Here is a 56,616-nt window from a genome sequence, read left to right on the forward strand (position 1 = left end):
GTGTCAGTGGAACTTTGGCAGCAATGCGTGGAGCTTTTGCGCGATGAGCTGCCTGCCCAGCAATTCAACACCTGGATCCGTCCGCTACAGGTCGAAGCCGAAGGCGACGAGTTGCGTGTCTACGCGCCCAATCGTTTTGTTCTCGACTGGGTCAACGAAAAGTACCTGAGCCGCGTTCTCGAATTGCTCGACGAACATGGCAACGGCATCGCGCCCGTGCTCTCCTTATTAATAGGCAGCAAACGCAGCTCCGCACCTCGCGCTGCTCCGAATGCGCCATTGGCCGCGGCTGCTTCCCAGTCCCAGGCTGCACCGGTTGCCGCTGCCCCTGCGCCGACGCCTTCCAAGTCTTCCGCGCATAAAAATGCATTGGAGAACGAAGAGCCGTCCCGTGACAGCTTCGACCCCATGGCAGGTGCCAGTTCTCAGCAAGCTCCCGTGCGTGCCGAGCAGCGCACTGTGCAGGTTGAAGGCGCGTTAAAGCACACCAGCTATCTGAACCGCACCTTTACCTTCGAGAATTTTGTCGAGGGTAAATCCAACCAACTGGCCCGTGCGGCCGCCTGGCAAGTGGCCGACAACCCCAAGCACGGTTACAACCCGCTCTTCCTTTATGGCGGGGTTGGCTTGGGTAAAACCCACTTGATGCACGCTGTGGGTAACCACCTGTTAAAGAAGAACCCGAATGCCAAGGTGGTCTACCTGCACTCGGAACGCTTCGTGGCCGACATGGTCAAGGCCCTGCAGCTCAACGCCATTAACGAGTTCAAGCGTTTCTATCGCTCCGTTGATGCGTTGCTGATCGATGACATTCAATTCTTCGCGCGCAAGGAACGTTCCCAGGAAGAGTTTTTCCATACGTTCAACGCGCTGCTCGAAGGCGGACAGCAGGTCATCCTCACCAGTGACCGTTACCCCAAAGAGATCGAAGGCCTGGAAGAGCGCTTGAAATCGCGATTCGGCTGGGGGTTGACCGTTGCTGTAGAGCCACCCGAGCTGGAAACCCGCGTCGCGATCCTGATGAAAAAGGCCGACCAGGCCAAAGTCGATCTGCCCCACGATGCCGCATTCTTTATCGCCCAGCGTATTCGTTCCAACGTGCGTGAGCTGGAAGGCGCGCTCAAGCGGGTTATCGCGCACTCGCACTTCATGGGCCGTGACATCACCATCGAGCTGATTCGCGAATCCCTGAAAGACTTGCTGGCACTGCAGGACAAACTGGTGAGTGTGGATAACATCCAGCGTACCGTTGCCGAGTACTACAAGATCAAGATTTCCGACCTGCTATCCAAGCGCCGTTCGCGTTCGGTAGCGCGCCCGCGCCAGGTGGCCATGGCCCTCTCCAAGGAGTTGACCAACCACAGTCTGCCGGAAATCGGCGATGTGTTTGGCGGTCGCGACCACACCACGGTTTTGCACGCGTGCCGCAAGATCAACGAACTTAAGGAATCCGACGCGGATATTCGCGAGGACTACAAGAACCTGCTGCGTACACTGACTACGTGATGACACCAGCGCAGCTTATTAAGGCAAGGGACTAGACCATGCATTTCACCATTCAACGCGAAGCCCTGTTGAAACCCCTGCAACTGGTCGCAGGCGTCGTCGAGCGCCGACAGACCTTGCCGGTGCTGTCCAACGTACTGCTGGTGGTCGAAGGCCAGCAGCTGTCCTTGACCGGTACCGACCTGGAAGTCGAACTGGTTGGCCGCGTGCAGCTCGAAGAACCCGCCGAACCCGGCGAAATCACCGTGCCGGCGCGCAAGCTGATGGATATCTGCAAGAGCCTGCCGAACGACGCGCTGATCGACATCAAGCTCGACGAGCAGAAGTTGGTGGTCAAGGCAGGTCGCAGTCGTTTCACCTTGTCGACCTTGCCGGCCAATGATTTCCCTACGGTTGAAGAAGGCCCGGGTTCGCTGACCTGCAGCTTGGAGCAAAGCAAGCTGCGTCGCTTGATCGAGCGCACCAGCTTCGCCATGGCCCAGCAGGACGTGCGTTACTACCTTAACGGCATGCTGCTGGAAGTGTCCGAAGGCATCATCCGTGCTGTGGCAACTGACGGCCACCGCTTGGCGATGTGTTCGATGCGCGCCGATATCGGCCAACCGGATCGTCACCAGGTCATCGTGCCGCGTAAAGGCATCCTCGAGTTGGCGCGCTTGCTCACCGAGCCGGATGGCAACGTCAGCATCGTCCTGGGGCAACACCACATCCGCGCGACTACCGGCGAATTCACCTTCACCTCCAAGCTGGTTGACGGCAAATTCCCGGATTACGAGCGCGTACTGCCTAAAGGCGGTGACAAGCTGGTGCTCGGCGATCGCCAGGCCCTGCGTGAGGCATTCAGCCGTACGGCCATTCTTTCGAACGAGAAGTACCGGGGTATTCGTCTGCAATTGGCCAACGGTCAGTTGAAGATCCAGGCCAACAACCCGGAGCAGGAAGAAGCCGAAGAAGAAGTGGGCGTTGACTACAACGGCGGTTCGCTGGAAATCGGCTTTAACGTGAGCTACCTGCTGGACGTGCTGGGTGTGATGACCACCGAACAGGTTCGCCTGATTCTGTCGGACTCCAATAGCAGCGCGCTGGTACAAGAATCCGATAACGACGACTCGGCTTACGTTGTTATGCCGATGCGCCTGTAATCATGCTCAGCAGAAGCTAGATGTCCCTCAGTCGCGTCTCGGTCACCGCGGTGCGCAATCTGCACCCGGTGACCTTCTCCCCTTCCCCTCGCATCAATATTCTCCATGGCGCCAATGGCAGTGGCAAAACCAGCGTGCTGGAAGCCATCCACCTGCTGGGCCTCGCCCGTTCCTTCCGCAGCGCCCGCCTGTTACCAGTGATTCAATACGAGCAGCTGGCGTGCACGGTATTTGGCCAAGTTGAATTGGCCGAGGGTGGACACAGCGCCCTGGGGATATCCCGCGATCGCGGCGGAGAGTTTCAGATTCGCATCGACGGGCAGAATGCGCGCAGTGCTGCGCAATTGGCAGAAATTCTGCCGTTGCAGTTGATCAACCCCGACAGCTTCCGCCTGTTGGAAGGCGCACCGAAGATCCGCAGACAATTCCTCGATTGGGGAGTGTTCCACGTGGAACCGCGTTTCATGGCCACTTGGCAGCGCCTGCAGAAGGCCCTGCGGCAGCGGAACTCGTGGCTGCGGCATGGTACACTTGACGCCGCTTCACAAGCGGCCTGGGACCGGGAACTGTGCCTGGCCAGCGACGAAATAGATGAATACCGCCGTGCCTATATCAAAGCCTTGAAACCAGTCTTTGAGCAGACCTTGAGTGAGTTGTTGGACCTTGAGGGGCTGACGCTGAGTTATTACCGCGGTTGGGACAAGGAACGTGAGCTGAGTGCAGTGCTTGCGACGTCTCTGCAGCGTGATCAGCAAATTGGCCACACCCAGGCCGGACCCCAACGCGCTGATTTGCGCCTTAGATTAGGCGCTCATAATGCTGCGGATATCCTGTCCCGCGGCCAGCAGAAGTTGGTGGTGTGTGCATTGCGTATTGCGCAAGGGCATCTGGTTAGCCAGTCCCGACGCGGCCAATGTATTTATCTGGTGGATGACTTGCCGTCCGAACTCGACGAGCAACACCGCCGCGCGCTATGCCGCTTATTGGAAGACTTACGCTGCCAAGTGTTTATCACCTGTGTAGACCACGAATTATTGAGGGAAGGCTGGCAGACGGAAACGCCAGTCGCTTTGTTCCACGTGGAACAAGGCCGTATCACCCAGACCCACGACCATCGGGAGTGAAGGCATGAGCGAAGAACACACGTACGACTCGACCAGCATTAAAGTGCTGAAAGGTTTGGATGCCGTACGCAAACGTCCCGGTATGTACATTGGCGACACCGATGATGGTAGCGGTCTGCACCACATGGTGTTCGAGGTGGTCGATAACTCCATCGACGAAGCTCTGGCCGGTCACTGCGACGACATCAGCATCATCATCCACCCGGATGAATCTATTACTGTACGCGACAACGGTCGCGGTATTCCGGTAGACGTGCACAAAGAAGAAGGCGTCTCGGCGGCAGAGGTCATCATGACCGTGCTCCACGCCGGCGGTAAGTTCGACGACAACTCCTATAAAGTGTCTGGCGGCTTGCACGGCGTAGGTGTCTCGGTAGTGAACGCTCTGTCCGAAGAGCTGGTTCTCACCGTACGCCGCAGCGGCAAAATCTGGGAACAGACTTACGTCCACGGTGTGCCACAGGAACCGATGAAAATCGTCGGTGACAGTGAAACCACGGGCACCCAGATTCACTTCAAGCCCTCGGCTGAAACTTTCAAGAATATCCACTTCAGCTGGGACATCCTGGCCAAGCGGATTCGCGAACTGTCATTTCTCAACTCCGGTGTTGGCATCGTCCTCAAGGACGAGCGCAGCGCCAAGGAAGAGCTGTTCAAGTACGAAGGCGGCCTGCGCGCGTTCGTTGAATACCTGAACACCAACAAGACCGCGGTCAACCAGGTGTTCCACTTCAACATTCAGCGTGAAGACGGCATCGGCGTGGAAATCGCCCTGCAGTGGAACGACAGCTTCAACGAGAACCTGTTGTGCTTCACCAACAACATTCCCCAGCGCGATGGCGGTACTCACCTGGTGGGTTTCCGTTCCGCGCTGACGCGCAACCTGAACACCTACATCGAAGCGGAAGGGTTGGCGAAGAAGCACAAAGTCGCCACCACCGGTGATGATGCCCGTGAAGGTTTGACCGCGATTATTTCGGTCAAGGTTCCGGACCCCAAGTTCAGTTCCCAAACCAAAGACAAGCTGGTGTCCTCCGAAGTGAAGACCGCCGTGGAACAGGAGATGGGCAAGTACTTCTCCGACTTCCTGCTGGAGAACCCGAACGAAGCCAAGCTGGTCGTCGGTAAGATGATCGATGCCGCGCGTGCGCGTGAAGCGGCGCGTAAAGCCCGTGAGATGACGCGTCGTAAAGGCGCACTGGACATCGCTGGCCTGCCAGGCAAATTGGCCGACTGCCAGGAGAAGGACCCTGCCCTCTCCGAGCTGTACCTGGTGGAAGGTGACTCTGCTGGCGGTTCCGCCAAGCAGGGTCGCAACCGTCGTACCCAGGCTATCCTGCCGTTGAAGGGTAAGATCCTCAACGTCGAGAAAGCACGCTTCGACAAGATGATTTCTTCCCAGGAAGTCGGCACCTTGATCACCGCATTGGGCTGCGGTATTGGCCGTGACGAGTACAACATCGACAAGCTGCGCTATCACAACATCATCATCATGACCGATGCTGACGTCGACGGTTCGCACATTCGTACCCTGCTACTGACCTTCTTCTTCCGTCAGTTGCCTGAACTGATCGAGCGCGGCTACATCTACATCGCCCAGCCGCCGTTGTACAAAGTGAAAAAGGGCAAGCAAGAGCAATACATCAAAGACGACGACGCCATGGAAGAGTACATGACGCAGTCGGCCCTGGAAGATGCCAGCCTGCACTTGAACGACGAAGCCCCAGGCATCTCTGGAGAGGCGCTGGAGCGCTTGGTAAACGACTTCCGCATGGTGATGAAGACACTCAAGCGCCTGTCGCGCCTGTACCCGCAGGAGCTGACCGAGCACTTCATCTACTTGCCGGCCGTGAGCCTGGAACAGCTGGGCGATCATGCTGCGATGCAGGATTGGCTGGCCCAGTACGAAGTGCGTCTGCGCACGGTAGAGAAGTCTGGCCTGGTGTACAAAGCCAGCCTGCGCGAAGACCGTGAACGCAACGTGTGGCTGCCTGAAGTGGAACTGATCTCGCACGGCCTGTCGAACTACGTCACCTTCAACCGCGACTTCTTCGGTAGCAACGACTATAAGACGGTGGTCACCCTCGGCGCGCAATTGAGCACGCTGCTGGACGACGGCGCTTATATTCAGCGTGGCGAACGTAAGAAGCAGGTCAAGGAGTTCAAGGAAGCCCTGGACTGGTTGATGACCGAAAGTACCAAGCGTCACACCATCCAGCGATACAAAGGTCTGGGCGAAATGAACCCGGATCAGCTGTGGGAAACCACCATGGACCCGGCTCAGCGTCGCATGCTGCGAGTGACCATCGAAGACGCCATTGGCGCAGACCAGATCTTCAACACCCTGATGGGTGATGCGGTCGAGCCTCGTCGTGACTTCATCGAGAGCAATGCCTTGGCGGTGTCTAACCTGGATTTCTGATCAGGTACCGGCAAAAACAAAAAGGCCAACGCTAGCGTTGGCCTTTTTTATGGGTGTTTGTTAAGCATTATTGAAATGCTCCACGTGGAACATCATCCCTCGGCGGGCGCCGCCACACTCTCCAACCGATAGCCGTACCCGTAGATCGTCAGCAGCTGCCATCCTCGGTCCGCCGTTAATCCGAGCTTGTTGCGCAAGCGGTAGATATGCGTATCCAGGGGGCGAGACGATGCCATTTCCTCATGGGACCAAAACCGCTCATACAGGTATTCGCGAGACAGTGGCCGCGCCAGGTTGGCAAACAGGCAGCTGGCCAAGCGGTACTCCCGTTCGGTGAGGTTGATCGGTGTGCCGGCGCGCGTGACCGTCAACTCGGCATCATCGAACGTCAGGTCATTGAAGCTTTGGAGTTCATTGCTGGCGGACTTTTGCAGCCCGTGTCGGCGCAGGACAGCGCTCACCCGAGCCTTGAGTTCATTAGGACGAAAGGGTTTGCTGACGTAGTCGTCCGCTCCACTGTTGAGCGCCGTGACGATGTCGCTCTCCGCATCGCGGCTGGTGAGCATGATCACGGCCGGTGGTGACTCCATGTGCTCGCGGGTCCAGCGCAACAACGCAATGCCGCTGATATCCGGCAGTTGCCAGTCGAGTATCAACAGGTCGAAGGTTTCACGGCGCAGTTGGCGCAGCAGGTCCTCGCCGCGCTCAAAACAATGCACGGACCAGGGTTGTTCCGAAGTGCTGGGAATCTGTCGCAGTGTCTGTTCTACCCGTCTCAACTCGGCGGGCTCGTCATCCAGTATTGCGACACGCATGAGTGGATCCTTCCTGCAAAAATACGGCAGCTTAATCAGGGGCGCCTTGTGCACATACACAGGCCCGCCGCTGAATCTGAATAATTATGGGCGGATACAACGAACTCCGAAACTCTGGGTACGCTGATATCAAAGGACCGTAACCAGCGAAAATCCTCGGCCCTCAAGGGGAAGATACCGGCTCCTGGCTATGAGGAAAAGGATCGATATACGCTATGGTGACTACCGGGTCCTCCGGTAAGACCGAAATAAGCTTCACTGGTTTCAGCACCTCTAATGCGTCCCATCGTAACCACCTGGAGGGAGACCGGGCTTATGACAGGTTCATATGACGATCACCGATGTTATGGCGGGCCTGTAGCGGTGGCCCTGTGAAGCTATGGAGTAAAGCTGAAAAACGCCAACCCACCCGGGCGCAGCTGCTGTTCCACGGGCTGGTGCGCGAATGGTTGCTGATTGGCTTGGTACTGTTGCCCTTCACTGCTTACTTATCCTTGAGTCCGGGCCTGGCCCTCAATAACCCGCTCTGCGCGACCGGCTCTACAGCGGGCGTGGAGATCCAGGCCAATGTGCTTAACGGTTTACTGCAGGGGCGCAGCATTGTCGATCTGCCGGGTTGGCTGGCGGCCTTGATGGCTACGTCCGTGGTGGCATTGTTGCTGGGCCTGCTGCTGTATCGCCCGCGTTATGCGCTATGGATGACCCTGGGCTGCATGGCCGCGTCGGTACTGATGTCGTGGGCGTTACTGAGCCTGGGCCATTGGTGGTCGCCTGCGGCCTGCCTGATTGGGTTGTTGCTCAGCTATCTGATCTGGAACTGGCGGCGCCTGAGCGTGATCCTCGCCTACTTCGGCTGGGAACTGGCGCGCCTGGATAACGAACCGAAAGTGTTGCCAGAGCGGCGTCGTGCACCGGCCAGCAAGGGCGATGTGCTTCAGGGGCGCATCTTCGCCCTCGAGCAGGCGGTCAGTCGCACCCGAGATACACGGCGCTTTATGGCGGATGGACTGGAATGCCTGCCGGTCGCAACACTGATCACCGATCCCCAGGGCAGCATCCTGTTGGCCAATCGCGTTGCCCGTGACGTATTCGGCAACGACCTGGTACGCGAAAACCTCCTCGAACAGCTCGCAGACCTGGGTTACCCACCGCTGCATAACGGCGTGCGCCCTGCCCTGTCTGCACTGGAGCTGGTCGAGTTTCGTGATATCCACCAACGCAGCTTGCGCATGGAGCTCGCGCCCTTGCTTCCGGCCGAGGGTGATTTCGCCCTTGGCTGGCTACTGAGCCTCACGGATTTAAGCAAGGAACGCGAAGCGCAACAGCATCGCGAGACCATGCTGCGCTTTCTGTCCCATGACTTGCGCGCACCGCATTCGGCAATTCTTGCGCTGTTGGATGTACACGACAGTAAATCGCCCATCTTTGGCCAGATCGAACAACAGGTCCGACGCGCGCTGAGCCTCACCGAGTCCTTCGTGCAATTGGCGAAAGCCGAGGCTGACGGCTATCAATTCCAACCTACATTGTTCGCCATGCTGGTGATGGATGCTTTCGATCAGGTGGCGGTCCTCGCCCAACTCAAGGGCATTCATCTGGTGCACGATCTGAATGAGGCAGACGAAGGCATGGTGCGCGCCGATCAATCGCTGCTCACCCGTGCGCTATTCAATGTGCTGGAAAACGCGATCAAGTATTCGCCATCCGGCACCACCGTCCGGTTGAGTCATGGCTGTGTGGAGGGTTGGTTGGAATGCCGCATCAGCGATCAGGGGCCCGGAATTGCGCCAGAAGATTTGCCAGAGCTGTTCAACCAATACCGGCGCTTCAATTCGGCCCAAGGCAGTGACGGCCTAGGGTTGGGCCTGACCATGGTGAAGGCCGTCGTAGAACGCCACGGTGGGCATGTCAGCTGTGAAAGTGAGCTGGGTAAGGGCTTGACGTTCATCCTGCAATTGCCACCTTTAGAGGACTGAAAACGATCTTTTCTGCTGTGCATAAAAAACCGGTCACAACGACCGGTTTTTTTATGAAGAAAAAACTTATGCACGTTTTCTGAGATTTTATGCGCTTCAGAAATATGCCTGTAAATCAGCAGGTTACTGAGCAAAAATGCACATTTTCCAACAAACCGTACACAGCTTATCCACAGATGCTCAAATCTCCGGCGTCTCTACCACTACGGGCTCCGGCGGCAACGAACCCATGGCCCGCTGCTGCGCTTCATTCCAGGCAGCGGCGCGGTCATTCAATGCAGCAATGGCACGCGGGCCTTCGCCCTCTGCGTACATGGGCTCGCCGATCACCACGGTAATGGTGCCTGGGCGTTTGGCCCAGCCGGTCTTGGGCCAGAACTTGCCGGCGTTATGGGCTATCGGCAACACCGGCAGATTGGCGTTGACCGCCAGCGCAGTGCCACCTCGGGAGAATTTGCCGACAGTGCCATAAGGCACACGCGTACCTTCCGGGAAGATCAGCACCCAAACGCCATCCTTGAGCAGCTCGTCGCCCTTCTTGGCGACATGCTTGAGCGCCGCCTTGGGATTGTCGCGGTCGATCGCAATCGGGCGCAGCATTGCCATGGCCCAACCAAAGAACGGCACGTAGAGCAGCTCACGCTTGAGCACCTGGCTCAAGGGCGAGAAGTACGCCGAGAGAAAGAACGTTTCCCAGGTGCTCTGATGGTTAGACAGGATCACACAGGGCTGGTCCGGGACGTTCTCGGCGCCCTTGACCTCGAAACGGATGTTCAGAAATACCTTGGACAGCCACAACGCGCAGCGGCACCAATACACATTGATGAAGCGATAGCGCGCCTTGAACGGCAGGAACGGTGCAATAAAAAAGCTCAGGGTGCACCAGAGAAACGAACTGGTGCCCAGCAGCAGGTAAAAGAAAAAGGTTCTGATGGCCTGCAAAATCGACATGGCGGCATTTACCGTTGCGGGACACGGCCCGCCTGTTAAAAGCGCACTCCCGAACAATCCTTGGTCAGGAAGTCGAGGGCGGCTAGTTGTTGATAAGTTCTGCGGCAACCGCCGCCAGATCGTCAAAAATCAAAGTGCCTACCGGCAGGTTTTTCGCCTGGGTCTTTTCGCCTTTCCCGGTCTTTACCAAAACTGGCTGAGAGTCGACGGCTTTGGCCGCCTCCAGGTCACCGAGACTGTCCCCGACGAACCATATCCCAGCCAAGGGCACCTTGTAATGTTCTGCAATGGTTTTCAACATGCCGGGCTTGGGCTTGCGGCAAGCGCAGCCCTCATCCGGCCCGTGGGGGCAGTACACCACCAGCCCCACCTCACCGCCTTGCTCCGCCACCAATGTGCGCAAGCGCGCATGCATGGCGTCCAGGGTGGCAATGTCGTAATAACCGCGGGCGATGCCGGACTGGTTAGTGGCAATGGCCACTGTCCAGCCGGCCTTGCTCAACTGCGCGATGGCCTCGATCGAACCGGGCAGTGGAATCCATTCCGCCACCGACTTGATGTAAGCGTCGGAGTCGTAATTGATCACCCCGTCCCGATCGAGAATCAGCAGTTTCAACATGATCAGCCCAGTACGGAAATGTCAGCGATGTTGATGAACAACCCACGCAGACGCGCCAGCATGGCGTAGCGGTTTTTCCGCACGCCGGCATCTTCGGCGTTGATCATCACCGCTTCGAAGAACGCATCCACCGGCTCACGCAGCGACGCCAACCGCGCCAAGGCTTCGGCGTAGTTACGCTCGGCGATCAGCGGCTTCACGGCGTTTTCCGCCTTGGCGATCGCCGAGTTCAGCGAGAACTCCTTGGCGTCGGCAAACAGACCTGGGTCGACTTCGGCGGTGCCGAGGTTGTCGGCTTTGCTCAGCAGGTTCGATACACGTTTGTTCACGGCGGCCAGGGCATCGGCTTCCGGCAACTTGCGGAACGCCTGTACGGCTTGTACGCGCTGGTCGAAGTCCAGCGCCGAACCCGGTTGCAGGGCACGTACCGACAGGTAGACGGAAACGTCCACGCCTTCGTCTTCGTAACGCGCACGCAGGCGGTCGAACACGAACTCCAGCACTTGCTCGGCGAGGCCCGATTGCTTGACCTTGGTACCGAACTGGCCGACCGCAAACACCACGGCCTGGGTCAGGTCGAGGTCCAGCTTCTTGTCGATCAGGATACGCAGCACGCCCAGGGCCGCACGGCGCAGGGCATACGGGTCTTTGCTGCCGGTAGGCAACATGCCGATACCGAAGATACCGACGAGGGTGTCCAGCTTGTCGGCGATGGCCACGGCCGCACCGGTCAGGGTGCTTGGCAGCTCGGCACCGGCACCACGCGGCATGTACTGCTCGTTCAGCGCCAGGGCCACGTCGTTGGGTTCGCCGTCGTTGAGGGCGTAGTAGTAACCGGCGACGCCTTGCATCTCAGGGAATTCGCCGACCATCTCGGTAGCCAGGTCGCACTTGGACAGCAGGCCTGCGCGTGCGGCCCAGGCGGCGTCGCCACCAATGCGCGGCGCGATGTAGGCCGCCAGCTTGGAAACGCGCACGGCCTTGTCGTAGACGCTGCCGAGTTTTTCCTGGAACACCACGTTTTGCAGGCGCAGGTTGAAGTCTTCGAGCTTCTGCTTCTTGTCTTGCTTGAAGAAGAACTCGGCGTCAGTCAGGCGCGGACGCACGACTTTTTCGTTACCGGCGATGATCTGCTGTGGGTCCTTGCTCTCGATGTTGGCCACGGTGATAAAGCGCGGCAGCAACTTGCCATCCACATCCAGCAGGCAGAAGTACTTCTGGTTGTCCTGCATGGTGGTGATCAGCGCTTCCTGTGGCACATCGAGGAAGCGTTCTTCGAACGAGCAGACCAGCGGCACGGGCCACTCAACCAGGGCGGTCACTTCGTCGAGCAGGCTTGGCGGCACGATGGCGGTGCCTTCCTGCAGGCGAGCCAGCTCTTCGGTGCGCTTGCTGATCAGCTCGCGACGCTCACTGGCATCGGCCAGCACGTAGGCGGTGCGCAGGTCATCGAGGTAGCTGGCCGGCGAGGTGATGCGCACGCTCTGCGGATGGTGGAAGCGGTGGCCACGGGAATCGCGGCCGGCCTTCTGGGCGAGGATGGTGCACTCGATGACCTGGTCACCGAGCAGCATCACCAGCCACTGGGTTGGGCGTACGAACTCTTCCTTGCGAGCACCCCAGCGCATGCGCTTGGGGATTGGCAGGTCGTTCAGGGAGTCTTCGACGATGGTCGGCAACAGGCTGGCCGTTGGCTTGCCGGCGATGACCTGGCTGAAACGCAGTTTCGGGCCGCTCTGGTCAATTTCGCTCAGCTCGACGCCGCACTTCTTGGCAAAGCCCAGTGCTGCCTGAGTCGGGTTGCCGTCGGCGTCGAACGCGGCCTGACGCGGCGGGCCATCGAGGTTGATATTGCGGTCCGGCTGCTGGGTTTCCAGCGCGGTGAGCAATACCGCCAGGCGGCGTGGCGCGGCGTAGACCTTTTTCGCGGCGAACTTCAGGCCAGCGCTGTGCAGGCCTTTTTCGATACCGGCCAGGAACGCATCGGCCAGGGTGTTCAGTGCCTTGGGTGGCAGCTCTTCGGTGCCCAGTTCAACCAGGAAATCTTGAGCACTCATTGTGCAGCCTCCAGCTTAGCCAACACTTCATCACGCAAATCCGGGGTTGCCATCGGGAAGCCCAGCTTGGCGCGAGCCAGCAGGTAGGCTTGGGCGACGGAACGCGCCAGGGTGCGTACACGCAGGATGTATTGCTGGCGCGCGGTTACCGAGATGGCACGGCGCGCGTCCAGCAGGTTGAAGGTATGGGACGCCTTCAACACCATTTCATAGCTTGGCAACGGCAGCGGCTGGTCGAGCTCGATCAGGCGCTTGGCTTCGCTTTCATAGAAGTCGAACAGTTCGAACAGCTTGTCGACATTGGCGTGTTCGAAGTTGTAAGTGGACTGCTCCACTTCGTTCTGGTGGAACACGTCGCCGTAGGTAACCTTGCCGAACGGGCCGTCAGCCCACACCAGGTCGTAGACCGAGTCCACGCCTTGCAGGTACATGGCCAGGCGCTCGAGGCCGTAGGTGATTTCGCCGGTCACCGGGTAGCACTCGATGCCGCCCGCTTGCTGGAAGTAGGTGAATTGCGTCACTTCCATGCCGTTGAGCCACACTTCCCAGCCCAGGCCCCAGGCGCCAAGGGTCGGTGATTCCCAGTTGTCTTCGACGAAACGGATGTCGTGGACCAGTGGGTCCAGGCCGACATGTTTCAGCGAGCCCAGGTACAGTTCCTGGAAGTTGTCCGGGTTGGGCTTCAATACCACCTGGAACTGGTAGTAATGCTGCAGACGGTTCGGGTTCTCGCCGTAGCGGCCGTCAGTCGGGCGACGACTGGGCTGCACATAAGCGGCGTTCCAGGTTTCCGGGCCGATGGCCCGCAGGAATGTAGCGGTGTGGAAAGTGCCGGCGCCTACTTCCATATCGTAGGGCTGAAGTACCACACAACCTTGCTCGGCCCAGTATTGCTGGAGGGCGAGGATCAAGTCTTGGAAGGTACGCACGGCTGGCGTAGGCTGGCTCACGAAATTCACCTGTTACTTGGGCTGCGATTTAAAGAGCGGGAGTATACCCGATTCGGCCCTGCCACCACTCCCTGGAGCCTTATGCCACGCTGCTTTTGGTGTTCTGAAGATCCGCTGTACATGGCTTATCACGATCAAGAGTGGGGAACGCCGCTGCGCGATGCGCAGGGTTTGTTCGAGTTGCTTTTGCTCGAAGGGTTCCAGGCGGGCCTGTCCTGGATCACCGTTTTACGCAAACGCGAGCATTACCGGAAGGTCTTGTTCGGCTTTGATGCGCAGCGCCTGGCGAAGCTGACCGACGCTGAAATCGAAGCGCTGATGCAAGACCCGGGCATTGTGCGCAACCGTCTGAAGCTCAACGCCACACGCCGCAATGCCGCAGCCTGGCTGGCGCTGGAAGACCCGGTAGGTTTGCTCTGGTCGTTCGTCGGCGGCGTGCCCAAGGTCAATCACTTCAAGGATCGCAGCGAAGTCCCGGCGATTACGCCCGAGGCGCAAGCGATGAGCAAAGCCTTGAAAAAGGCCGGCTTCACCTTTGTCGGGCCGACCATCTGCTACGCGTTCATGCAGGCCTCGGGCATGGTCATGGACCACACTCAGGACTGCGACCGTTACGCGGACCTGGTCAACGCCGGTTAGAATGCGCGCTTTGCGTACCACACACGATCAGGAGTGACCTGTGGAAAAGTTTAAAGGCGCCTTGCTGGTAGGCGCTCTTCGGTTGTTTGCTCTGCTGCCCTGGCGCGCCGTACAGGCCGTCGGCACGGGCATCGGCTGGATCATGTGGAAAACCCCCAACCGCTCCCGCGACACGGTGCGGATCAACCTGTCCAAATGCTTCCCGGACATGGACCCGGCCGAGCGCGAGCGCCTGGTGGGCCGCAGCCTGATGGACATCGGCAAGTCATTGACCGAAAGCGCCTGCGCCTGGATCTGGCCGGCCCAGCGTTCCATCGACCTGGTGCGCGAAGTCGAAGGCCTGGAGGTGCTGCACGAAGCCTTGGCATCGGGTAAAGGCGTGGTGGGCATCACCAGCCACCTGGGCAACTGGGAAGTGCTCAACCATTTCTATTGCAGCCAGTGCAAACCGATCATTTTCTATCGCCCGCCCAAGCTCAAGGCGGTCGACGAGCTGTTGCGCAAGCAACGCGTGCAACTGGGCAACCGCGTGGCGGCGTCCACCAAGGAAGGCATTCTCAGCGTGATCAAGGAAGTGCGCAAAGGCGGCCAGGTGGGGATCCCTGCCGACCCCGAGCCGGCTGAATCCGCCGGGATCTTCGTGCCGTTCTTCGCGACCCAGGCGCTGACCAGCAAGTTCGTACCGAACATGCTCGCGGGCCACAAGGCGGTCGGCGTGTTCCTGCACGCCCTGCGCCTGCCGGACGGCTCAGGCTACAAAGTGATTCTGGAAGCGGCCCCGGAAGACATGTACAGCACCGACACCGCCACGTCCTGCGCGGCGATGAGCAAGGTAGTGGAACGGTACGTCGGCGCCTACCCGAGCCAGTACATGTGGAGCATGAAGCGCTTCAAGAAACGCCCGCCGGGCGAGGCGCGGTGGTACTGATTCACCGCTGACTCAAACACAACACAAAACAATGTGGGAGGGGGCTTGCTCCCGATGGCGGTGGTTCAGTCAACCATGCATAGACTGACACACCGCTATCGGGAGCAAGCCCCCTCCCACATTTTGATCTGCGTTCAGGCTTGGCGGTCGAGTTTCTTCAGGAACACCGTCATCTCTTTTTCGGCCTGTTTGTCACCATGGGCCTGGGCCGCCTGTAAGCCTCTTTCCCACGCGTCTCGTGCGGCAGCGTTATCACCCTGCCCCAACTGCGCCTTGCCCAACAACTTCCAGGCCGCCGAATACTTAGGGTCGAACTCGACACATATCTGTAGGTGCTCCGCCGCCTTGGCGTGGTCCTTCAGATCCAGATAACCCTTGCCCAAGCCAAACCGTAGCAGCGAATTATCCGCACCCTTGGCGAGCATTTTCTCCAGGGATTCGAGCATGTCAGTCACTCCTTGATTAGAAAAAGCTCAACCCCACGTGGAACAGCTTCTCCACATCGCGTATATGTTTCTTGTCCACCAGGAACAGGATCACATGGTCACCGGTGGCGATCACCGTATCGTCGTGGGCGATGATGACTTCTTCATCGCGAATGATCGCGCCGATGGTGGTGCCGGGTGGCAAGCCGATATCACGGATCGCCCTGCCGATGACCTTGCTCGACTTGGAGTCGCCATGGGCAATCGCCTCGATCGCCTCTGCCGCGCCACGGCGCAGGGAGTGCACGCTGACGATGTCGCCACGGCGCACATGCGCGAGCAACGTGCCGATGGTCGCCAATTGCGGGCTGATGGCGATGTCGATATCGCCGCCCTGGATCAGGTCGACATAGGCCGGGTTGTTGATGATGGTCATCACCTTCTTCGCTCCCAGCCGCTTGGCCAGCAGCGAGGACATGATGTTGGCCTCGTCATCGTTGGTCAGCGCCAGGAAGATATCGGCGTCGGCGATGTTTTCTTCCATCAGCAGGTCGCGATCCGAAGCGCTGCCTTGCAGTACGACGGTGCTGTCGAGGGTGTCGGACAAATGCCGGCAGCGCGCCGGGCTCATCTCGATGATCTTCACCTGATAACGGCTTTCGATGGCCTCGGCCAGGCGCTCGCCGATCTGCCCGCCGCCTGCGATGACGATGCGTTTATAGGTTTCATCGAGCCGGCGCATTTCGCTCATCACTGCACGAATATTCGCCTTGGCCGCGATGAAAAACACTTCGTCATCGGCTTCGATCACGGTGTCGCCCTGGGGCAGTATCGGCCGGTCACGGCGGAAAATCGCCGCTACGCGCGTCTCCACATTCGGCATGTGTTCGCGCAGTTGGCGCAGTTGCTGGCCCACCAGCGGGCCGCCGTAGTAGGCCTTTACCGCGACCAGCTGCGCCTTGCCGCCGGCGAAGTCGATCACCTGCAAGGCACCCGGAATTTCGATCAGGCGCTTGATGTAGTGAGTGACCACCTGTTCCGGGCTGATCAGCACGTCCACCGGAATGGCATCGTTGTCGAACAGGCCGGCGCGGGTCAGGTAGGCCGCTTCGCGGACACGGGCGATCTTGGTCGGGGTGTGGAACAGCGTGTGGGCGACCTGGCAGGCGACCATATTGGTTTCGTCGCTATTGGTGACCGCCACGAGCATGTCGGCATCGTCGGCGCCGGCTTGGCGCAGCACGGTCGGGAACGACGCACGGCCTTGTACCGTGCGGATGTCCAGGCGGTCGCCCAGGTTGCGCAGGCGCTCGGCATCGGTGTCGACCACGGTGATGTCGTTGGCTTCACTGGCCAAATGTTCAGCCAGCGTGCCACCGACCTGCCCTGCCCCAAGGATGATGATTTTCATCCGGTCACTCCCTTAAACCCATTCAGCCGCGCGCGGCGGCAATCTTGATCAGTTTGGCGTAGTAGAAGCCGTCGTGCCCGCCTTCCTGCGCGAGCAGTTGCCGGCCGTGCTGTTGCTTGATGCCGGCCGTGGTCGCAAGGTCCAGTTCCCGCGCGCCGCTGGTGCGGGCAAGGAAGGCTTGGATGACCTCGGTATTCTCGGTGGGCAAGGTGGAGCAGGTGGCGTACAGCAGGATGCCGCCGACTTCCAGGGTCGGCCATAGCGCGTCGAGCAGTTCGCCTTGCAGCACGGCCAGGGCGGCGATGTCGTCGGGCTGGCGGGTCAGCTTGATGTCTGGATGACGACGGATCACGCCGGTGGCCGAACACGGCGCGTCCAGCAGGATGCGCTGGAACGGTTTGCCATCCCACCAGGTGGCGGTGTCGCGGCCGTCGGCGGCGATCAGCTCGGCGCTGAGGCCCAGGCGTGCGAGGTTCTCGCGTACGCGCACCAGGCGTTTGGCTTCCAGGTCGACGGCAACTACACCGCCCAGGTCTTTTTCGACTTCAAGGATATGACAGGTCTTACCGCCAGGCGCGCAGCAGGCGTCCAGTACGCGTTGGCCGGGCGCCAGGTCGAGCAGGTCGGCGGCCAATTGCGCGGCTTCGTCCTGCACGCTGATCCAGCCTTCGGCAAAGCCCGGCAGGCTGCGCACGTCGGCGGCGGCCTCGAGCACGATGCCATCGATGCTGTACACACATGGCGCGGCGTTGATGCCGGCCTCGCTGAGCAATTGCAGATAGGCGTCGCGGCTATGATGGCGCCGGTTGACCCGCAGGATCATCGGCGGGTGCGCGTTATTGGCTGCGCAGATGGCCTCCCATTGCTCGGGCCAGAAGGCCTTCAGGGATTTTTGCAGCCAGCGTGGATGCGCGGTACGCACCACCGGGTCATGTTCCAACTCGGCCAGCAGCGCTTCGCTTTCGCGCTGGGCGCGGCGCAACACGGCATTGAGCAGGGCCTTGGCCCAGGGCTTTTTCAGCTTGTCGGCGCAACCAACCGTTTCACCAATGGCGGCGTGTGCCGGCACGCGGGTGTAGAGCAACTGGTACAGACCCACCAGCAACAGCGCCTCGACGTCAGCGTCCGCCGCCTTGAACGGCTTTTGCAGCAGTTTGGCTGCCAGCGCCGACAAGCGTGGTTGCCAACGGGCGGTGCCGAACGCCAGGTCCTGGGTGAAACCGCGATCGCGGTCTTCAACCTTATCCAGTTGCGTGGGTAACGAACTGTTCAGCGACGCCTTGCCGTTGAGGACGGCGGCGAGAGCCTTGGCGGCAGCCAGACGTGGGTTCATTGGGCGGCCGCCCCGAGTACGCTGCCCAAGGCAAATTTCTCACGGCGGCTGTTGAACAAATCGCTGAAGTTCAGCGCTTTGCCGCCGGGCAATTGCAGACGGGTCAGGCACAGCGCTTGTTCGCCGCACGCCACCAACAGGCCGTCCTTGCTGGCACCGATAATCTCGCCGGGTGCGCCTTTGCCGTCGGCCAGGGTCGCGGCCAACACCTTCAACGCTTCGCCGTTAAGGGTGCTGTGGCAGATCGGCCATGGGTTGAAGGCCCGTACACAGCGCTCCACCTCCACGGCCGGGCGGCTCCAGTCGATGCGGGCTTCGTCCTTGTTCAGTTTGTGGGCGTACGTCGCCAGGCTGTCGTCCTGCACTTCGCCCTCCAGAGTGCCGGCAGCGAGACCGGCGATGGCCTGGATGACGGCGGGCGGGCCCATTTCAGCCAGGCGGTCGTGCAGGCTGCCGCCGGTGTCTTCAGCGGTAATCGGGGTGGTGACTTTGAGCAGCATCGGGCCGGTGTCCAGGCCGGCTTCCATGCGCATGACGGTCACGCCGCTTTCGCTGTCGCCGGCTTGCACCGCGCGCTGGATCGGCGCCGCGCCGCGCCAGCGTGGCAGCAACGAAGCGTGGCTGTTGATGCAGCCCAGGCGCGGGATATCGAGTACGGCCTGGGGCAGGATCAAACCGTAGGCGACGACCACCAGCAGGTCCGGCTTCAGTGCGGCCAGTTCAGCCTGGGCGTCGGCGTTGCGCAGGGTCGGTGGCTGCAGCACGGTAATACTGTGTTCCAGCGCCAGTTGCTTGACCGGGCTGGGCATCAGTTTTTGCCCGCGCCCGGCCGGGCGATCCGGCTGGGTGTACACCGCGACGATTTCATATGGGCTGGCAAGCAGCGCCTTGAGGTGTTCGGCGGCAAATTCGGGTGTACCGGCAAAAACAATGCGCAGTGGCTCGGTCATCGGAGTTCTCGGTTAAAAACAGTCACAAAAGAAAAAGGCTTGCCGCAGCAAGCCTTTGGAAGGAGGGCATCAAGCTTGCTGGCGATGCTTTTTTTCCAGCTTCTTCTTGATCCGGTCACGTTTGAGGGTGGACAGGTAATCGACAAACAGCTTGCCGTTGAGATGGTCGCACTCGTGCTGGATGCACACCGCCAACAGGCCTTCGGCAATCAGCTCGAACGGCTTGCCGTCGCGGTCCAGGGCCTTGATCTTCACGCGAAGGGGGCGTTCGACGTTCTCGTAGAACTCCGGCACCGAGAGGCAGCCCTCCTGATATTCACCCATCTCGTCGGTCAGCGGTTCGAACTCGGGGTTGATGTACACCCGCGGTTCGCTGCGATCTTCGGAGAGGTCCATGACCACGACGCGCAGGTGCACGTTGACCTGGGTCGCGGCGAGGCCGATGCCCGGGGCTTCATACATTGTTTCAAACATGTCATCGACCAACTGACGAACCTTGTCGTCCACTACGGCCACCGGCTTGGCGATCGTGCGCAGGCGCGAGTCGGGAAATTCGAGGATGTTCAAAATAGCCATAAGCGTAATTGCTGCACATGTGAGGTAGAGGCAAATCGGCGGTGGGATGGACCCAGGCAGCCGGTGTGAAACGTTCGAAAGCCGCGAAGGCTATGGCGTTTCACGCGAACGCACATAATAAAGGAGATTGACCCCATGAGGAAATCGCTACTCGTCTTGCTGCTGTGGGCCCCGTTCGCCATGGCGCTGATCCCCCAGCCCGGCCAGCGCCTGGATCCCTCCACGCAAAAGGCTATCCAGGGCTTCTTGCTGCACAACCGCATACTCGACTCGCCCCAGGACCTGGACAACGCGCCCTATATCGTTGCCGCCGATGCCGGGCGCGTGCTGGGCGCCTCGGGTGAACGCATCTATGCCAGAGGCAGCCTGGACCCGACCCAGCCGAGCTATGGGATCTTCCGCCGAGGCAGGGTCTACACCGACCCCAACACTCGAGAATTGCTTGGGGTCAACGCCGACGACATCGGCACCGCGCGCTTTTTGCTGGCCGATGACCTGACCACCCTGGCCGTGCAAAGGGTGACCCAGGAGGTGCGCCCAGGCGACCGTTTGCTGCGCGCCGAACCCGACGTCGGCCTGGCGGACCTGAAAATCCCTGCAACTGCACCCTTCGTTGAAGGGCACATCATCGACATCCCCAAGGGGGTCACGCAGATCGGCGTTCTGGATACGGTAACCCTGAACAAGGGGCGCCGCGATGGCTTGGTCGAAGGCCAATTGCTTACGGTGATCCGGGCTGGCGCCTCGGTGCGCGATGCGCTTACCGGTAGCCCGACCAGACTCCCGGAGGTTCGCGCCGGCACGCTGTTGGTATTTCGCACCTATGAAAAACTCAGCTATGCCCTGGTGCTCAGTGCGTCCCGCTCCCTGGCGGTAATGGACCGTTTCGAGAGCGCCGATCAAACGCAATAAATAGCCTGCTAAATAAGTTACCAACAGAGTTATCCACAGCTTGTTCCGGTCAAGGATGATCATATGTTTCCGATAAACAGCAACGAAATTTCTCCGGCAGAGCTGGAAGCCCGGCTACGCTTGCACAGGCTGCCGGAACTGGGCTCCCAGCGTTTTCGCGTGTTGATCGAGGCGTTCGGCTCTGCTTCCAAAGCCATCAGTGCACCGGCCAGTGCCTGGCGCGCGCTCGGGTTGCGGGCGGTGAGTGCCGATGCCCGGCGCAGTGCCGATGTTCGCGATGGCGCCAGTGCGGCGCTGGCATGGTTGGCCCGCCCGGCCCAGCATTTACTGATGTGGGACCAGCCTGACTACCCTGCACTGCTCGGCCAGATCGACGATGCACCGCCGCTGTTATTCGTTGCCGGCGATCCGACGTTGCTGGAAAAACCGCAGCTGGCCGTGGTCGGCAGCCGTCGTGCTTCCCGCCCCGGCATGGACACCGCCGCCGCCTTTTCCCGCAGCCTGGCCAGTGCCGGTTTTGTCATCACCAGCGGCCTCGCACTGGGCATCGACGGTGCGGCTCACCAAGCCGCATTGGACGTGGGCGGTCATACCATCGGCGTGCTCGGCACCGGCCTGGAAAATTTTTATCCACAGCGCCATAAGACGCTCGCCGCCGCCATGATTGCCCAGGGCAGCGCCGTGGTTTCCGAGTTTCCCCTGGACGCCCCACCCCAGGCCGGTAACTTTCCACGGCGCAATCGCATCATCAGTGGGTTGTCCCTGGGTGTTCTGGTGGTGGAAGCCGGCATGGCCAGTGGTTCGCTGATCACCGCACGCCTGGCCGCGGAACAAGGGCGTGAGGTCTATGCCATTCCTGGTTCCATCCATCACCCCGGCGCCAAGGGCTGTCACCAGTTGATTCGCGATGGCGCGGTGCTGGTGGAAACCATCGAACACATTTTGGAAGGCTTGCGCGGTTGGCAGGCGCTGTCACGCCCGGCGCCGGTGCCGGTGGTGCATCCGCTGGTGGCCCTGCTGCACGCGGCTCCCCATACCAGCGAAGCCCTGGCGATTGCCAGTGGCCGGCCGCTGTCCCAGGTGCTGGCGACCCTGACCGAGCTGGAACTCGAGGGCCAGGTGATCTGCGAAAGCGGGCGCTGGCTGGCGCGCTGCGAGCGTTTGTAGCGGCTTTTGTAGCTGGGTTTTGTAACGAAGATCGGTAAACTGCCCACAGCTTTAGTTCGGAGGGTAAACAATGGTCAACAGGTGGCGTGTGCTGGAAGCCGCACGAGAAATTCGCGCAGGTGCGGTGATTGCTTATCCGACCGAAGCGGTCTGGGGCCTGGGCTGCGACCCGTGGAATGAAGAAGCGGTGGACCGTCTGCTGGCGATCAAGAGTCGCTCAGTGGATAAGGGCCTGATCCTGGTGGCGGACAACATTCGCCAGTTCGACTTCCTGTTCGAAGACTTCCCCGACACCTGGATCGAGCGCATGGCCAGCACCTGGCCTGGGCCGAATACCTGGCTGGTGCCCCATCAGGACTTGCTGCCGCAATGGGTCACCGGTGTGCATGACACCGTGGCGCTACGGGTCAGTGACCATCCATTGGTACGGGATTTGTGCGCCCAGGTCGGGCCGTTGATTTCCACCTCGGCCAACCCCCAGGGCCGCCCGGCCGCGCGTACGCGGATTCGGGTGGAGCAGTATTTCCGTGGGCAAGTGGACCTTGTGCTGGGTGGCGCCCTGGGTGGGCGCAAGAACCCGAGCCTGATCCGCGACCTGGTGACAGGGGATGTGGTGCGACCGTCTTGAGACCGAGTTGCCCCCATCGGGGGCGAGCCCCCTCCCACATTTGATCGGTGTTCGTCATGACGACTCGGTCAAGGGGTGGGAGGGGGCTTGCTCCCGATGACTTGCTTAAGGCAGCAGAATGGTTGAGCCGGTCGTGCGCCGCGCCGACAATTCGGTCTGCGCTTTGGCCGCATCCGCCAGCGCATAACGCTGGTTGATATCAATGCGCACCTTGCCGCTCCTGATCATCGAGAACAGAGCATCGGCCATTGCCTGCAAGTCCTTTGGATTGCTCGCATAGGTCGCCAGCGTTGGGCGGGTGACATACAGCGAACCCTTCGCCGCCAGAATTCCCAGGTTCACCCCGTCCACCGCACCCGACGCATTCCCAAAACTCACCACCAAGCCACGCGGTGCCACGCTGTCCAGCGAGGTCAGCCAGGTGTCTTTGCCAACGCCGTCATACACCACCGGCACCTTTTTGCCGTCAGTCAATTCCAGCACGCGCTGTGCGACACTTTCCTTGCTGTAATCGATGGTTTCCCAGGCGCCCAGGGATTTGGCCAGGGCGGCCTTCTCCGGTGAGCTCACGGTACCGATCAACTTGACGCCCAGCGCCTTGGCCCATTGGCAGGCCAGGGAGCCCACGCCGCCGGCAGCGGCGTGGAACAGAATGGTTTCGCCGCCCTTCAACTCATACGTCTGGCGCAACAGGTACTGCACGGTCAGGCCCTTGAGCATGGCGCCGGCGGCCTGTTCGAAGCTGATCTCGTCTGGCAGGTGCACCAGGTTGGCGGCGGGCAAGACATGCAACTGGCTGTAGGCGCCCAGCGGGCCGCTGCCGTAGGCCACGCGGTCGCCGACCTTGAACTGGCTGACGTCACTGCCCACGGCATCGACCACGCCAGCGCCCTCTGCGCCCAGCCCCGATGGCAAGCTCGGTGGTGCGTAAAGGCCGCTGCGAAAGTAAGTGTCGATGAAGTTCAGGCCAATGGCTTCGTTACGTACCCGAACCTGCTGTGGGCCAGGCTCCGCTGGTGTGTAGTCCACATACTCGAGCACGTCGGGGCCGCCATGGGCGCTGAACTGGATACGTTTGGCCATTTGCCTTCTCCTTGGGTCGAATAATACAAAGGCCCCTATCGGACTCCTAAGCTTGATCTTCGTCAACTGCGACGGCACGGGGTGCGGTGGTATCCTGTGCGCCCATTTGCCGCCGACGCCCAATGGCCTCGCGTAGCTTTGCCCGATTCAAGGTGATGCCATGACTACCCGCACCGAGGCTGTTAAAGCCTACCTGCTTGACCTGCAAGACCGCATTTGCAGCGCCCTGGAAACCTTCGAGACGGACACACGCTTTATCGAAGACGCCTGGACCCGGCCTGCGGGTGGCGGCGGTCGCACCCGTGTGATTGAAAACGGTTCGGTGATCGAAAAAGGCGGCGTTAACTTTTCCCACGTGTTCGGCAGCGGCTTGCCACCGTCCGCCAGTGCGCACCGCCCGGAACTGGCCGGTCGCGGCTTCGAGGCGCTGGGTGTGTCGCTGGTGATCCATCCCCATAACCCCCATGTGCCGACGTCCCACGCCAATGTGCGCTTTTTCACCGCAGAAAAAGAAGGCGAAGAGCCGGTGTGGTGGTTTGGCGGCGGCTTTGACCTTACGCCGTACTACGGCAATGAAGAGGATTGCGTGCACTGGCATCGCGTGGCCGAGCAGGCCTGTGCGCCGTTCGGCGCGGACGTCTACCCGCGTTATAAAGCCTGGTGCGACACCTATTTCCATATCAAGCACCGCAACGAGCCGCGTGGCATCGGCGGCCTGTTTTTCGATGATTTGAACGAGTGGGGCTTCGACACCTGCTTCGCCTTCATCCGCGCCATCGGTGATGCCTATATCGACGCCTACCTGCCGATCGTGCAACGCCGCCAGGCAATGGCCTATACCGAACAGCAGCGCCAGTTCCAGGAGTTTCGCCGGGGGCGTTACGTCGAGTTCAACCTCGTCTATGACCGTGGCACCCTGTTCGGCCTGCAATCGGGCGGGCGTACCGAGTCGATCCTGATGTCGCTGCCGCCCCAGGTGCGCTGGAGCTACGACTGGAAAGCCGAAGCCGGCAGCGATGAAGCGCGCCTCACCGATTACTTCCTGCAGGACCGCGACTGGCTCGGCCTGGCTGCGCCCAAGGCGGTGGAGTGATGGATCGCTATGTCGTCTTCGGCAATCCCATCGGCCACAGTAAATCGCCGTTGATTCACCGCATGTTCGCCGAACAGACCGGCGAGCAACTGGACTACAGCACACTGCTCGCGCCGCTGGAGGATTTCACCGGCTGCGCCCGTGAGTTCTTTCAACACGGTCGTGGCGCGAACGTCACCGTGCCGTTCAAGGAAGACGCTTTCCGGCTGGCCGACACCCTCACCGAGCGCGCCCAACGCGCCGGCGCGGTGAATACCCTGAGCAAGCTGGCCGATGGCACGTTGCTGGGGGATAACACCGATGGCACCGGCCTGGTGCGCGACCTGACGGTGAACGCCGGGCTGAACCTGCAGGGCAAGCGCATCCTGCTGCTGGGCGCCGGTGGCGCGGTACGCGGCGTGTTGGAGCCGTTGCTGGCCGAGAGGCCTGCCTCGCTGATTATCGCCAACCGCACCGTGGAAAAAGCGGAAGTGCTGGCCGAGCTGTTCGACGACCTGGGGCCGGTGTCGGCCAGCGGTTTCGATTGGCTGCGTGAGCCGGTGGACGTAATCATCAACGCCACTTCCGCCAGCCTGTCGGGCGATGTACCGCCGATTGCGGGCAGTTTGATCGAACCGGGCAAGACGTTCTGCTACGACATGATGTACGCCAAGGAGCCCACCGCGTTTTGTCGCTGGGCTGAGGAACACGGTGCTGCGGTGGCAATGGATGGGCTGGGTATGTTGGTTGAGCAGGCGGCGCAAGCCTTCTTCCTGTGGCGCGGTGTGCGCCCGGAATCAGCGCCGGTACTGGCCGAGCTGCGCCGTCAGTTGGTCTGACACAAATCAAATGTGGGAGGGGGCTTGCCCCCGATTGCGGTCTGTCAGCTGCCCATAGGTTGGCTGAAACACCGCTATCGCGGGCAAGCCCCCTCCCACATTTTTGACCGCGTTCAGTCTTCGAAATGGATGGGGCACTTGTCTGGCCCTTCCAGTTTCTTCAACTCTTCAACGACTTGTGGCCTGGCCCCGCGCAAGGTCAGGCTACGCCCCAACCCCGCCAACCGCCGCGCCTCCTGATGCAGCATCTCCACCCCGGAATAGTCGATAAAGTTGATCTGCTGTGACTCGATCACCACCCGCTCGCCCTGCAGACTTTGCAGGCGCACTTGCAGGTAGTGGCTGGCGCCAAAAAAGATCGAGCCACCCACTCGCAATACATCCTCGTCACCGTCGCGCCACTGCTGAATGCGCGGTTGCGAAGTGCGCTTGAGGTAGAAAAACAGCGATGCAAGTACCCCCGCATAAATCGCCGTTTGCAGTTCCAGCAGCAAGGTGGCAATACACGTCAGGCCCATCACCACAAATTCGGCGCGGCTCACACGGAACAACGCACGGAGGCCTCGGCGGTCCACCAGCCCCCAGCAGATCAGCAGGATGCTCGCCGCCATGCTTGGGATCGGAATGTGTGCGATCAGCCCCGCGCCAAACAGCGCGAACAGCGCCACCCAGAGCGCGGAAAACACGCCGGCCAATGGCGAGCAGGCCCCCGCCTCGTAACTGAGACCGGACCGGGTGAAGGAACCCGCCGACACATACCCGGAGAAAAATCCGCCGATGATATTGGATAAACCCTGAGCTCGGACTTCCTGATTCGCGTCGAGCAATTGCTGGGAACGGGCCGATAGGGAACGCGCAATCGACAGGCTGGTGACCAGGCCCAACATGCCCACTGCCACGGCACTCGGTAGCAGGCGCAGGATCGTATCCAGATCCATTGGCAATGAACGCAAGGGCGGTAGCTGGCCGATAAACGCACTGACCAACGCCACATGCCCGAACAGCGCCGGCCACAGCCACGCGGCCAGGCTGCCCAGGGCCAGGGCGATCAACAGGGTAGGCCAGCGTGGCATCAGGTATTTGAGCAGCGCGCCCACCAGCAAGGTGCCCAAGCCCAGAGCGAGCGAGGCGCGGTCCCACTCGCCGGCATGCTTGAGCAGCGCCAGCAGGCTGTTGATGGCGGTGGCCTGGCTTGGAAGCTCCAGCCCCAGTAGGTTGGGCAACTGCCCGAGGGCAATTACGACGGCGGCGCCGAGGGTAAAACCGAGTACCACGGAATGGGAGACGAAATTCACCAGCGCGCCGAAGCGCAGCATGCCCAAGAGCCATTGGAAAACGCCGGCGAGGAAGGTCAGCAGCAGGATCAAGGTGACGTAATCCTGGGAACCCGGCACCGCCAGCGGGCTGATACTGGCGTAGAGCACGATGGAGATCGCCGCGGTAGGACCGCAGATCAGGTGCCAGGACGAGCCCCACAGGCAAGCGATCAACACCGGAACGATGGCCGCGTACAGCCCGTATTCTGGTGGGAGCCCGGCGATCAGTGCGTAGGCAATCGACTGCGGCAGCGCAAGTACCGCGCCGCTGAGGCCGACGACGGCATCCCGGCCCACAGTGGCGCGGGTTTGGCGCGGCAGCCAACTGAGGAAGGGGAATAGTGTGTGGCGGTTGGGCCGGGGCATCGCAGGCTCGGATTCAAGGGTTGGGCTCAGGTTATCAGTACACACAGGTCCTTGTGGGAGGGGGCTTGCTCCCGATAGCGGTGTGTCAGTCACCAGATGTATTGACTGAAGCACCGCTATCGGGAGCAAGCCCCCTCCCACATTTGGATCGTGGTGTGTCTTAGAGTTTGGCTTTCACAGCGGCCAACGCATCCTGGCCATCCAGCGTCTTCACACCTTCCAGCCACTTGTCTAACACCGCCGGATTGGCCTTGATCCAAGCCTTCGCCGCATCCGCATTGCTGACCTTGTTGTTCACCACGTCAGCCATGATGCTGTTCTCCATGGCCTGAGTGAAACTCAGGTTGGTCAGCAGTTTCCCCACATTCGGGCAAGCTTGCGCATAACCCTTGCGGGTCAACGTGTAGACGCTGCCGGTGTCACCAAAATACTTCTCGCCGCCCTTGAGGTAATGCATTTTCAACTGCACATTCATCGGGTGCGGCGTCCAGCCGAGGAAGGTGACGAATTTCTGCTTTTTCACCGCCCGTGACACTTCCGCCAGCATCGCCTGCTCACTCGACTCGATCAGCTTCCACTGGCCAAGCTCGAAGTCATTTTTCTTGATGATCTCCTGCAGCGAGATATTCGCTGGTGCGCCGGAGCCGATGCCGTAGATCTTCTTGTCGAACTTGTCGGCAAATTTATTCAGATCGGCAAAATCATGCACGCCGGCTTCCCACACGTAGTCCGGTACGGCGAGGGTGAACTCGGTGCCGTCGAGGTTCTTCGCCAGTTGCACCACCTCGCCGTTCGCCACGAACTTGTCATAGAAGCCTTGCTGCGCCGGCATCCAGTTGCCCATGAACACGTCGACCTGGCCGTCCCTGAGCCCGCCGAAGGTAATCGGCACTGCCAGGGTGTCGACCTTGGCCTTGTAGCCCATGCCGCTCAGCAGAAAACCGGTGATGGCGTTGGTCGCCGCGATGTCGCTCCAGCCGGGGTCGGCCATTTTCACCGTTTCACAACTGGCGTCCGCGTAGGCATTGGCGCTGCTCAACGCCAGAATGCCCAGCACAACCGTTAATTTTTGCATGGCCTTCCCTCTGTATTTATTGGTTTTGGCAGGGTTGTGGATAACGTGCCTTGCGCTCCAGGTCGTCGAGGTCGATATGGTTGCGCATGTACTGCTGACTGGCGTCTACCAGAGGCTGGTGATCCCAGCTCTTCAGCTTGCCGTGGGTCAGTGCCTCGAATACCAGGCGACGGCGGCGTTGGCTGGCGAGCACCTGCTGGTGGATCGCCGGGATGTCCCATTTGGCCCGCGCTTCGTTCAAAAACGCCTCGAACAGTGGCCGGTGTTCCGGTGACTGGCTGAGGTTCTCCCGCTCGTGCGGGTCGTTGTGCACATCGAACAGCAGACAAGGGTCGTCTTCGCTGTAGATGAATTTGTAGGCGCCTCGGCGAATCATCATCAGCGGGCTGATGGTGCCTTCGGCCATGTATTCGCCGAACACTTCGTCGTGTCCGCCCTCGCCTTTGAGGTGCGGCAGCAGCGAACGGCCATCCAGTGGCAGGCGTGGGTCCAGATCGCCGCCGGCCAATTCCACCAGGGTCGGCAACAGGTCGGCGGTCGAGACGGCCTGGGTCACGCGGCGCGCCGCGAATTGCCCTGGCGCACTGACCAGCAGCGGCACCCGGGCGGCCATCTCGAACCAGTGCATTTTGTACCAGAGGCCACGTTCGCCCAGCATGTCGCCGTGGTCGCCGGAGAAGATGATGATGGTGTTATCGGCCAGGCCGGTGTCTTCCAGGGTTTGTAGCAGCTTGCCGACGTTGCTGTCGATGTAGCTGCACGCACCGAAGTAAGCGCGGCGGGCATCTCGGATCTTATCCACAGGCAGCGGCTTGTCCCACAGGTCGTAGACCTTGAGCAAACGCTGGGAGTGCGGGTCGAGATCGCCCTGTGCCGGCGTGGCGGGCAAGGGGATATCAGCGTCGTCGTACAGGTCCCAGAACGGCTTGGGAATGGTGTACGGGTCGTGGGGGTGGGTCATCGACACGGTCAGGCAGAACGGTTGCTCGCCGTCTTCGCGGATATGATCGAACAGGTATTGCTGGGCCTTGAACACCACCTCTTCGTCGAAATCCAGCTGGTTGGTACGCACGCACGGCCCGGCTTGCAGCACCGAGGCCATGTTGTGGTACCAGGTGGGGCGTACATCCGGTTCGTCCCAGTTCACCGCCCAACCGTAGTCCGCCGGGTAGATGTCGCTGGTCAGGCGCTCTTCATAACCGTGCAATTGGTCGGGACCGCAGAAATGCATCTTGCCCGACAGCGCGGTGCGGTAGCCGAGGCGCCGCAGGTAGTGGGCGTAAGTGGGTACATCGGCCGGGAAGTCTGCCGCGTTGTCATAGGCGCCGATCTTGCTTGGCAGCTGGCCGCTGACCAAGGTAAAGCGCGAAGGCGCACACAGCGGGCTGTTGCAGTAGGCGGCGTCGAAGACCACGCCCTGTTCGGCGAGGCGGCTCAGGTTCGGCAACTTGATCGGGGAAGATCCGTAGAACGGCAGCATCGGCGCGGCCATTTGATCGGCCATGATGAAAAGAATGTTCTTGCGCTTCATGGGTTCTCGGCATTCCATAGGCAGTGTTTATGCGAATGAGCATGCAACCCGCTGACCGCGTGGTAAAGCCCATGAAGAACAATGCCTAGGATAAGCACAGCTTATGTATGAAGCGCTTGGCGACCTCTCTCTCGACCTGCTGCGCGCGTTCGAAGTGGCGGCGCGTCAGCGCAGTTTCACCGCCGCCGCGATGGAGCTGGGCACCACTCAGCCGGCCATCAGCCAGCAGATCAAACGCCTCGAAGAGCAGCTGGCGATCCGCTTGTTCGACCGCATCTACCGTGGCATCGAGTTGACCGAAGCGGGCGCCCTGCTGTTCGAACACGTCCAGACCGGCCTGCACACCATTAACCTGGGCTTGAGCACCGTCACCGAGCAAGACCAGCATGAAGTGCTGCAAGTGGCCACCGACTTCGCCTTCGCCGCCTACTGGCTGATGCCGCGCCTGCATCGTTTCCACCAGGCCAACCCGCAGGTGGATGTGAGCCTGGTGACCAGCGAGCGCAACCACGCCAGCCTGCGCAGTGACATCGACGTGGCGGTGCTGTTTGGTGACGGACGCTTCAAGCAAGGCGACAGCCTGTGGCTGTTCAACGAGGAAGTCTTCCCGGTGTGCAGCCCGCAGTGGCTCAAGCACCAGACCACAGCGCTGACGGTGCAGACCCTGCCGGACTACCCGTTGCTGCACTTGCGCCAGGAAAACAACCGCCACTGGTTCGACTGGGCCGGCGTGTTTCGCGAGCTGGGAATCAGCGCCGCGCCCACCCCTGGCCAATTGCGCTTCGACAATTACACGCTGTTGATCCAGGCGGCCATTGCCGGCCAGGGCGTTGCGATCGGCTGGCGCCATCTGGTGGATGACCTGCTGGAGCAGCAGTGGTTGTGCCGGCCGATCAGCGACACAGTGATCTCGCGTTTCGGCTATTACGTGGTGCAGCCTCAGCGCAAGCGACGCCGTCAGTTGGTCGAACGGTTTGTCGATTGGCTGGTGGCGGAGCAGGCCAGCAGCGCGCAGTCATTGACCGGGCTGGCCCTGCCGTCGATTGCGGTCTAGGATCGCTGCACAGTGGAACCGGAGTCCGGCATGCAACGTATCAAGGGCTATCACGCCCATATCTACTTCGACGCCAGCACGATCGACCAGGCGCGCACCTTGTGTGAAGACGCGGCAGCGCTCTTTCCGCTACGCATGGGGCGCGTGCATGAGCGTCCGGTCGGCCCGCATCCGGACTGGAGTTGCCAGCTGGCGTTCGAGCCGGAATACATCGGCGTGGTGCTGCCGTGGTTGGCGCTGCATCGCAATGGCCTGGTGGTGTTCCTGCACCCTGACACCGGCGATGACCTGAAGGACCACACCGATTATGCGGTCTGGATGGGTGCGATGCGCGAGCTGGATCTGTCTATTTTTTAACCGTTATGTGCTGACGCAACTCGCCTCTTCCTAAGGGTGTGTAAGATTTCGCGCGCTTATCTCCCAATATATGGGACTGTTATTTATATATTGAGATATTGCCAGGCATAGGTTTATATTCGCCCATCTGCTTTTTTCAGCACCCACTCATTTCAGGTGAAGCGATGCAGGCGCAATTGATCGCGCTCGATTGGGGAACCAGCTCCCTTCGTGCTTACAAACTAGGCCCCGCCGGCGTGGTGCTTGAACAACGCTCACTGCCCTGGGGCATCATGCATTTGCCCAGCGAACCGCGTGACATTGCGGGTGTTCGCTGCAGCAATGGCTTTGAGTTGGCATTCGATAGCGCCTGCGGGGATTGGCTCGACGCCCAGCCCGAACTGCCGGTGATCGCCTGCGGCATGGTGGGTAGCGCACAGGGCTGGAGCGAAGCGGCTTATCGCAACACCCCGGTGGATGTTGCCAGCCTGGGCCAGGCACTGCACAAGGTGCGCAGCATGCGTGGCGTCGATGTGCATATCGTGCCGGGCGTGATCGAACAGGTCGGCCTGCCCAATGTGATGCGCGGCGAAGAAACCCAGGTACTCGGTGTGCTGCACGGGCTCGCCACCGACGTACTGATCGGCCTGCCGGGCAGCCATTCCAAATGGGTCGAGGTGGTCGAGGGCTGTATTACGCACTTCGACACGTTCATGACCGGCGAGCTGTTCGCCATATTGAGCAAGCACAGCATCCTGGGACGTACCCAGCAATCATCGGAACATTTCCACACCGAGGCGTTTGACCGAGGCGTGGCAGTCGCGCTGTCGGCGGACGGCCAGCGCGGCGTGCTCTCGACCCTGTTCAGTGCCCGCACCCTCGGGCTGACCGCCGAACTTAAGCCCGAGCAGCAGCCTGACTACCTGTCCGGCCTGCTGATCGGCCATGAACTCGCCGGTTTACCCGACAGCGCCAAACGCAAGCCGATCATCCTGGTCGGCGCCGCCCCTCTCTGCGCCCGCTATCAACGCGCCCTCGCCCAGTGCGGCTTCGCCCACGTCAGCCTGGCGCAGGAAGCCAGCGAGCGCGGCTTGTGGCAACTGGCCGAGGCGGCCGGGCTCACTCAACCTGTAACGGAGGCCTGACATGCTCAAGAAAGCACTCGCACAAAACGGTTTGATCGCGATCCTGCGCGGTGTGCGTCCGGACGAAGCCCAAGCTGTCGGCCAGGTACTGTACCAGGCCGGTTTCCGCGTGATCGAGGTACCGCTGAACTCGCCGGACCCCTACACCAGCATCCGCACCCTGCGCGACAGCCTGCCCGCCGATTGCCTGATCGGCGCCGGTACGGTGTTGACGCCCGAGCAGGTCGAGCAGGTCAGAGCCGCCGGCGGCCAAGTGATCGTCATGCCGCACAGCGATGCCAAGGTATTGCGTGCGGCGAAAGCGGCGGGCCTGTACCTGTCACCGGGCGTGGCCACGCCGACCGAGGCCTTTGCCGCACTGGCCGAAGGCGCCGACGTGCTGAAGCTGTTTCCGGCCGAGCAAATGGGCCCGGCGGTGATCAAGGCGTGGCTCGCGGTATTGCCGGCGGGCACGTTGTTGCTGCCGGTAGGCGGTATTACCCCGGACAACATGCAGGTATTCACCGACGCCGGTGCCAAAGGCTTCGGGCTGGGCTCGGGCTTGTTCAAGCCGGGCATGTCCGTGGAGCAGGTCGCGAGCCGCGCCCAGGCATACGTCGCAGCCTGGAAAGCCCTGGGCTGATTCCAAGTTCCGCGCCTGCGGGCGCCGCATCTACAAGAGAGATAACAGATGAAAATCACCAAACTGACGACCTTCATCGTCCCGCCGCGCTGGTGCTTCCTCAAGGTCGAAACCGACCAGGGTGTCACCGGCTGGGGTGAGCCCGTGGTTGAAGGTCGCGCCCACACCGTGGCCGCTGCCGTCGAAGAATTGTCCGACTACCTGATCGGTAAAGACCCACGCAATATCGAGGACATCTGGACCGTGCTCTACCGCGGCGGTTTCTACCGCGGTGGCGCGGTGCACATGAGCGCCCTGGCCGGTATCGACCAGGCGTTGTGGGACATCAAGGGCAAGGCCCTGGGCGTTTCGGTCAGCGACCTGCTGGGCGGCCAGGTGCGTGACAAGATCCGCGTGTATTCGTGGATCGGTGGCGACCGCCCGGCAGACACTGCCCGCGCCGCCAAAGAGGCCGTGGCCCGTGGTTTCACAGCGGTGAAAATGAACGGCACCGAAGAGCTGCAGTTCGTCGACAGCTTCGAAAAAGTCGACCTGGCCCTGGCCAATGTCGCGGCGGTACGCGATGCGGTCGGCCCCAACGTGGGCATCGGCGTCGACTTCCATGGCCGCGTGCACAAGCCGATGGCCAAGGTGCTGATGAAGGAGCTGGACCCGTACAAGCTGATGTTCATCGAAGAGCCGGTGCTCAGCGAAAACTACGAGGCCCTCAAGGAACTCGCACCGCTGACCAGCACCCCGATTGCCCTGGGCGAGCGCCTGTTCTCGCGCTGGGACTTCAAGCGTGTGCTCAGCGAAGGCTACGTCGACATTATTCAGCCGGATGCGTCCCACGCCGGCGGCATCACCGAAACCCGCAAGATCGCCAGCATGGCCGAAGCCTACGACGTGGCACTGGCCCTGCACTGCCCGCTGGGCCCGATTGCCCTGGCGGCCTGCCTGCAACTGGATGCGGTTTGCTACAACGCCTTTATCCAGGAACAAAGCCTGGGCATTCACTACAACGAGAGCAACGACCTGCTCGACTATGTGCGCGACCCCGGCGTGTTCGACTATGACCAGGGCTTCGTGAAGATCCCCAACGGGCCGGGCCTGGGCATTGAGATCAACGAGGAATATGTGATCGAGCGCGCGGCCATTGGTCATCGCTGGCGCAACCCGATCTGGCGCCATGCTGACGGCAGTTTTGCCGAGTGGTGATTTCCAACTGATCGAACACGGTTAGAAATGTGGGAGGCGGCTTGCCCCCGATGGCTGAGTGTCAGGCAACACTTTTGCGGCAGGTTTACCGCTATCGGGGGCAAGCCCCCTCCCACATTTTGATCCGGTTTCTTCAGTCAGTCCTATTCAGCCCTCAATAAACACAAGAAGAGGCACCCATGCATCCTGAACCCTCAAGCGGACAGGCTTCCTTAGTCACGCCTAGCCGAAAGCGCTTCTTCATCATGGTGCTGCTGTTCATCACCGTGGTGATCAACTACCTCGACCGCAGCAACCTGTCGATTGCCGCCCCTGCGCTGACCAGCGAGCTGGGCATCGACCCGGTCCATGTCGGGCTGATTTTCTCGGCGTTCGGCTGGACCTACGCCGCCATGCAGATTCCTGGCGGCTGGCTGGTAGACCGCGTGCCCCCGCGCATTCTCTACACTGCGGCCCTGCTGCTGTGGTCGATCGCCACCGTCATGCTCGGCTTTGCCGCCAGCTTCATCGCTTTGTTCGTGTTGCGCATGGCCGTCGGCGCCCTGGAAGCCCCGGCCTACCCGATCAACAGCCGGGTCGTGACCACCTGGTTTCCCGAGCGCGAGCGCGCCACGGCGATTGGCGTCTACACCTCCGGGCAGTTCGTCGGGCTGGCGTTTCTCACCCCCGTGCTGGCCTGGCTGCAGCATGCGTTCGGCTGGCACATGGTGTTCGTCGCCACCGGTGGTGTCGGCATCCTATGGGCGGTGATCTGGTATGCGGTGTATCGCGAGCCCAAGGATTTCAAAGGCGCCAACGCGGCGGAAATCCAGCTGATCCGCGACGGCGGCGGCCTGGTGGATATGCAGGCGCAAGCGACCAAGGCGCCGTTCAGTTGGGTCGACCTCGGCATTGTGCTGAGCAAGCGCAAGTTGTGGGGCATCTATCTGGGGCAGTTTTGCCTGAACTCGACCCTATGGTTTTTCCTGACCTGGTTCCCGACCTACCTGGTGAAGTATCGCGGCATGGACTTCATCAAGTCCGGCCTGCTGGCCTCGCTGCCGTTTCTGGCGGCGTTCGTCGGCGTGCTGTGCTCGGGGATTTTCTCCGATTGGCTGATTCGCCGGGGCGCCTCGGTGGGCTTTGCGCGCAAGTTGCCGATCATTGGCGGGCTGCTGATTTCCACCGCGATCATCGGCGCCAACTACGTGGACTCCACAGCCTGGGTGATTGCCTTCCTGGCGCTGGCGTTTTTCGGCAATGGCCTGGCGTCGATTACCTGGTCGCTGGTGTCCACGCTTGCCCCCGCACGTCTGTTGGGCCTGACCGGTGGCGTGTTCAACTTCATCGGCAACCTGTCGGCCATTGCCACGCCGATCGTGATTGGCTTTCTCGCCAGCGGTGATTCGTTTGCGCCAGCGATTACCTACATTGCGGTGCTGGCGTTGCTTGGGGCGCTGTCCTACGTGTTGCTGGTGGGCAAGGTCGAGCGGATCGAGCTTTGAAATCGGGCGACCTTGAGGTCGCCCTTTTTTACGGCTTACGGCACCGACATCTCATTACGAAACACATTGTGCGGGTCCCAATGCTGCTTGGTGCGCCGCAGGCGGCTTTCGATCATGAGGTCAGGGACAAAAATCTTGTACCAGTTAGGGTTTTTCGGATTGGCCGGGTCGCCGCCAATGTGGGTCATGTCGAGGTCCGGATAGTTGATGTAGCAGCCCTCGAACTGATCGTTGAGCGGAACCCCGTTGTCGTTGGCGAAGGCTTGGAAAAACAGTCCTTGAATCCAGCGGGCGTGTGCCTGGTCCGCTGCCTCGCTGGCCTCGTACCAATAACACTGCGGTTGCCACTTCAGATAGGACGAGCGTTGTGAGACCGACGACTCTTTGCGAACCGCCGGTGTGGGCGCGTTGATTCGCCCGCCGAACGACTGGATTTGTATCAGGCTCTGGGCCAGGTGTTCATCGGGGTCGTTCAGGTGCAACGTGTCCCAGATCGCCTGGAGCACCGCAGGCGTGAATTCACCCTTTTGGTACGCAGACTTGTAGCGCCCGCGCAGATTGTCCCCTGAACCATTCAAGGTTTGCTGGCACACCAGCCAATCCAGGCGTCGCGTGGCCGCCAGCGCGTCGGGCAACGCCTGGATGGAACGCCCGCGTGCGCCGCCGCTGGGCATATGCACGACGTAAAACGGTACCAGGCATTCGGTTGCGGGCAGGCCAATGGCGCCGAGCATGGTTGCGACGAAATCTTCGAAGGGTGCCTGGTCCTGCAGTTCTCCATTTCGATCAACGTAATGAATGCCCAGGGTCACATTACCGGTGTGCTGATGGCGCATCTCCAATTTGGTGGCCAGCCCCCAGGTGTCGGGGTTGCTTTGATTGCGCGCGAACCAGTCCTGGTAAGCGATGAGCAGGTCGTCGAGCCTGGACTTCTCGGTCAACAGCGACCAATCCCATTCCAACACCAGCCACAGCACCTCCTTCGGTGCTTCGGGCAATGCCTTAAAGTAGTAGCTGGTAATAATGCCGAATTGACCGCCGCCTGCGCCGCAACACGCGGCGAAGAGGGCGAGCTCGTCAAGGTCTGTGCTGTCGCGCGAGACATGCGCCGGTTCCAGGCCGGTGCCCAGTGCGTTCGGCACCAACATATCGACACCGTGCAGCCAATCGCAAACCAGGCCGTGTTTGCGTGACAGCAACCCATAGCCGCCCCCGCAAATATGCCCGCCCAAACCCACCGAATAGCACGAGCCGCCTGGCAGTGTCTTATTGGCCAGCTTGTACAACCTGACGTACGCATCCCAATTCTGCCCACCGGCCTCCAGGCGAAAGCTGTAGCGCTCGGGCCGCGTGGGTAGCAGCTGGGAAGCGAGTTGCCCATCGGCAGCGTAGACCACCTGGTTCAGTGCGCTGATATCCAGTATCGACAGCACCTCGTCGCTGTTGCCGGGCATCTTGTTGCTAACGAAACCTTCGTAGCAGTGGCCGCCGCTTCGAACCGTTATACGCCCGTGGACGACCGCCAGCGCCTCGGCCGCAGCATCGATGATGTCCTGGGGACTGTGGCAGAGGTAGATGCATTGCGCGCCATTGGGTGACGACTCGCCCTGCACATTGCCCAACGGCCAGCGCAGGTTGAAGCCCTTTTGCAAGGTCGAATGACGGCGGTCTGATGCTGTGATGAGATCAAATGCCATGATGTACTCCTGAGAGCCAAATGACTTCTGATGCAGCTAACTTAACGACCGGGAGGCAAGAACGGCAGGGGCTTGCAGAGGCGGTTAGACGGCAATAGGCATGAAGTGCTTGGGGGGTGACGGAATGTCACCCCACAAGCCTAGCGCAAGAATTAACACAGGCGCGCTTACCGACGGGCGTTACGCACGCCTTGCGACAGCGCCGCGCAATGACTCAATACGCCATCGATCGCTTGCTGGTCGCTGCTGGCGTTGGCGATGTGATCGATCAGCGCAGACCCCACCACCACACCGTCCGCCAGGCGCGCGATGGCCGCCGCTTGCTCCGGTGTACGGATACCAAACCCGATGCTGATCGGCAGGTCAGTGTGGCGACGCAGGCGGGCCACGGCCTCCTCGACGTGTTCCAGGGTCGCGGCGCCGGCACCGGTCACGCCTGCGACCGACACGTAGTACACAAAGCCGGAGCTGCCATTGAGTACGGTCGGCAGGCGCACATCGTCTGTGGTCGGGGTGGTCAGGCGGATAAAATCGATGCCAGCGGCCTGGGCCGGGTCGCAGAGCTCGCCGTTATGCTCGGGCGGCATGTCGACCACGATCAGGCCATCGACCCCGGCCTCCTTGGCGTCGGCAATGAACTGCGGCACGCCGTATTTGTGGATCGGGTTGAAGTAACCCATCAGCACCAGCGGCGTGTCGTTGTTGTCCTTGCGGAACTCGCGGACCATCTGCAGGGTTTTCGCCAGGTTCTGCCTGGCTTCCAGCGCACGGATGTTGGCCAACTGGATCGCTGGGCCATCAGCCATCGGGTCGGTGAAGGGCATGCCCAGCTCGATCACGTCGGCGCCAGCAGCCGGCAAGCCCTTGAGGATGGCCAGCGAGGTGTCATACCCCGGGTCGCCGGCGGTGACGAAGGTCACCAGGGCGGCGCGGTTTTGTTCTTTCAACTGCGCAAAGCGGGTGTGCAGGCGGCTCATCAGTGTTTCTCCTGCTGGGAGGTTTGCATATGGTGCATCACCGTCTGCATGTCTTTGTCGCCACGGCCGGACAGGTTGACCACCATCAGGTGATCCGCTGGCAAGGTCGGTGCACGCTTGAACACTTCGGCCAGCGCGTGGGCGCTTTCCAGCGCCGGAATAATCCCTTCCAGGCGGCAGCATTTGTGGAAGGCGTCGAGGGCTTCGTCGTCTGTCACCGAGGTGTACTGGACGCGGCCGATGTCATGCAACCAGGCGTGTTCAGGGCCGATGCCGGGGTAGTCCAAGCCTGCGGAAATCGAGTGGGCGTCGATGATCTGGCCGTCGTCGTCCTGCAGCAGGAAGGTGCGGTTGCCGTGCAGTACACCGGGTACTCCGCCGTTGAGGCTGGCGGCGTGCTTGCCGGTTTCGATGCCGTGGCCGGCCGCTTCAACGCCGATGATTTCGACGCTGGTGTCATCCAGGAACGGATGGAACAGGCCCATGGCGTTGGAGCCGCCACCGATGCACGCCACCAGGCTGTCCGGCAGGCGGCCTTCCTGGGCTTGCAGCTGGGTGCGGGTTTCCTTGCCGATGACGGCCTGGAAGTCGCGCACCATCGCCGGGTACGGGTGCGGGCCGGCCACGGTGCCGATCAGGTAGAAGGTGTCGTCGACGTTGGTTACCCAGTCACGCAGGGCTTCGTTCATCGCGTCTTTGAGGGTGCCGGTGCCGGCGACCACGGGGACCACTTCGGCGCCCAGCAGCTTCATGCGGAACACGTTGGCCTGTTGGCGCTCAATGTCGGTGGTGCCCATGTAGATCACGCATTGCAGGCCAAAGCGCGCGGCGACGGTGGCGGTAGCCACGCCGTGCATGCCGGCGCCGGTCTCGGCGATGATGCGTTTCTTGCCCATGCGCCGTGCCAGCAGGATCTGGCCGATGCAATTGTTGATCTTGTGCGCGCCGGTATGGTTCAGCTCTTCGCGCTTGAGGTAGATCTTGGCGCCGCCGCAGAACTCCGTCAGGCGTTCTGCGAAATACAGTGGGCTTGGGCGCCCGACGTAGTCGCGCTGAAAGTAGGCCAATTCTTCGTTGAACGCCGGATCAATCTTGGCCGCTTCGTATTCACGGGCCAGTTCAAGGATCAACGGCATCAGGGTTTCAGCGACGTAGCGGCCGCCAAACGCGCCAAACAGGCCGTTGGCGTCAGGGCCGTTGCGCAGATCGGTCTGGGACTGGGTCATGGGGCGCTCCAGGAAAAAATGGGTGCAGAGACAATGAGGGCCACTCTACCCCTGCCGCTCCCGGCTGAAAACCGATAAGATCGCCACAACCTGTCAGGAAAACTCACAGATGAGCCGAGACCTTCCGCCGCTCAACGCGCTACGCGCATTTGAAGCCACCGCCCGCCTCAGCAGCGTCAGCCAGGCGGCCGAACAATTGCACGTCACCCATGGCGCAGTCAGTCGCCAGTTGAAAGTGCTGGAAGAACACTTGGGCGTCAGCCTGTTCGTCAAGGATGGGCGCGGCCTTAAACTCACAGATGCCGGGGCCAGGCTGCGCGATGTCAGTGCCGAGGCGTTTGAACGTCTGCGGGATGTTTGCGCCGAACTCAGCCAAAACAGCGCCGATGCACCGTTCGTGCTCGGTTGTTCAGGCAGTTTGCTGGCGCGTTGGTTTATTCCACGCTTGGGACGCTTGAATGCGGACCTGCCGGACTTGCGTTTACACCTGTCGGCGGGCGAAGGCGATCTGGACCCGCGACGCCCAGGATTGGATGCCCTGCTGGTATTTGCCGAGCCACCGTGGCCAGCGGATATGCAGGTGTATGAGTTGGCAAGCGAGCGTATTGGGCCGGTGATGAGTCCGCGATTTGCAGGTTACGCGCGCCTGCTTCACGCGCCCGCTGCAGCCTTGTGTGACGAAGCGCTGCTGCATACCACGTCACGTCCGCAGGCCTGGCCCAGTTGGGCGCAGCAACACGTAATCGATCCCGGCGCGCTGAAGCTCGGCCAGGGTTTTGAGCATTTGTATTATTTGCTGGAAGCGGCGGTTGCAGGGCTGGGTGTGGCAATCGCGCCGGAGCCGCTGGTGGCAGAGGATTTGCGAGCGGGTCGCCTGGTGGCACCGTGGGGCTTCAGTGAAACCCCGGCGCACCTGGCTTTGTGGCTACCCAAGCGCGCCGCGGACGGGCGCGCCGGGCAATTGGCGCAGTGGCTCAAGGCTGAGCTGGCGCGCCAACCGGTTTAGTCGCCGCGTTTGCACAGCAGGTAAGCCGCCAGCAGGCCCAGGGCACCTACAGCGACGCCGGCTGTGGTCCACGGGTGCTCTTGGGCGTAGTCCCGAGTAGCAACACCGGTTTCACGGATTTTGACTTTGCTTTCTTCATAGGCGTCGCTGATCAGGTGGCGAGAGTGCTTGAGGGCATTCTCGGCATTGCTTTTCAGGGCCTTCAGCGTTTTGCGCGACTCATCGGATGCATCATCCTTGAGGCTCTCAAGAGATTTGAGCAGGCTCGAAATCTCGGCTTCCATGCTTTCCAGCGACGCTTTGCGTAAAGAAGTGTTGGCCATGTGGACATCTCCTGAAGTGATTGAGTGGCGTGTGTAGATACCGACTGCGGCGGTTTCGGAAAGTGCATTAAATCTGAACTTTCGTAGCCGAGCGGTCGCCTCAAGCAGTACGAATATTCACTGCTAGTCTTGATTGACGACCCACAGGAGAAACGCCATGAGCGAACATCACACCTACAAGAAAGTCGAATTGGTGGGCTCATCCACCACCACCATCGAAGATGCGATCCAGAATGCCCTGGCCGAAGCCAGCAAAAGCCTCAAGCATCTGGAGTGGTTTGAAGTGACTGAAACCCGTGGGCATATCGAGGATGGCAAGGTTGCGCACTATCAGGTCACCCTGAAGGTGGGATTCCGAATTGCCAGTAGTTGATCGGGCGCGTGGAACTTTGGTCGCTGGCCGATTGCCATAACCTGCGCTACATACAATGGGTGCCGACGCCATAAGCGTCGGCACGCTCTTTTCGACCAGCGCAAGGAAAGTATCGGATGAAGAAGTTTCTGTTAGCGGTAGGTTTGTTGAGCATCGCCGGCACGGCCCTGGCGGCGGGCAAGCCTTGTGAAGAGCTGAAAGGCGAAATTGCAGCGAAAATCGACGCCAAGGGCGCTTCGGGTTATTCGCTGGAAGTAGTGGATAAAGGTGCTGCGGCCGATGCACAGGTAATCGGTAGCTGTGAAGGCGGCACCAAGGAAATCGTCTACAAGCGCGGATAATCCCGTGTTGCAGACATAAAAAACCGACGCACTTGTGGCGAGGGAGCTTGCTCCCGCTGGAGTGCGTAGCGCTCCCTTTTTTTGGGGCCGCTTCGCAGCCCAGCGGGAGCAAGCTCCCTCGCCACAGGCGCGTCGGTTTTTTTCGCCCGGGGTTCAGCCCTTCATCAATTGCGCCAGCAGTTCGTAGGAATGAATCCGGTCGGCATGCTCGTACAGGTCGCAGGTAAAGATCAGTTCATCAGCGCCGGTCTGCTCGATCAGCACCTCCAGTTTGGCGCGGATCTTCGCCGGGCTGCCTACCATCGCCAAGCCGAGGAAACTGCCGACCGCGTCTTTTTCGTGGGGCAACCACAGGCCGTCCATGGTTTTGACCGGTGGCCGCTGCACGAGGCTCTGCCCACGCATCAGTGCGAGAATGCGCTGGTACACCGAGGTGGCAAGGTAGTCAGCTTGTTCATCGGTGTCAGCGGCCACCAGCGGAATGCCAAGCATGACGTAGGGCTTTTCCAGCACGGCCGAAGGCTTGAAGTGATTGCGGTACACGCGAATCGCTTCATGCATCAGGCGCGGTGCGAAATGTGAGGCGAAGGCGTAGGGCAAGCCACGTTCACCGGCCAATTGCGCGCTGAACAGGCTTGAGCCCAACAGCCATACCGGCACGTTGGTGCCGGTGCCCGGTACCGCGATCACCCGTTGGTCGGGCGTGCGTGGGCCGAGGTAGGCCATCAGTTCGGCCACGTCTTCAGGGAAGTCGTCGGCACTGCCGGAGCGTTCACGGCGCAGGGCGCGGGCGGTCATCTGGTCGGAACCGGGCGCACGGCCCAGGCCCAGGTCGATACGGCCGGGGTACAGGCTTTCCAGGGTGCCGAACTGCTCGGCAATCACCAGCGGCGCATGGTTGGGCAGCATCACCCCGCCGGAGCCGACACGGATGGTCGAAGTGCCCCCTGCCAGGTAGCCAAGCAATACTGAAGTGGCCGAGCTGGCGATACCGTCCATATTGTGGTGTTCAGCCACCCAGAAACGGTTGTAGCCGAGTTTTTCCACGTGCTGGGCAAGGTCCAGGGAATTGCGCAGCGATTGCGCCGCACTGCCGTTGGCGCGAACGGGCACCAGGTCGAGGGTCGAATACTTCACGTCGGACAGCGTTTTCATAGCCTGCTTCTCCAATGGGGGCGCAGGCTTCTTAGACGAACCAAAACCTGCCGCTTCATGTGCATGTTCTATGCAATGAGGGCATATACCCGAGATTCAATAGCCAACAAGAAATTTCCTACTTAAATGGTAGGTTTTTCCGACAAGGTGAACTTTGCCGCCGCGTCTATCCTCAGAACCTTACCGACGCAAAACTACCGTTCGAGGAGAAAGCTATGAGTATCGTTAAAAAGGCATCCGCGCATTGGGAAGGCGATCTGAAGACTGGCCTGGGTTCCATTTCCACGGAAACCGGCGTGCTGCGCGAAGCGCCCTACGGCTTCAAGGCGCGTTTCGAAGGCGGCAAGGGCACCAACCCTGAAGAGCTGATCGGCGCGGCCCACGCTGGCTGTTTCTCCATGGCCTTTTCCATGATTCTCGGCGACGCAGGCCTGAAGGCTGACAGCATCGACACCCAGGCCGAAGTTAGCCTCGACCAGGTCGAGGGTGGTTTTGCGATTACCGCCGTGCACCTGGTTCTTAAAGCCAAGATCCCAGGCGCCAGCCAGGCGCAGTTCGACGAACTGAGCAAAAAGGCCAAGGAAGGGTGCCCGGTGTCCAAAGTGCTGAACGCAACCATCACCCTGGATGCCACACTGGTTAACTGACACACCTTCCATGTGGGAGGGGGCTTGCCCTAATACCAGTCAGTTAAGGCTTTTTGTAGGAGCGAGGCGGGCGGCTAGCCCTTGCTCGCGAAGAACTCACAGGCACCGCGTTTATTCAGGAAGCACGCGTTATCGTTGACGTTTTTCGCGAGCAAGCTCGCTCCTACAGACGGTGGTGTACGCTTAACTGGCTGGCATCAGAGCTTTCCCCCTCCCACATTTAGTTTTGCGTTAAATCAGAACTCGTATTTCATAGACGTGGTCCTATAGCCTATGCAGCCTAGGCGCACACTCGTGCGCATGCATTCAGGGAGCTTCACACATGAAACGTTTTGCCTTGGCAATCATCTGCGGTGTATTGGCCACTTCGGCCGTGGCCGCGCCAAAAGATTGTGAAGAGCTCAGGAAGGAAATCGAAGTGAATATCCAGGCTAAGGCGATTCCGTCCTACACCCTGGAAATCATCACTGCCGAAGAAGCCAAGAACCACGACAGCGCCATGATTGTCGGCTCGTGCGAAAACGGCACCAAGCGCATCCTCTACCAGAAAAACAACGACTGATCAGATGCAGTTCACACTGCGCTCTTCGGCCAGCAACTGACGCGTCGAGTCATACAGGCGGATGTTGGGGGTGAAGGCCAGTGAGCGCCCTTCCAGTACGTAGCGTTGGCCAGCCTGGAAATGGTCGTACTGCAAGGTCATGAAGCAGGTTCGATACATCATCTGGCTGAGCCCTCCCAAACCACCGCCGGCGGGCACTTCGAAATCGAAGCGCACCATCAGTTCGTGGGGGCCGGGCGGCATTTGGAAAAAGCGCCCGTCGTCGAGGTTTTTTCCGTCCAGCCGCTGGGCCATGACCATTTTGGAGCCTGGTGTCGGCGTAGTGAAGTCTACCCAGGCCTGCTGCGGGTCGACTGGCGGGATGGGCGTCGATGCGCAAGCGCTGAGGAACAGGGCGGCGAGGGGATACAGAAGCTGGCGCATGGCAGGTACTCAACGCGAGAAGATAGTTTGAGTATAAACACGCCATCGTGTGGAACATTCAAATTCACTTCAAACGTATCAGTCTGGCGCACACATCACCCAGGAGCAGTCGCGGCATGATCAGGCGTTTTCTTCCGGGGTTGATCGCGGTGCTGCTCAGCGGCTGTTCCAGCGTCAGTTATTACAGCCAGTTGGCGAGTGGCCAGTGGCACCTGCTGCGGGCGCGGGAACCGGTGGCCGAGGTCGTCGCCGATCCAGCCCGTCCTCAAGGGTTGCGCGAGCATCTGGTTCAATCCCAGAAAGCCCGCACTTTCGCCAGCGAACACCTGCACCTGCCCGACAATCAAAGCTACCGGCTATACGCCGATATTGGCCGACCCTATGTGGTCTGGAATGTCTTCGCCACGCAGGAATTTTCTCTATCGCCTGAAAACCACTGTTTCCCCATCGCCGGTTGCGTCGCCTACCGCGGCTATTACAGCCAGGGCGCGGCACGCGGCGAAGCGGCATTGCTGCGCCAACAGGGGATGGACGTGTCGATTGGCGGCGTCGAGGCGTATTCCACCTTGGGTTGGTTCAACGACCCGATCATCAGTTCGATGCTGCACTGGGGCGATGAGCGCCTGGCCACGTTGATCTTCCATGAGCTGGCGCATCAGCGCTTCTATGTGAAGGACGACACCGAATTCAATGAGTCATTCGCCAGCTTCGTCGAGCAGGAAGGTACTCGGCAGTGGCGTGCTTCCCGTGGCCTGGCGCCGCTGAGCGATGGGACGCTGCAGCAGCGTGACCAGTTCATTCGCCTGATCCTCGATACCCGCAAACACTTGGAAACCCTCTACGCGCAGCCCTTGGCGCGCGAAGCCATGCGCCAGGCCAAGGCGGCGGAGTTCGAACGCCTGCGCGTTGAGTACCAACAGATGCGCGACAGCCAATGGGGCGGTGACAAGCGCTATGACGCGTGGATCAACCAGCCGATGAACAACGCACGGCTGTTGCCTTTCGGGCTGTATGACCAATGGGTGCCGGCGTTTGCAGCATTGTTTCGGCAGGAAGGCGGGGACTGGGTCAGGTTTTATCAGGCGGTGCGCGCATTGGGCGGTTTGGCTTCGCAAGAGCGCAAGATTCGTTTGAGGCAATTGATGAACGAATACCAGGGGATGGATGCGCAGAGCACGTTTGACGCGACCAGATACAAGTAATATCTACATATCCCACCGCTCTGAGACGCGCTCATTAGAGTTTCCTGACTTTTCCAGTGTCAGGTTTTCCTCATGTCTCTACCCTTGCATCAAAACACACCAACGTTAACGGCGATCGATCCACGCGGGTTGGCTGTGCGCACGGTCGCTTATTACCGGCCGACTGCCCAAGTCGAGCTTGAGGCGCGTACTACCCGTCAAGCGTTCAATGCCTCGGGTTTCCTCGTGCAGCAGTACGGGTCACGTCAGTGGATGGCAAGCGACGCCAAAGGGGTGAAAAAAGCCAGTCACGTGACGGTCTACAGCCTTGGCGGTCAGCCGATCTACAGCGCTAGCACGGATGCAGGCTGGCGCATGACGTTACTGGGGGGCGCGGGTCAATGGGTGCACAGGTGGGATGGTCGCGGCGCTCACCGTAAGTGCAACTATGACGCTTCGCTGCGGCCCGTGGCGGTGTTTGAACAAGCGGCCGATGATTCATCTGAGCGATGTGTAGAAAGGTTGGAATATGCAGGTTATTCAACGGCTGAGGCGGTGAATAATCGCTGCGGCCGGCTGGTGTTGCATGACGGCGAGTGCGTCAGAACGCGCTTTGAGGAGTATGGCCTGCAGGGGCATGTATCAAGGCAGGCGCAGCGTTTTCTTCGGGAGTTTGCGACGGTCAACTGGCCCTCACAACCCACACAGCGAGAAGCTTTATTGCAGGATGAAACCTTCGTGACGTCATGGCGCTTCAGTGCATTGGGGGAAGCGCTTGAGCAGGTAGATGCAAAAAACAATGTAAAAGACAGTCGTTATGGACGCACCGGCGAGCTACTGGAAGTTGGCATCACCCTGGCGGGCGGTACTCGTCAGGTCATCGCGGATGGGGCCGACTACAACGCCCATGGTCAGATGCTAGCGCAACGTGCTGGAAACGGCGTAGTGAGCGAGTGGACCTACGACCCACGCAGCCAGCGTGTGGAGCGATTATTGACCTATCGCAGCAGGGCAAAGAAAGAGCGGTTGCAGGATTTGGCATACACCTATGACCACGTCGGCAATGTGATCAAAATCGTCGACGCAGCCCAACCCATCCAATGGTCAAGCAACGCCCAGGTCATGGCTGTCAGCCATTATCAATATGACACTTTGTATCAGCTGGTCCAGGCCAGTGGGCGAGAGAATGCGCACAATGGCGCTGGATCGGGGCTGCCAAGGCGGGCGACTTTCGGCGCAGCAAATGATAGCCAATGGCGCAACTACACCCGAACCTATACCTATGACGCCGATGGCAATCTGCAAAAGCTGCAGCATGTGCCTAGCAACGGCAGTGGCTATACGCGAACAATGAAGGTAGCGACGCTCGGAAACCAAAGTCTGCCGACTACAGGCCCATTGATCGAGTCGCCCGCGTTGGGCAAGGGCTTCGACCTCAATGGCAACCAGCAGCAACTCGAGCGTGGGCAAACCATGAGCTGGGATGTGTCCAACCGACTGATCAGTGTCGCCTTGGTGATCCGTGAGGACGCGGCCAACGATGAAGAGCTGTACGGCTATGATGCGTTCGGCCGGCGCGTGATAAAAAATAGTTTGGTCCGGGCGGGCGCACTCACTCATCGTGCGCAGGTGTGCTATCTGCCGGGGCTGGAAGTGCGGCGCGACAGTGCCAACGGCGAATGGCTGAATGTCTTGAATATTGAAGTCGGTCGCTACAGCGTGCGGATACTTCAATGGGAAAAAGGTCGCCCTTCCGAGCTTGCGAACAATTCCATTCGTTGCAACTTGGCGGATCATTTGGGCAGCAGCACCCTGGAGTTGGATGAAAAGGCCCTGCTGATCAGTCAGGAAAGTTATTACCCCTTTGGCAGCACTGCGTGGTGGGCGGCGAGAGGCGCCATCGAGGCACGCTATAAAACTTGCCGCTACAGTGGCAAGGAGCGCGATGCTACTGGGCTGTATTACTACGGGTTGCGTTACTACGCACCCTGGTTGCAGCGTTGGATCAGCCCGGACCCGGCAGGGACACTTGACGGACTGAATCGATACAGGATGGTGCATAACAACCCGATGAACAGGGTTGATCGTCAAGGGATGATTACATCCTTGCCCACCGACTGGAGTTCGGCAGGTCAAGGCAGGCTGCCAAGCTTTGGGCATCACGTGTCCGTGGGCGCTGCACAGGGCGTGGTACTGGGCGGGGTTGCTGCGCTAGGGGCCAAGCTGACGGGCATTGTGGGGCCCTCAGTGGCGTTCGGCGCGTTCGTTGCGGGAGGCGTAGGTTTTGCCGCAGTACGCAACGTTTCGGATGAAATCCGCCATTCATTGTGGGTAGGGTCACCCAGTTATAAAAAGCTCGTGGCGGGTGCGCAGGCAGCTTCTGTCCTGTTGAATGCAGCGTATGCGGCGATCAATGATCCTGCTAACGCAACTGAATTGAATCAGCTGGATGCATTGTTCTTCGGGGCGGCGCAGGGCTCGAGCAATCTGCAGGAAACGATGTCTGCGGTGAGTTATTACCATGACAACTTACACAGAATAAGCGTCATGGAGCACCATGAAGGCAGGACGACGGTAGAGGCTATTTCAGCCAGAGGCACATTGGCGTCCGGCAGGCTGACGATGCCAAGCGTAAAACGTCTGATGTATTTTCAGCGGGATTTTCTAGAACGGTCTTCTGCAGAGGAAATTGCTCACACCTTCATTCATGAAGTCACTCACAGCGCACTCGCGACCCATGATGAAGGCGGCAGTTCGGCCACCGAGGACACGTTATCATCCTATTTGAATCGACTGCGCAGTCAGAGGATTTCACTTGCCACCAGTGCAGAAGCCAACGCTCATTATTTTTCTTTGTTGGCCGCCTTGCACCTCAATAAAGCCGACTATCTGCGCAGAAAAAACCTGTTAGCCAGTGGAATATCCGCTCACCCTGCAAGCTCACCGGCCGCACATGCTCCAGTGCGCAGACGGAGGCCTTGAAAACCCGCGTGGCGTGTTAGCGGTGGCCCATAAACGCCTGGTGCAACTCGGCCAATGTTTCAAAATGCCAGGTCGGCGCTTCGGCATTCAGCTCTGCAAAGCTGCCAAACCCATACCCCACCGCCGCCGAGTCGAGCCCATTGCTGCGCGCGCCGATCAAGTCATGCTTGCGGTCACCGATCATCAAGGTGGTGGTCGGGTCCAGCCTTTCTTCACGCACCAGGTGAGCGATCAGCTCGACCTTGTTGGTGCGCGTGCCATCCAGCTCGCTGCCGTAAATCACCTTGAAGTGCTTGGCAAAGTCAAAATGCCGCGCGATCTCACGGGCAAATTCCCACGGTTTGGATGTGGCCACATACAACTGGCGGCCTTGGCTGTTCAGTTCTTCGAGCAAGGGCATCACGCCATCGAACACATGGTTTTCATAAAGCCCGGTGACCCTGAAACGCTCACGATAAAAATTCACCGCTTGCCACGCCTTGGCCTCGTCGAAGCCGTAGAACTGCATGAACGCTTGCAGCAACGGCGGGCCGATGAAGTGTTCGAGGCGGGACAGGTCCGGCTCGTCGATGCCCAGCTTGCCCAGGGCGTACTGGATCGAGCGGGTGATGCCCTCGCGTGGGTCGGTAAGGGTGCCATCGAGGTCGAACAGCACGGTTGGGTGGTGCAGGGTCATCGGTCGAATCCTTCAGCCAGGTGCAGGTCTTTGAGTTTCACGTAGTTCGCTGCGCTGTAGGTGAAAAAGGCACGCTCCTTGTCAGTCAAAGGGCGCACCTGTTTAACCGGGCTGCCGACGTACAAAAAGCCGCTGTCGAGTTTCCTGCCCGGCGGCACCAGGCTGCCGGCCCCGATGATCACGTCATCCTCCACCACGGCGCCGTCCATCACGATGCTGCCCATGCCGATCAGGATGCGGCTCCCCACGGTGCAGCCATGCAGCATGACTTTGTGGGCGATGGTCACGTCGTCACCGATCAACAGCGGGAAACCGTCCGGGTTGAACGGGCCGGCGTGGGTGATGTGCAGCACGCAGCCATCCTGCACGCTGGTGCGCGCGCCGATACGGATGCGGTGCATGTCGCCGCGAATCACCGTCAAGGGCCAGACTGAGCTGTCGGCGCCGATTTCGACATCGCCGATCACCACCGCCGAAACATCGACAAAAGCCCCGGTGCCCAGGGTTGGCGTGTGGTTCTGATAGGTGCGAAGGGTCACGATAGCCTCTCTCTGTTGTATTGATAGCTGCGGTGGGTGTTGATTGTAATTAAGATGCCCCCATCTTTGTCTTATCTGTTTTTTCAGCCAAGGTGCCAACCGTGAGCGCGAACAACCCTCTTCTGCAGCCCTACGACCTGCCGCCGTTCTCGGCGATCCGTGCCGAGCATGTCCAGCCGGCCATCGAACAGATCCTCGCCGATAACCGGGCAGCTATCGCAGAAATCCTGCAAAGCCAGGGAAAAAATCCGACATGGGCGGGCCTGGTCCTGGCCATGGACGAGCTTAACGATCGCCTGGGCGCGGCGTGGAGCCCTGTCAGCCACCTCAACGCCGTGTGTAACAGCGCCGAACTGCGCGAAGCCTATGAGGCCTGCTTGCCGGCATTGAGCGCCTACTCCACCGAGATGGGGCAGAACCGTGAACTGTTCCAGGCCTTCGAAGCCTTGGCCAGCAGCCCCGAGGCCGCCGGTTTCGATGTGGCGCAAAAAACCGTGCTGGAACACGCCCTGCGCGACTTTCGCCTGTCGGGTATCGACTTGCCGCCGGAGCAGCAAAAGCGCTACGCCGAAGTGCAAAGCAAGCTGTCGGAGCTGGGCAGCAAATTCTCCAACCAGTTGCTGGATGCCACCCAGGCCTGGACCAAGCACGTCACCGACCAAGCCACCCTCGCCGGCCTGACCGATTCGGCCAAGGCGCAAATGGCCGCCGCCGCCCAGGCCAAAGGTCTCGATGGCTGGCTGATCACCCTGGAATTTCCGAGCTATTACGCGGTAATGACCTACGCCCAGGACCGCGCCCTGCGCGAAGAAGTCTACGCGGCCTACTGCACCCGCGCGTCGGACCAAGGCCCGAATGCCGGTCAGAACGATAACGGCCCGCTGATGGAACAGATCCTCGACCTGCGCCAGGAACTGGCCCAGCTGCTGGGCTACGCCTCCTTCGCCGAACTGAGCCTCGCTACCAAGATGGCCGAGTCCAGCGACCAGGTGCTGAGCTTCCTGCGCGACCTGGCCCAGCGCAGCAAACCGTTCGCGACCCAGGACCTGCAGCAGCTCAAGGCTTACGCCGCCGAACAAGGTTGCGCCGACCTGCAAAGCTGGGACAGCGGCTTCTACGGCGAAAAATTGCGCGAGCAGCGCTACAGCGTGTCCCAGGAAGCCCTGCGCGCTTACTTCCCGATCGACAAAGTGCTGGGCGGCCTGTTTGCCATTGTGCAGCGCCTGTACGGCATTGAGATTGCCGAGCAGAAAGGTTTCGACGCTTGGCATCCGGACGTGCGCCTGTTTGAGATCAAGGAAAACGGTCAGCATGTCGGCCGCTTCTTCTTCGACCTGTATGCCCGCGCCAACAAACGTGGCGGTGCCTGGATGGATGGCGCCCGCGACCGCCGCCGCACCCTGGAGGGTGTGCTGCAAAGCCCGGTGGCCAACCTGGTGTGCAACTTCACCCCGGCCGACAGTGGCAAGCCCGCCCTGCTGACCCACGATGAAGTAACCACCCTGTTCCACGAGTTCGGCCATGGCTTGCACCATCTGCTGACCCGCGTCGAACATGCCGGCGTGTCGGGTATCAACGGCGTGGCCTGGGATGCCGTGGAGTTGCCGAGCCAGTTCATGGAGAACTGGTGCTGGGAGCCTGAAGGCCTGGCGCTGATTTCGGGCCACTACGAAACCGGTGAGCCGTTGCCCCAGGACCTGCTGGAAAAAATGCTCGCGGCGAAAAATTTCCAGTCCGGCCTGATGATGGTGCGCCAGCTGGAATTTTCGTTGTTCGACTTCGAATTGCACGCCACCCACGGCGATGGTCGCAGTGTGGCGCAGGTGCTCGAAGGCGTGCGCGATGAGGTCTCGGTAATGCGCCCACCGGCCTACAACCGCTTCCCCAACAGCTTCGCGCACATTTTCGCCGGCGGTTATGCCGCAGGTTATTACAGCTACAAGTGGGCCGAAGTGCTGTCGGCGGACGCCTTCTCCAAGTTCGAAGAAGACGGCGTGCTCAATGCCCAGACCGGTCGCGCCTTCCGTGAAGCGATCCTCGCACGGGGCGGTTCGCAGGAGCCGATGGTGTTGTTCGTCGACTTCCGCGGACGTGCGCCGTCGATTGACGCACTCTTGCGCCACAGCGGCCTGAGTGAGGACGCGGCAGCATGAGTGAAGGGCCTGTGATCACCAAAAAGCAATTTATCGCCGGGGCGGTCTGCCCGGCATGCAGCGAGCCGGACAAGCTCAAGATGTGGACCGAAGACAGCGTGCCACACCGCGAGTGTGTGGCCTGTGGGTATACCGATACGCTGAATGACCAGGGGCTGTCAGTGCCCAAGGAATTGGGTACGCGGGTCAACACGTCGGCATTGAAAGCGCCGGCGGACCCGAAGGTGCAGGCGGTGCAGTTCTTCCCCAACCCCAAACTCAAGAAAGACTGAGTGGCAGCGGGAGCGAGCAGGCTCGCTCCCGCCGTTACATTACTTGTCGTCCTTGACCGTTGTGCCGATCCAGCTTTTCATCGAGCACAGCGCAAACGCACTGGTGCTGCAGTCGCCGTTCGCCAGAGCGGTACGTAACTTGTCGACATCGGCGCGCATCATGTAGCGAACGCCATCTTTAAAGCCATTACTGCTGCCGAAGCCACCCAAGGTCATTTCGTTCAGCGCGTCTTCCTTGCTCCATCCTTGAATCACGACCCGATACATCGCGGCCATCAGCCCGGTGCGGTCAGAGCCGTGCTTGCAGTGCATCAATACCGGGCCGTTGGCTTGAGCTTCCTGAATGGCACGCAGTGCCGCCAGCACGTCGGAATCGTCGACATGGTTGGTGCGATAGGTGATCTGCACCTCTTTGATACCCGATGACTTCAGCCACGCCGAATCAGGCTCCGGCAAAAAATTGATCACCGTTCCAATCTTCAGTTTCTCCAGCACCGGCACGGCGTCACCGTCAAGCAAAGCGCTGCGGTAGAGCGTGGGCGTCATTTGGTGCAGGTTGTAGTGGTCGCCCACCGGCTGGGCCCACTCAGGCGAACGAATGGAGGACTCGCCCTGCGCGTGAGCATTAACGGTGGCGAACAGGGCTATCAGTGCCAGGCCGAGGGCCGGCAGCAATCGAATCTTGAACATGGGGGACGTAACCGACCAGGGCAATGTTGATGGCGCACAGAGTCGTTTGTGCGGGGTGAATGAGGTGTGAGGGGCTCGTCAAAGAATCGTGAATCATCCGGCCTGCCCCAGTGTTTTTGTCACCGAAGCCCTTTCCTCGATGCTTAGCCTGCTATCATTTGTAACCATTGTTTGCGAGAGTGATCTATCTTTGGATCCATTCCTCGGCAAATCTTCACGCTGCTCCCAGAAGCGGCTGATCAATCCGTGACCACATGATGAGGTGCACCCATGTCTGATCAAGATCAAGACAACCCCCGGCGTGAGTTTTTGCGCAAATCCTTGACCTTGATCCCGGTGGTCACGGTTGCCAGCACCGGCCTTGGCGGTTCGATGCTGATGGCCACACCGGCACCTGCCGAGGCAGCGCCAGCCAAGCCTGCGGCCAGTGACAAGGCGTATGAACCGACCTACTTTACCGCCGAAGAATGGGCATTCATCAATGCCGCCGTCGAGCGCTTGATCCCTGCCGATGCCCAAGGCCCGGGTGCCCTGGAAGCCGGCGCTGCGGAATATATCGACCGTCAAATGAATACGCCGTACGCCAGTGGCGCGCTGTGGTTCATGCAAGGCCCCTTCAACGCCGATGCCGCGCCGGAGATGGGCTGGCAGAGCAAGCTGGTGCCCAAGGAAATCTATCGCCTGGGTATCGCGGCGACGGATGCCTGGTCGAAGGCGTTCAACGGTAAGGCTTTTGCTGCGCAAGACAGCGCTACCCGAGACGACATGCTGCACCGCTTGGAGGCGGGTGCCACTGAGCTGAGCGCTCATTTCGAGGCGGTGCCGCCAAAGATGTTTTTCAACCTGCTGCTGCAGAACACCAAGGAAGGCTTCTTCTGCGACCCCATCCACGGCGGCAATAAAGGCATGGTCGGTTGGACCATGATCGGTTTCCCCGGCGCCCGCGCCGATTTCATGGACTGGGTCGAGCGCAACGAGCAGTACCCCTTCCCGGCTGTTTCTATTCGCGGCGAGAGGGCTTAACCCGTGGTGACCATCATGAAGAAAGTGGACGCGGTGATCGTGGGCTTCGGCTGGACCGGCGCGATCATGGCCAAGGAGCTGACCGAAGCGGGCCTCAACGTGGTAGCGCTGGAGCGCGGCCCGATGCAGGACACCTACCCGGACGGCAACTATCCACAGGTCATCGACGAATTGACCTACAGCGTGCGTAAAAAACTCTTTCAGGACATTTCCAAGGAGACGGTGACCATTCGCCATAGCGTGAATGACGTCGCCCTGCCCAACCGTCAGCTTGGCGCTTTTTTGCCGGGTAATGGCGTCGGTGGTGCAGGCCTGCACTGGTCGGGCGTGCATTTTCGCGTCGATCCCATCGAACTGCGCATGCGCAGCCACTACGAAGAACGCTATGGGAAAAACTTCATTCCCAAGGACATGACCATCCAGGACTTCGGTGTCAGCTACGAAGAGCTGGAACCGTTTTTCGACTATGCGGAAAAAGTCTTTGGCACCTCGGGCCAGGCCTGGACCGTCAAGGGGCAGTTGGTGGGTGAAGGTCGCGGCGGCAACCCCTATGCACCGGACCGCTCGAACCCGTTCCCGCTGGAGTCGCAGAAAAACACGGTCTCCGCGCAGCTGTTTCAGAAAGCGGCTGCCGATGTGGGTTACAAACCCTACAACCTGCCGTCGGCCAACACCTCCGGGCCCTACACCAACCCTTACGGCGCGCAAATGGGGCCGTGCAACTTCTGCGGCTTTTGCAGTGGCTACGTGTGCTACATGTACTCCAAGGCGTCGCCGAATGTGAACATCCTGCCGGCGTTGCGCCAGGTGCCGAATTTCGAGCTGCGGCCCAATTCCCACGTGCTCAAGGTCAACCTCGACAGCACCCGGAAGAAAGCCACCGGCGTGACCTATGTCGATGGCCAGGGCCGGGAGTGCGAGCAACCAGCAGACCTGGTGATCCTCGGTGCGTTCCAGTTCCATAACGTGCGCTTGATGCTGCTGTCGGGCATCGGCAAGCCGTACGACCCGATTACCAATGAAGGCGTGGTGGGCCGCAACTTTGCCTACCAGAACATGGGCACCATCAAGGCGTTCTTCGACAAGGACACCCACACCAACAACTTTATCGGCGCGGGCGGCAATGGCGTGGCCATCGACGACTTCAACGCCGACAACTTTGACCACGGCCCTCACGGCTTCGTGGGCGGCTCGCCGATGTGGGTCAACCAGGCGGGCAGTCGGCCGATTGCCGGCACCTCCAATCCACCGGGCACCCCGGCCTGGGGCAGCGCGTGGAAGCGCGCCACCGCCGATTACTACACCCATCAGGTATCGATGGACTCCCACGGCGCCCATCAGTCCTACCGGAGCAATTACCTGGATCTGGACCCGGTTTACCGCGATGCCTACGGACTGCCGCTGTTGCGTATGACCTTCGACTGGCAGGAAAACGACATCAAGATGAACCGCTTCATGATGGACAAAATGAGCAAGGTCGCCCAAGCCATGAATCCCAAGGCGATCGCCGTGTTGGGCAAGAAAGTCGGCGAGCATTTCAATACGGCGGCGTACCAGACCACGCACCTCAACGGCGGCGCGATCATGGGCACCGACCCGAAAACCAGTGCGTTGAACCGCTACTTGCAGAGCTGGGACGTACACAACGTGTTTGTCCCGGGGGCGTCGGCTTTCCCACAAGGTCTGGGCTATAACCCTACCGGCCTGGTAGCAGCGCTGACCTACTGGTCGGCCCGGGCGATCCGCGAACAGTACTTGAAAAACCCCGGCCCGCTGGTCCAGGCATAAGGAGCGATGACCATGAAAGCACTCGTTATCGCCTCCTTGGCGCTGTTCAGCAGTTGCTCGGTCAGCGCGGCGCAAGCCGAGCTGATCAAGCAAGGGGAATACCTGGCCCGCGCCGGTGACTGTGTGGCCTGCCACACCGCCAAGGGCGGCAAGCCATTCGCTGGCGGCCTGCCAATGGAAACCCCCATCGGTGTGATTTATTCCACCAACATCACGCCGGACAAGACCGGCCTGGGCGACTACAGCTTCGAAGACTTCGACAAGGCCGTGCGCCATGGCGTCGCCAAGAACGGTAGTACGCTTTACCCGGCGATGCCCTACCCGTCTTACGCGCGTGTCAGCGACAGCGACATGCAGGCCTTGTATGCCTACTTCATGAAAGGCGTTGAGCCGGTCGCCCAGGAGAACAGGGACAGCGATATTCCCTGGCCGTTGAGCATGCGCTGGCCCCTGGCGGCGTGGCGCTGGATGTTCGCGCCGGCAGTCGAGGAGCATCAGGTACAGGCCGCCGCCGACCCTGTGGTCAGCCGTGGCGCTTACCTGGTCGAAGGCCTCGGCCATTGCGGTGCGTGTCACACGCCGCGCGCCCTGACCATGCAGGAAAAGGCCCTGAGCGCCGCTGACGGCAACGCGTTCCTGTCCGGCAGCGCGCCGCTGGAGGGCTGGATTGCGAAAAGCCTGCGCGGCGATCACAAGGACGGCCTCGGCAGTTGGAGCGAAGAGCAATTGGTGCAATTTCTCAAGACCGGGCGCAGTGATCGTAGTGCGGTGTTTGGCGGCATGAGCGATGTTGTGGTCCACAGCATGCAATACATGTCGGAAGACGACCTGACCGCTATCGCCCGTTACCTCAAGAGCCTGCCGGCGGTGGATTCCAAGAACCCGCCGCACCAGTACGACAAGCAAGTGGCCCAGGCGCTCTGGAAGGGTG

At 60.5% G+C, this 56,616-nt stretch carries 53 protein-coding genes (1 of these 53 only partly in view); 30 read left to right on the plus strand and 23 right to left on the minus strand.

Translation table 11 applies throughout. The features are described 5' to 3' along the window. Genes dnaA through gyrB form a run of 4 tightly spaced genes read left to right on the plus strand, consistent with a single transcriptional unit; the run spans position 1 to position 6,194 of the window. Complete coding sequence (dnaA, locus tag C4J93_RS00005) at positions 1–1,506, plus strand: chromosomal replication initiator protein DnaA (RefSeq protein ID WP_124360574.1); 1,506 nt, start codon at positions 1–3, stop codon at positions 1,504–1,506. A 38-nt stretch (positions 1,507–1,544) separates the two neighbouring features. Further along, complete coding sequence (gene dnaN, locus C4J93_RS00010; protein ID WP_124365235.1) at positions 1,545–2,648, plus strand: DNA polymerase III subunit beta; 1,104 nt, start codon at positions 1,545–1,547, stop codon at positions 2,646–2,648. A gap of 20 nt (positions 2,649–2,668) precedes the next feature. Then, the gene (gene recF / locus C4J93_RS00015) at positions 2,669–3,772 is read left to right on the plus strand and encodes a DNA replication/repair protein RecF (protein ID WP_124360576.1); all 1,104 of its coding nucleotides are present in this window, start codon (positions 2,669–2,671) and stop codon (positions 3,770–3,772) included. 4 nt (positions 3,773–3,776) lie between these two features. Further along, positions 3,777–6,194: a DNA topoisomerase (ATP-hydrolyzing) subunit B gene (gyrB, locus tag C4J93_RS00020; protein WP_124360577.1), complete on the plus strand. Its 2,418-nt coding sequence runs from the start codon at positions 3,777–3,779 to the stop codon at positions 6,192–6,194. A gap of 92 nt (positions 6,195–6,286) precedes the next feature. On the opposite strand, the gene C4J93_RS00025 is transcribed toward gyrB, so the two are convergent. Beyond that, a complete protein-coding gene (locus C4J93_RS00025; protein WP_124428251.1) occupies positions 6,287–7,009 on the minus strand; it encodes a response regulator transcription factor in 723 nt (240 codons plus the stop codon). Positions 7,010–7,380: 371 nt separating this feature from the next. Here C4J93_RS00025 and C4J93_RS00030 point away from each other — a divergent pair, with 371 nt between their 5' ends. Then, the gene (locus tag C4J93_RS00030; RefSeq protein WP_124428252.1) at positions 7,381–8,985 is read left to right on the plus strand and encodes an ATP-binding protein; all 1,605 of its coding nucleotides are present in this window, start codon (positions 7,381–7,383) and stop codon (positions 8,983–8,985) included. A 180-nt stretch (positions 8,986–9,165) separates the two neighbouring features. Here the strand turns inward: C4J93_RS00030 and C4J93_RS00035 are convergent, their stop codons facing one another. The 4 genes from C4J93_RS00035 to glyQ form a co-directional block, all read right to left on the minus strand. Further along, entirely contained in the window at positions 9,166–9,936 is a 771-nt protein-coding gene (locus C4J93_RS00035; protein WP_124365238.1) for a 1-acyl-sn-glycerol-3-phosphate acyltransferase, read from the minus strand. Positions 9,937–10,018: 82 nt separating this feature from the next. Further along, positions 10,019–10,558, minus strand: a complete 540-nt coding sequence (gene gmhB, locus C4J93_RS00040) for a D-glycero-beta-D-manno-heptose 1,7-bisphosphate 7-phosphatase (protein WP_177412761.1) — start codon at positions 10,556–10,558, stop codon at positions 10,019–10,021. Continuing rightward, a complete protein-coding gene (gene glyS, locus C4J93_RS00045; protein ID WP_124428253.1) occupies positions 10,558–12,612 on the minus strand; it encodes a glycine--tRNA ligase subunit beta in 2,055 nt (684 codons plus the stop codon). The genes gmhB and glyS overlap by 1 nt, the downstream gene beginning before the upstream one ends. After that, positions 12,609–13,562: a glycine--tRNA ligase subunit alpha gene (gene glyQ / locus C4J93_RS00050; RefSeq protein ID WP_003187265.1), complete on the minus strand. Its 954-nt coding sequence runs from the start codon at positions 13,560–13,562 to the stop codon at positions 12,609–12,611. The genes glyS and glyQ overlap by 4 nt, the downstream gene beginning before the upstream one ends. A gap of 81 nt (positions 13,563–13,643) precedes the next feature. Here glyQ and C4J93_RS00055 point away from each other — a divergent pair, with 81 nt between their 5' ends. Together C4J93_RS00055 and C4J93_RS00060 are read left to right on the plus strand one after the other, a co-directional pair. Further along, positions 13,644–14,201, plus strand: coding sequence for a DNA-3-methyladenine glycosylase I (locus tag C4J93_RS00055; RefSeq protein WP_124428254.1), 558 nt, complete (start codon positions 13,644–13,646; stop codon positions 14,199–14,201). Positions 14,202–14,241: 40 nt separating this feature from the next. Further along, positions 14,242–15,129, plus strand: a complete 888-nt coding sequence (locus tag C4J93_RS00060; protein ID WP_014716285.1) for a lysophospholipid acyltransferase — start codon at positions 14,242–14,244, stop codon at positions 15,127–15,129. Positions 15,130–15,263: 134 nt separating this feature from the next. On the opposite strand, the gene C4J93_RS00065 is transcribed toward C4J93_RS00060, so the two are convergent. The 5 genes from C4J93_RS00065 to def all read right to left on the minus strand — a co-directional run bounded on the left by C4J93_RS00065 (position 15,264) and on the right by def (position 19,824). Further along, positions 15,264–15,575 (minus strand): hypothetical protein, encoded by a 312-nt coding sequence (locus tag C4J93_RS00065; protein WP_124428255.1) that lies wholly within the window; start codon positions 15,573–15,575, stop codon positions 15,264–15,266. A gap of 16 nt (positions 15,576–15,591) precedes the next feature. Then, positions 15,592–16,965 (minus strand): Trk system potassium transporter TrkA, encoded by a 1,374-nt coding sequence (trkA, locus tag C4J93_RS00070; protein ID WP_124360585.1) that lies wholly within the window; start codon positions 16,963–16,965, stop codon positions 15,592–15,594. Positions 16,966–16,987: 22 nt separating this feature from the next. Beyond that, the gene (gene rsmB, locus C4J93_RS00075; RefSeq protein WP_124428256.1) at positions 16,988–18,298 is read right to left on the minus strand and encodes a 16S rRNA (cytosine(967)-C(5))-methyltransferase RsmB; all 1,311 of its coding nucleotides are present in this window, start codon (positions 18,296–18,298) and stop codon (positions 16,988–16,990) included. Continuing rightward, positions 18,295–19,248: a methionyl-tRNA formyltransferase gene (gene fmt / locus C4J93_RS00080; RefSeq protein WP_124408697.1), complete on the minus strand. Its 954-nt coding sequence runs from the start codon at positions 19,246–19,248 to the stop codon at positions 18,295–18,297. Before fmt ends, rsmB begins: the two co-directional genes overlap by 4 nt. Positions 19,249–19,317: 69 nt before the next feature. After that, on the minus strand, positions 19,318–19,824 hold the full coding sequence (gene def / locus C4J93_RS00085) for a peptide deformylase (RefSeq protein ID WP_005783383.1): 507 nt from the start codon (positions 19,822–19,824) through the stop codon (positions 19,318–19,320). A 135-nt stretch (positions 19,825–19,959) separates the two neighbouring features. Here def and C4J93_RS00090 point away from each other — a divergent pair, with 135 nt between their 5' ends. The 3 genes from C4J93_RS00090 to C4J93_RS00100 all read left to right on the plus strand — a co-directional run bounded on the left by C4J93_RS00090 (position 19,960) and on the right by C4J93_RS00100 (position 22,531). Beyond that, entirely contained in the window at positions 19,960–20,736 is a 777-nt protein-coding gene (locus C4J93_RS00090) for a peptidoglycan-binding protein (protein WP_124428257.1), read from the plus strand. 63 nt (positions 20,737–20,799) lie between these two features. Further along, positions 20,800–21,903: a DNA-processing protein DprA gene (gene dprA / locus C4J93_RS00095; RefSeq protein WP_124428258.1), complete on the plus strand. Its 1,104-nt coding sequence runs from the start codon at positions 20,800–20,802 to the stop codon at positions 21,901–21,903. Positions 21,904–21,973: 70 nt separating this feature from the next. Further along, positions 21,974–22,531 (plus strand): L-threonylcarbamoyladenylate synthase, encoded by a 558-nt coding sequence (locus C4J93_RS00100; protein ID WP_124428259.1) that lies wholly within the window; start codon positions 21,974–21,976, stop codon positions 22,529–22,531. A gap of 105 nt (positions 22,532–22,636) precedes the next feature. On the opposite strand, the gene C4J93_RS00105 is transcribed toward C4J93_RS00100, so the two are convergent. Beyond that, the gene (locus tag C4J93_RS00105) at positions 22,637–23,614 is read right to left on the minus strand and encodes an NADPH:quinone reductase (RefSeq protein WP_124428260.1); all 978 of its coding nucleotides are present in this window, start codon (positions 23,612–23,614) and stop codon (positions 22,637–22,639) included. A 160-nt stretch (positions 23,615–23,774) separates the two neighbouring features. Between C4J93_RS00105 and hemF the strand changes: the two genes are divergently transcribed. Next, entirely contained in the window at positions 23,775–24,707 is a 933-nt protein-coding gene (hemF, locus tag C4J93_RS00110; protein ID WP_124360592.1) for an oxygen-dependent coproporphyrinogen oxidase, read from the plus strand. Continuing rightward, a complete protein-coding gene (gene aroE, locus C4J93_RS00115) occupies positions 24,707–25,525 on the plus strand; it encodes a shikimate dehydrogenase (RefSeq protein ID WP_124428261.1) in 819 nt (272 codons plus the stop codon). Before hemF ends, aroE begins: the two co-directional genes overlap by 1 nt. A gap of 113 nt (positions 25,526–25,638) precedes the next feature. Here aroE and C4J93_RS00120 read toward each other — a convergent pair whose 3' ends face one another. The 3 genes from C4J93_RS00120 to betC form a co-directional block, all read right to left on the minus strand. Next, positions 25,639–27,207: a SulP family inorganic anion transporter gene (locus tag C4J93_RS00120; protein WP_124428262.1), complete on the minus strand. Its 1,569-nt coding sequence runs from the start codon at positions 27,205–27,207 to the stop codon at positions 25,639–25,641. A 160-nt stretch (positions 27,208–27,367) separates the two neighbouring features. Next, complete coding sequence (gene choX / locus C4J93_RS00125; RefSeq protein WP_124428263.1) at positions 27,368–28,282, minus strand: choline ABC transporter substrate-binding protein; 915 nt, start codon at positions 28,280–28,282, stop codon at positions 27,368–27,370. A 16-nt stretch (positions 28,283–28,298) separates the two neighbouring features. After that, positions 28,299–29,813 (minus strand): choline-sulfatase, encoded by a 1,515-nt coding sequence (gene betC / locus C4J93_RS00130; protein WP_124428264.1) that lies wholly within the window; start codon positions 29,811–29,813, stop codon positions 28,299–28,301. A gap of 103 nt (positions 29,814–29,916) precedes the next feature. Here betC and C4J93_RS00135 point away from each other — a divergent pair, with 103 nt between their 5' ends. The 6 genes from C4J93_RS00135 to C4J93_RS00160 all read left to right on the plus strand — a co-directional run bounded on the left by C4J93_RS00135 (position 29,917) and on the right by C4J93_RS00160 (position 35,651). Continuing rightward, positions 29,917–30,867, plus strand: coding sequence for a LysR family transcriptional regulator (locus C4J93_RS00135; RefSeq protein ID WP_124428265.1), 951 nt, complete (start codon positions 29,917–29,919; stop codon positions 30,865–30,867). Positions 30,868–30,897: 30 nt separating this feature from the next. Next, positions 30,898–31,224, plus strand: a complete 327-nt coding sequence (locus C4J93_RS00140) for a DOPA 4,5-dioxygenase family protein (RefSeq protein WP_124360599.1) — start codon at positions 30,898–30,900, stop codon at positions 31,222–31,224. Positions 31,225–31,388: 164 nt separating this feature from the next. Continuing rightward, positions 31,389–32,348, plus strand: a complete 960-nt coding sequence (locus tag C4J93_RS00145; RefSeq protein WP_124428266.1) for a 2-dehydro-3-deoxygalactonokinase — start codon at positions 31,389–31,391, stop codon at positions 32,346–32,348. 1 nt (position 32,349) lies between these two features. Next, complete coding sequence (locus tag C4J93_RS00150; RefSeq protein ID WP_124428267.1) at positions 32,350–32,970, plus strand: 2-dehydro-3-deoxy-6-phosphogalactonate aldolase; 621 nt, start codon at positions 32,350–32,352, stop codon at positions 32,968–32,970. Between the two features lie 48 nt (positions 32,971–33,018). After that, positions 33,019–34,167 carry a galactonate dehydratase gene (dgoD, locus tag C4J93_RS00155; protein ID WP_124369059.1) on the plus strand — a complete coding sequence of 383 codons (1,149 nt, stop codon included), beginning with the start codon at positions 33,019–33,021 and terminating at the stop codon, positions 34,165–34,167. Between the two features lie 179 nt (positions 34,168–34,346). Beyond that, a complete protein-coding gene (locus C4J93_RS00160; protein ID WP_124365257.1) occupies positions 34,347–35,651 on the plus strand; it encodes an MFS transporter in 1,305 nt (434 codons plus the stop codon). Positions 35,652–35,686: 35 nt separating this feature from the next. Here C4J93_RS00160 and C4J93_RS00165 read toward each other — a convergent pair whose 3' ends face one another. The 3 genes from C4J93_RS00165 to trpB all read right to left on the minus strand — a co-directional run bounded on the left by C4J93_RS00165 (position 35,687) and on the right by trpB (position 39,551). Further along, positions 35,687–37,348, minus strand: a complete 1,662-nt coding sequence (locus C4J93_RS00165) for a BBE domain-containing protein (RefSeq protein WP_124428268.1) — start codon at positions 37,346–37,348, stop codon at positions 35,687–35,689. Positions 37,349–37,515: 167 nt separating this feature from the next. Then, positions 37,516–38,325, minus strand: a complete 810-nt coding sequence (gene trpA / locus C4J93_RS00170; protein ID WP_124413423.1) for a tryptophan synthase subunit alpha — start codon at positions 38,323–38,325, stop codon at positions 37,516–37,518. Then, positions 38,325–39,551 (minus strand): tryptophan synthase subunit beta, encoded by a 1,227-nt coding sequence (gene trpB / locus C4J93_RS00175; RefSeq protein ID WP_124428269.1) that lies wholly within the window; start codon positions 39,549–39,551, stop codon positions 38,325–38,327. The genes trpA and trpB overlap by 1 nt, the downstream gene beginning before the upstream one ends. A gap of 109 nt (positions 39,552–39,660) precedes the next feature. On the opposite strand from trpB, the gene C4J93_RS00180 reads away from it, so the two are divergent. Continuing rightward, the gene (locus C4J93_RS00180; RefSeq protein WP_124428270.1) at positions 39,661–40,557 is read left to right on the plus strand and encodes a LysR family transcriptional regulator; all 897 of its coding nucleotides are present in this window, start codon (positions 39,661–39,663) and stop codon (positions 40,555–40,557) included. On the opposite strand, the gene C4J93_RS00185 is transcribed toward C4J93_RS00180, so the two are convergent. Then, positions 40,554–40,880: a YqjD family protein gene (locus tag C4J93_RS00185; protein WP_003170746.1), complete on the minus strand. Its 327-nt coding sequence runs from the start codon at positions 40,878–40,880 to the stop codon at positions 40,554–40,556. The two genes, C4J93_RS00180 and C4J93_RS00185, sit on opposite strands and share 4 nt — an antisense overlap. 157 nt (positions 40,881–41,037) lie before the next feature. Here C4J93_RS00185 and C4J93_RS00190 point away from each other — a divergent pair, with 157 nt between their 5' ends. Both C4J93_RS00190 and C4J93_RS00195 read left to right on the plus strand, forming a co-directional pair. After that, positions 41,038–41,253: a dodecin gene (locus tag C4J93_RS00190; RefSeq protein WP_065886743.1), complete on the plus strand. Its 216-nt coding sequence runs from the start codon at positions 41,038–41,040 to the stop codon at positions 41,251–41,253. A 116-nt stretch (positions 41,254–41,369) separates the two neighbouring features. Beyond that, positions 41,370–41,594, plus strand: coding sequence for a DUF1161 domain-containing protein (locus tag C4J93_RS00195; protein ID WP_124428271.1), 225 nt, complete (start codon positions 41,370–41,372; stop codon positions 41,592–41,594). A gap of 153 nt (positions 41,595–41,747) precedes the next feature. On the opposite strand, the gene C4J93_RS00200 is transcribed toward C4J93_RS00195, so the two are convergent. Then, entirely contained in the window at positions 41,748–42,749 is a 1,002-nt protein-coding gene (locus C4J93_RS00200) for an LLM class flavin-dependent oxidoreductase (RefSeq protein ID WP_124428272.1), read from the minus strand. A 215-nt stretch (positions 42,750–42,964) separates the two neighbouring features. Between C4J93_RS00200 and C4J93_RS00205 the strand changes: the two genes are divergently transcribed. Then, positions 42,965–43,396, plus strand: a complete 432-nt coding sequence (locus tag C4J93_RS00205; protein WP_124360608.1) for an OsmC family protein — start codon at positions 42,965–42,967, stop codon at positions 43,394–43,396. A 322-nt stretch (positions 43,397–43,718) separates the two neighbouring features. Continuing rightward, complete coding sequence (locus tag C4J93_RS00210) at positions 43,719–43,958, plus strand: DUF1161 domain-containing protein (RefSeq protein ID WP_124360609.1); 240 nt, start codon at positions 43,719–43,721, stop codon at positions 43,956–43,958. On the opposite strand, the gene C4J93_RS00215 is transcribed toward C4J93_RS00210, so the two are convergent. Continuing rightward, positions 43,959–44,381 (minus strand): hypothetical protein, encoded by a 423-nt coding sequence (locus tag C4J93_RS00215; protein WP_124402581.1) that lies wholly within the window; start codon positions 44,379–44,381, stop codon positions 43,959–43,961. Positions 44,382–44,497: 116 nt separating this feature from the next. On the opposite strand from C4J93_RS00215, the gene C4J93_RS00220 reads away from it, so the two are divergent. Further along, the gene (locus C4J93_RS00220; protein WP_124428273.1) at positions 44,498–45,583 is read left to right on the plus strand and encodes an aminopeptidase; all 1,086 of its coding nucleotides are present in this window, start codon (positions 44,498–44,500) and stop codon (positions 45,581–45,583) included. A 72-nt stretch (positions 45,584–45,655) separates the two neighbouring features. Continuing rightward, positions 45,656–48,544: an RHS repeat domain-containing protein gene (locus C4J93_RS00225; protein ID WP_124428274.1), complete on the plus strand. Its 2,889-nt coding sequence runs from the start codon at positions 45,656–45,658 to the stop codon at positions 48,542–48,544. A 16-nt stretch (positions 48,545–48,560) separates the two neighbouring features. Here the strand turns inward: C4J93_RS00225 and C4J93_RS00230 are convergent, their stop codons facing one another. Together C4J93_RS00230 and C4J93_RS00235 are read right to left on the minus strand one after the other, a co-directional pair. Further along, positions 48,561–49,220: an HAD family hydrolase gene (locus C4J93_RS00230; RefSeq protein ID WP_124405907.1), complete on the minus strand. Its 660-nt coding sequence runs from the start codon at positions 49,218–49,220 to the stop codon at positions 48,561–48,563. Continuing rightward, positions 49,217–49,759 (minus strand): gamma carbonic anhydrase family protein, encoded by a 543-nt coding sequence (locus tag C4J93_RS00235; protein WP_124365268.1) that lies wholly within the window; start codon positions 49,757–49,759, stop codon positions 49,217–49,219. The genes C4J93_RS00230 and C4J93_RS00235 overlap by 4 nt, the downstream gene beginning before the upstream one ends. Before the next feature lie 101 nt (positions 49,760–49,860). Between C4J93_RS00235 and prlC the strand changes: the two genes are divergently transcribed. Then, on the plus strand, positions 49,861–51,912 hold the full coding sequence (gene prlC / locus C4J93_RS00240; protein ID WP_124408713.1) for an oligopeptidase A: 2,052 nt from the start codon (positions 49,861–49,863) through the stop codon (positions 51,910–51,912). Beyond that, positions 51,909–52,184 carry a YheV family putative zinc ribbon protein gene (locus C4J93_RS00245; RefSeq protein WP_017528719.1) on the plus strand — a complete coding sequence of 92 codons (276 nt, stop codon included), beginning with the start codon at positions 51,909–51,911 and terminating at the stop codon, positions 52,182–52,184. Before prlC ends, C4J93_RS00245 begins: the two co-directional genes overlap by 4 nt. Before the next feature lie 39 nt (positions 52,185–52,223). On the opposite strand, the gene C4J93_RS00250 is transcribed toward C4J93_RS00245, so the two are convergent. Next, positions 52,224–52,874, minus strand: a complete 651-nt coding sequence (locus C4J93_RS00250; RefSeq protein WP_124428275.1) for a dual specificity protein phosphatase family protein — start codon at positions 52,872–52,874, stop codon at positions 52,224–52,226. 270 nt (positions 52,875–53,144) lie between these two features. On the opposite strand from C4J93_RS00250, the gene C4J93_RS00255 reads away from it, so the two are divergent. The 3 genes in view from C4J93_RS00255 to C4J93_RS00265 are tightly spaced (at most 15 nt apart) and all read left to right on the plus strand, a layout consistent with a single transcriptional unit that may run on beyond the window. Further along, positions 53,145–53,897 carry a gluconate 2-dehydrogenase subunit 3 family protein gene (locus C4J93_RS00255; RefSeq protein WP_124365271.1) on the plus strand — a complete coding sequence of 251 codons (753 nt, stop codon included), beginning with the start codon at positions 53,145–53,147 and terminating at the stop codon, positions 53,895–53,897. A gap of 15 nt (positions 53,898–53,912) precedes the next feature. Further along, positions 53,913–55,685, plus strand: coding sequence for a GMC family oxidoreductase (locus tag C4J93_RS00260; protein WP_372238157.1), 1,773 nt, complete (start codon positions 53,913–53,915; stop codon positions 55,683–55,685). A gap of 12 nt (positions 55,686–55,697) precedes the next feature. After that, a protein-coding gene (locus C4J93_RS00265) for a cytochrome c (protein ID WP_124428277.1) crosses the window boundary here: on the plus strand, positions 55,698–56,616 show its 5' portion. It continues 380 nt past the right edge of the window; the window shows 919 of its 1,299 coding nt (coding positions 1–919); it begins with the start codon at positions 55,698–55,700; its stop codon lies off the right edge, out of view.

Origin of the sequence: Pseudomonas sp. R2-37-08W, from assembly GCF_003851705.1 — a bacterium.
In the GTDB taxonomy this organism is placed as follows: domain Bacteria; phylum Pseudomonadota; class Gammaproteobacteria; order Pseudomonadales; family Pseudomonadaceae; genus Aquipseudomonas.

Bases quoted from the DNA above. Each gene is read 5' to 3' on its own strand.
- dnaN (WP_124365235.1), top strand. From the start codon at position 1,545: ATGCATTTCACCATTCAACGCGAAGCCCTGTTGAAACCCCTGCAACTG.
- recF (WP_124360576.1), top strand. From the start codon at position 2,669: ATGTCCCTCAGTCGCGTCTCGGTCACCGCGGTGCGCAATCTGCACCCG.
- gyrB (WP_124360577.1), top strand. From the start codon at position 3,777: ATGAGCGAAGAACACACGTACGACTCGACCAGCATTAAAGTGCTGAAA.
- C4J93_RS00025 (WP_124428251.1), bottom strand. From the start codon at position 7,009: ATGCGTGTCGCAATACTGGATGACGAGCCCGCCGAGTTGAGACGGGTA.
- C4J93_RS00035 (WP_124365238.1), bottom strand. From the start codon at position 9,936: ATGTCGATTTTGCAGGCCATCAGAACCTTTTTCTTTTACCTGCTGCTG.
- glyS (WP_124428253.1), bottom strand. From the start codon at position 12,612: ATGAGTGCTCAAGATTTCCTGGTTGAACTGGGCACCGAAGAGCTGCCA.
- C4J93_RS00055 (WP_124428254.1), top strand. From the start codon at position 13,644: ATGCCACGCTGCTTTTGGTGTTCTGAAGATCCGCTGTACATGGCTTAT.
- C4J93_RS00065 (WP_124428255.1), bottom strand. From the start codon at position 15,575: ATGCTCGAATCCCTGGAGAAAATGCTCGCCAAGGGTGCGGATAATTCG.
- trkA (WP_124360585.1), bottom strand. From the start codon at position 16,965: ATGAAAATCATCATCCTTGGGGCAGGGCAGGTCGGTGGCACGCTGGCT.
- rsmB (WP_124428256.1), bottom strand. From the start codon at position 18,298: ATGAACCCACGTCTGGCTGCCGCCAAGGCTCTCGCCGCCGTCCTCAAC.
- fmt (WP_124408697.1), bottom strand. From the start codon at position 19,248: ATGACCGAGCCACTGCGCATTGTTTTTGCCGGTACACCCGAATTTGCC.
- def (WP_005783383.1), bottom strand. From the start codon at position 19,824: ATGGCTATTTTGAACATCCTCGAATTTCCCGACTCGCGCCTGCGCACG.
- C4J93_RS00090 (WP_124428257.1), top strand. From the start codon at position 19,960: ATGAGGAAATCGCTACTCGTCTTGCTGCTGTGGGCCCCGTTCGCCATG.
- dprA (WP_124428258.1), top strand. From the start codon at position 20,800: ATGTTTCCGATAAACAGCAACGAAATTTCTCCGGCAGAGCTGGAAGCC.
- C4J93_RS00100 (WP_124428259.1), top strand. From the start codon at position 21,974: ATGGTCAACAGGTGGCGTGTGCTGGAAGCCGCACGAGAAATTCGCGCA.
- C4J93_RS00105 (WP_124428260.1), bottom strand. From the start codon at position 23,614: ATGGCCAAACGTATCCAGTTCAGCGCCCATGGCGGCCCCGACGTGCTC.
- hemF (WP_124360592.1), top strand. From the start codon at position 23,775: ATGACTACCCGCACCGAGGCTGTTAAAGCCTACCTGCTTGACCTGCAA.
- aroE (WP_124428261.1), top strand. From the start codon at position 24,707: ATGGATCGCTATGTCGTCTTCGGCAATCCCATCGGCCACAGTAAATCG.
- C4J93_RS00120 (WP_124428262.1), bottom strand. From the start codon at position 27,207: ATGCCCCGGCCCAACCGCCACACACTATTCCCCTTCCTCAGTTGGCTG.
- choX (WP_124428263.1), bottom strand. From the start codon at position 28,282: ATGCAAAAATTAACGGTTGTGCTGGGCATTCTGGCGTTGAGCAGCGCC.
- betC (WP_124428264.1), bottom strand. From the start codon at position 29,813: ATGAAGCGCAAGAACATTCTTTTCATCATGGCCGATCAAATGGCCGCG.
- C4J93_RS00135 (WP_124428265.1), top strand. From the start codon at position 29,917: ATGTATGAAGCGCTTGGCGACCTCTCTCTCGACCTGCTGCGCGCGTTC.
- C4J93_RS00140 (WP_124360599.1), top strand. From the start codon at position 30,898: ATGCAACGTATCAAGGGCTATCACGCCCATATCTACTTCGACGCCAGC.
- C4J93_RS00145 (WP_124428266.1), top strand. From the start codon at position 31,389: ATGCAGGCGCAATTGATCGCGCTCGATTGGGGAACCAGCTCCCTTCGT.
- C4J93_RS00150 (WP_124428267.1), top strand. From the start codon at position 32,350: ATGCTCAAGAAAGCACTCGCACAAAACGGTTTGATCGCGATCCTGCGC.
- dgoD (WP_124369059.1), top strand. From the start codon at position 33,019: ATGAAAATCACCAAACTGACGACCTTCATCGTCCCGCCGCGCTGGTGC.
- C4J93_RS00160 (WP_124365257.1), top strand. From the start codon at position 34,347: ATGCATCCTGAACCCTCAAGCGGACAGGCTTCCTTAGTCACGCCTAGC.
- C4J93_RS00165 (WP_124428268.1), bottom strand. From the start codon at position 37,348: ATGGCATTTGATCTCATCACAGCATCAGACCGCCGTCATTCGACCTTG.
- trpA (WP_124413423.1), bottom strand. From the start codon at position 38,325: ATGAGCCGCCTGCACACCCGCTTTGCGCAGTTGAAAGAACAAAACCGC.
- trpB (WP_124428269.1), bottom strand. From the start codon at position 39,551: ATGACCCAGTCCCAGACCGATCTGCGCAACGGCCCTGACGCCAACGGC.
- C4J93_RS00180 (WP_124428270.1), top strand. From the start codon at position 39,661: ATGAGCCGAGACCTTCCGCCGCTCAACGCGCTACGCGCATTTGAAGCC.
- C4J93_RS00185 (WP_003170746.1), bottom strand. From the start codon at position 40,880: ATGGCCAACACTTCTTTACGCAAAGCGTCGCTGGAAAGCATGGAAGCC.
- C4J93_RS00190 (WP_065886743.1), top strand. From the start codon at position 41,038: ATGAGCGAACATCACACCTACAAGAAAGTCGAATTGGTGGGCTCATCC.
- C4J93_RS00195 (WP_124428271.1), top strand. From the start codon at position 41,370: ATGAAGAAGTTTCTGTTAGCGGTAGGTTTGTTGAGCATCGCCGGCACG.
- C4J93_RS00200 (WP_124428272.1), bottom strand. From the start codon at position 42,749: ATGAAAACGCTGTCCGACGTGAAGTATTCGACCCTCGACCTGGTGCCC.
- C4J93_RS00205 (WP_124360608.1), top strand. From the start codon at position 42,965: ATGAGTATCGTTAAAAAGGCATCCGCGCATTGGGAAGGCGATCTGAAG.
- C4J93_RS00210 (WP_124360609.1), top strand. From the start codon at position 43,719: ATGAAACGTTTTGCCTTGGCAATCATCTGCGGTGTATTGGCCACTTCG.
- C4J93_RS00215 (WP_124402581.1), bottom strand. From the start codon at position 44,381: ATGCGCCAGCTTCTGTATCCCCTCGCCGCCCTGTTCCTCAGCGCTTGC.
- C4J93_RS00220 (WP_124428273.1), top strand. From the start codon at position 44,498: ATGATCAGGCGTTTTCTTCCGGGGTTGATCGCGGTGCTGCTCAGCGGC.
- C4J93_RS00225 (WP_124428274.1), top strand. From the start codon at position 45,656: ATGTCTCTACCCTTGCATCAAAACACACCAACGTTAACGGCGATCGAT.
- C4J93_RS00230 (WP_124405907.1), bottom strand. From the start codon at position 49,220: ATGACCCTGCACCACCCAACCGTGCTGTTCGACCTCGATGGCACCCTT.
- C4J93_RS00245 (WP_017528719.1), top strand. From the start codon at position 51,909: ATGAGTGAAGGGCCTGTGATCACCAAAAAGCAATTTATCGCCGGGGCG.
- C4J93_RS00250 (WP_124428275.1), bottom strand. From the start codon at position 52,874: ATGTTCAAGATTCGATTGCTGCCGGCCCTCGGCCTGGCACTGATAGCC.
- C4J93_RS00255 (WP_124365271.1), top strand. From the start codon at position 53,145: ATGTCTGATCAAGATCAAGACAACCCCCGGCGTGAGTTTTTGCGCAAA.
- C4J93_RS00260 (WP_372238157.1), top strand. From the start codon at position 53,913: ATGAAGAAAGTGGACGCGGTGATCGTGGGCTTCGGCTGGACCGGCGCG.